Genomic DNA, 57,671 nt, shown 5'->3' on the forward strand with positions numbered 1-57,671 from the left:
CACTTTTAATCGAGTTAATTTACTACCTTTCGCAATTGACAGTGTACTCAACCAGTCTGAGCAAGACTTTGAGCTAATTATTTGTGATGATGGTTCTAGCGATGGTACGTCTGAGTTGATGTCACAGTACACAGACAATCGGATTAAATATATCCGTCATCAGCAAAATATTGGTAAAAGTAATAATATGCGCTCTGGATTTGATGCTGCCAGGGGTGAATATTTTATTAAATTTGATGATGACGACCGATTAACACCTGATTTTCTTGCAAGTACAGCAGCTATTTTTGCTCAAGACTCTAGCATTGATTTTGTTGGCACAGACCATTGGATAATTGATATTAACAATGTGCGGGATGAGGCAAAAACTCAAGAAAATTCTCATCGCTGGGGTAGGAAGAATTTACCCGCAGGGGTTGTAAATAACTTGTTGGAAATTGTATTTATTCAGCAAAGTTTTCAAGTGGGAGCGACATTATTTCGCCGTAAAACACTACAAGAATTAGGATATATGCAGCCAAATCTGCAAAATTGTGAGGATAATGATTTATTTGTGCGTCTGGCTTTGGCTGGAAAAAAGGGCTATTACTTACCAGAATTATTGATGGAATACCGCTCTCATGCAGAGCAGCAAGGTATTAATCGAGCTATTCCTTATTTATTTGATAAAATTCAGTATTTAGAAAGTTATAAGTTTGAGTCTGAAAAATTAGAGAAATTTCGGAAAAATCGTTTAACCGAAACACAACTATTATTAGGGTTGCGTCTAATTGAAAAGGGTGAAACACAACAAGGCAGAGAACTAGTTTTAGCAGGACAGTCTTTTTCAACTGCTAAAGCTTGGACTGGTTTAGGATTATCGCTGTTACCAGTTGAGTTGCGAGGTAAGGCGTTTAATGCATTGCGACAGATGCGGGTTTAGACATTGACATATTCTCCAATTTACTTTTCGGCGTTGCAGAATAAAAATATGAATTAGTGCGTAGGTGTTGCTCGTCGTAGACATTGCACTTTAGGTGTGTAATTCTGTCTTAAACTTCTTAAGCAAAACTACCGTTATTTCCGGTAAAATCAAGTTCTAAGGAATGTGGATTTGGGAGAAATTTGGGGTGCCTACACTTGGTGTTAACATTGACCACATCGCCACTATCCGGCAAGCACGGCGGACGGTGGAACCAGACCCGGTAGCAGCAGCAGTGCTGGCAGAATTAGCGGGTGCTGATGGAATTACAGTGCATCTGCGCGAAGATCGACGGCATATCCAAGATCGGGATGTGCGTATATTGCGGCAAACAGTGCGATTGCATCTGAATTTAGAAATGGCTGCTACAGATGAAATGCTAGCGATCGCTCTCGATATCAAACCAGATTACGTTACCTTAGTCCCTGAAAAGCGCGAAGAAGTCACAACAGAAGGCGGACTAAATATTGTCGGGCAAATTGGTAGAATAGGAGAAATAGTCGATAAATTGCAAAGCGCTAACATTCCAGTTAGTTTATTTATCGATGCCGAATCTGCACAAATTGAAGCATCTGTCAAGGTACAGGCGCAGTTTATTGAATTACACACCGGACAATATGCTGAAGCTAAGGATGAAACAAATCGCCAGCGAGAATTAGCCATATTAGCCAAAGGTTGTGAGCAAGCGATTCAAGCCGGATTGCGAGTCAACGCTGGTCACGGACTCACTTACTGGAACGTCTATCCAGTGGCAGCGCTTCCAGGTATGGAAGAACTGAACATTGGTCATACCATCATTAGCCGGGCAGCATTAGTAGGTATGGAAAGAGCAGTTCGGGAAATGAAACAAGCTATGAGGGGGAATGGGGGATAGGCATTGGGCATTGAGAAGAGACAAGGTAGACAAGGAAGAGGGGGAGACTTGGGAGAGACTTGTTCAATAATTCATCCTTGTCCCCCTTGTCCCCTTGTCTGCTTGTCCCCTAATCTCCAATCCCCAGTCCCCAAAATTTAGAGGGGTTGTCACTGCGAAATCTAGAAATTGGGATCAAATCTTCAGCAAAAACTTCTATGAGCGCAACACAATCTAACAACCTGCCACTTTGGGTACAAGATAGAGATAAGGTGATAGCAGAAAGCACTGATGTCGAGTGGCGCTATCAGACACCGCCTGATTATTCGCGTTCCAAAGAAAATCTTGCCAAAGAAAGTATTTACAATCACCTTGAAGGTACACTAGAAGCGATCGTACAAAACTTGGTGCGAACCTTTGAGATGGAGGTATCATTCAAAGCTAACCCGCAACAGTGGTTATCTATTGTTAATGAACAGTTTCGCGTCAGTACCAATGGTGGAGTAGAGTACACAGCAGCAGATGTATCAGCCCAAGGTACTTACAATCTATTTATGGCTGATTCAGAACATTACAAGGCTTCAGAAGAAAGCTTTGAATCATCCGCAAAAGTCTTCCACACAACATTTCCTCAAGGATTTCCTTGGGAAGTGCTGGAAGTTTTCTCAGGGCCACCGAATGTAACATTTAAATGGCGGCATTGGGGACATTTTAACGGAGAATACAAAGACCATGCACCTACTGGAGAGACGCTAGAAATTATCGGCATGAGCATTGCAAAAGTTACCGATGACTTGAAGATTATTTCCTTAGAACATTATTTTGACAATAATCTGTTCTTGGAAAAGCTAATATCTGGTGGCAAACAGATAAAATCTGAAAACCAGAAAAGTGCTTGTCCCTTCAGTTCTTGGTTCAAGAAATCTCAAAAAAGTTAGCTTGTAAGGGTACAGAGTCACTGTGCCCTGAAATTATTCACATAGTAACCAAAGGATGAAAATGCAAATATACCATTACGTTTTGGCAAGTAAACGCTTTCTTCTCCAAGAAGAACCGATACACGAAGTTCTTAAAGAACGCACCCGTAACTACCACGAACAAGAAAAACAAATAGATTTTTGGTTGGTTGAGCAACCAGCTTTCTTGGAAACACCACAGTTTAAAGAGCAAAAGGCAAAGTGTCCCCAACCAGCAGTAGCAATTATTTCTACAAATCCTCAATTTATTACTTGGTTAAAATTGCGTTTAGAGTACGTTATCACTGGAGAATTCCAGGCCCCTTCTGAGGCAATACCAGATGCTTTAGCATCGTTAGCTACTGTATCTTAGGCATAGCGCATTGGGTACTAGGAAAGAGGCAGAGGGTGGAGAGTTTTCCCTTTGCTTCTTTGAATCCTCTGCTTTTTCTACACTACTGATTAGGTTAATCAATGTAGTTTTTTACTGACAGCATTTAAAAATTTGATGAAATTTTATACCAGTAAATATCTAATAGGTCAACACTATTAGTACGGCTACCGTCCGTATAAGTATAGTTAACTAAAACTTCAGCTTTAGTTATTTCACTAAAACTAATTATCATAGTAACGAGCAAAGCAGACAAAAGAATTACTTTAAAGTATTTGTTCAACATCAAACTGATTTATCTACTTTTATATGAGCTTCTTAAGTATATAGTTAAGTAGCTATTGTATTTTATACATTTGAATATATAAGTTAATTGGTATGTTAAGAATTATAAGAGGATTATATCGATTCATTAAAAAAAGTGCATCTACTCTAATATCACCAAAAATACCAACTGCCACATCAATTTCCCAGTCGCAAAAGTTTCCCAAAATGGCGATTGTCAATTAATTACTACGTATAGACTAGTGCTATATTATTTTGGGGGAACAAAATATTTTTTTATAAAATCTTCTAAGACACCTTAATTTACATAATCTAACTTTTGTGCATAGATTTCAGACTTTACCAAGTGTTTTAGGATTAGCGATATCTACGATGAGCTTCGCTTACGCAGGGTTGATTGGTGGCATGAGTCCTGTACTTGCTCAAAAAACCATTCCCTCTTGTCAACCACCAAATGCGGGTGAGTATCTTTTATTAGTAGTCAGTCCCACAGCAAATAATCAAAAGCAGTTACGTAGCGCCTTACCACCTGAACTTAAAACTATCACCTGTAAATATCTCAACGAAACCGTGACACGAGTCGGGGGCTTTAACAAAATTGACGATGCCAATCGTTGGGCAAGATATGTCAGCAATATTGTTGGCTTGTCTGCCATCATTACCACTCGACCAACAACAACGGCAGATGTACAACCACAGTCACAGCCAAAACCACCTCAGCAGACAGTCAGTTATAATCCTCAAGCATTAGGAGAAGGTTATGCAGTACTGGTAGATTATTACAACCGTCCAGAATTAGTAAATAGTGTGCAGCAAGTGGTCGGAGGTAACGTCGGTTTTGTTTCGTATGGACAACGCCCTTACTTGCTAGCAGTTCATACCACTAACCAAAGTGAAGCTTATAATACATTGCAAAAACTAAACAATGGCGGTTTCGTTGCCAGCCTAGTTGATAGTCGTAAAGTGATTCTGCTGCGCTCAACTGTGCGGTTTTAGTGATATTAAGTTCACTGGTATCCTGATGCAACCTACCAGATTGGTAATTTGTCAATTGACGGAATTTTAGATTTTAAATTTTGGATTTTAAATTCCAAATTTAAAAGGTTTTTAAGCGAATATATTTATTTATATTCGCTCTATGAGAAACAAGTTATTTGGAATAATACCAATTCTCTAAAATAAGGCAACAGATGTAAGCAGGGATTGGCTTGCTACATCTAAATTTCTCAATTGCTCTCTTCGCAGCGTAAAGCCTTCTCTTCGAGAGGCTTTGCCAACGGCATAGCTTCGCTTAGAGCGAGTCTACGAGCGTCATTGCGAATTATGAATTGGTATAAATCCTTTCACCTTAATTCCCTGAATTTATTCACAGGGTAAATCTAAAATCCAAAATTCAAATTTGATTGACAAATTACCAGTTACTAATTATTATCACTAGCCGATCAAACAAAGATTTATTGCCCTAGTTCAATAAGCAGACCTAGCTAACCAATAAATGGTTATACCCAAAGCCGACCCAGCGATTACCTGAACTGGTGTATGTCCGAGTAGTTCTTTGAGACGGTCTTGGCTAAAATCTGGTTTCTCATGAAATAATTCATCAATCATTTGATTGAGAATACGAGCTTGTTTACCAGCTGCCTGACGAACTCCAGCTGCATCATACATGACAATGATGGCAAAAACGCTGGCAACGGCAAAATCAGGAGATGCCCAACCCAGTGTTTGTCCTACACCAGCGGCTAGAGCTGTAACCAGAGCTGAATGAGCACTGGGCATACCTCCGGTTGTCACCAAAACACGCACATTCAGTTTGCGATTTTTGATAATCTCAACCACGAGCTTTAATGCTTGAGCAATTAAACAAGCTACCAGAGCAACCAGCAGCACTCGGTTGTCTAAAATGTTGCCTATGTCCTGCATAGTATTTTGGTTAGGTTAGTAAATATTAGTAGCAGTTGTTGGTTGAGGAAACATTTAGATTCAACCCAAAATTACCAAATTAATCTATCACGTTGGAAAAAAACCAACGATTCAAAATAATTTAAAAGCTTACTTGATAAGCTTTTGTAATTTTGAATCAGTGAATTTTTAATTTTGCTGGGCAGTAGTAGTACAGTATGGTGTAAATAAACTACCCATTCTTAATCAATGAAACGCTTGTGGTATAAGAATTACGAATTACGAATTAACCAAAGCGTTGTTAGTTATTACGGCTGGTAATAAAATGAGCAAGCGCTTGGAGTGGTTTGGCTCTGTCTCCAAATGGTTCTAATTCCACACAAGCTGCTTTAACTAGCTCTTGCGCTTTTGAGCGTGATTCCTCAAGTCCCCAAAGGCTAGGATAGGTGACTTTCTGGGCTTTTTGGTCTTTGCCAGCTGTTTTACCTAATTGCTCTTGGGTAGAAGTGATATCTAGAATATCATCGATGATTTGGAATGCTAGGCCAATATTTTGAGCATAACGGGTTAGCCGTTGCACATCTTCAGGTGATGCATTAGTTATCAGCCCGCCACAAACTACGCAAGCTTCCAAAAGGGCAGCTGTTTTGTGTTTATGAATGAAATTTAGGGTTTCTAGGGAAATATCAGATTTACCTTCAGACTCCAAATCTACAATTTGACCGCCAACCAAACCACCTGCCCCCAATGCTCGACCAAGACGAGCAATGACCTGCAAGACTATCTCTCTTTTTACAGTTTGGGGGGTTTGAATAGCAACAGACTCAAAAGCAAGAGCCAGTAAGCCATCCCCAGCCAAAATCGCTACATCTTCACCATAGACTTTATGATTGGTCAGCTTGCCACGACGATAATCGTCATTATCCATCGCTGGCAGGTCGTCATGAATCAACGACATCGTGTGGATCATCTCCACAGCACAAGCTGTTGGCATGGCCATCTCAATGGTTCCACCCATCATTTCACAGGTGGCAAGGCAAAGAATGGGACGTACACGCTTACCTCCAGCTAATAACGAGTAGCGCATCGCCTCATAAATCTTTTCTGGATAAATGACCTGGATAGACCGATCTAAAGCATTATCACAAAGCTTTTGTCGCTCTTTTAGATAGGCTGCTAAGTTAAATGTGGCTTCTTCTGGTGGTGTCTTTTGGACGTTATCAGTTGCTACCATTCTTTAATTCCTGAGATTTTGCGATTTTTGCCTTATACGTCACAATTTTAAGGTGCTGTGGCGCCCAAAAAAATGAAAAGTTAGAAGCACAGACGCGATTAATCACGTCTTTACAGGATTTAGAAGTTAAGAGTTATTAAGAATAAATTTTAACTGTTCACTCTGTTTCTTCTTTTTCCGCTCTGGAATAGCTAATAAATGTATTTTCCAACAATATGGCAACAGTCATCGGGCCAACACCACCAGGAACTGGGGTGATAAATCCTGCTACATCAGCGGTTGATTCAAAATGGACATCGCCAATCAGGCGACTTTTGCCATTAGCATTGGTGACGCGATTCATCCCCACATCTACCACAACAGCGCCCGGTTTCACCATCTCAGCAGAGATCAATCCGGGACGACCTACTGCTGCAATTAGAATATCAGCATTTTGGGTGATGGTTTTCAGGTCATGCGATCGCGAGTGAGCAATAGTGACTGTAGCATCAGCTTCTAATAGCATCAGCGCCATCGGTTTACCTACCAAAATACTGCGCCCTACTACTACTGCCTGTTTTCCCTGCAAAGGAATCTCATATTCTTGTAAAAGCCGCATCACACCAGCCGGGGTGCAGCTACGTAAACCGCTTTCTCCCCTTACTAGTCGCCCCAAGTTAACTGGGTGCAGTCCATCAGCATCTTTATCGGGATCAATTTGATGTAGCAGAGTTACAGCATCCAGGTGGTGAGGTAAGGGTAACTGTACAAGAATGCCATCAACTCTTTGATCGTGGTTGAGTCCAGCAATTACCTCTTCTAACTCCCCAAGGGTAGTGTGGGCAGGAAAATGTTTACCAAAAGAAGCGATACCAACTTGAGCGCAGGCTTTTTCTTTATTGCGTACATAAGCGGCTGACGCTGGGTTCTCACCAACCATCAACACTGCTAAACCAGGGGGTCGTCCAATTTTTGGTTGTAATTGTGTAATAGCAACAGAAAGTTCTTGCTGAATTTTTGCAGCTAAAGCTTTCCCATCTAGGAGTTTGGCAGTTTTTGTTTCCATGAAAGTTTCCAGCTATGTTCGCTTGTTGTCCAAAGTCCAAAATGAAAATATTGATTCTTGAATCTTGACTTTCGACTATTATTATGTAGCTGTTTGATGTTTATTTTCTCAGATCAACGGCATCATCTGAAGAATAAAGAATTGGGAGAGTGGGAACTGGCAAGAGAAGGGAGCAGGGGAAAAGAGAAGTTGTAGTAAGATTTTATCTTCTCTGCCCCTATGCTCCTTTGCACCTCTGCCTCTTGTGCCCCATGCCCAAAATAAATAAATTGGTGGCTTTTATGCGACAAATTAGAAATTTATCCCTTTTATTCTTCTACGGGCACAGTATTGCTCCTTACCGTTTGGGGTTGACTTTTTTTCTGATAGCAGGACTTTGTAGTTGTGGTAACTTGACATCACCAGGCTTGCGTGGGGCTGGCTTGAAAATTGGGACAAATGTCACTCCAATTGGAGAAATTAAACCAAAACAAGACAATCAGGCTATAGTTTACATCCAAGGTCAGGTAGAAAAGCAAGCTCCCCTGATAAAACAGTGGGCTTACAAAATTAAGGACTCAACGGGAAAAATTTGGGTTGTCACTAATCAAAAAAATTTGGGTGAAGGTTCAGAAGTTGTGATTAAAGGTAAAGTTCGCTACCGAAGTATTCCCTTAGCTGGCAAAGAATTGGGGGAAGTTTATTTAGAAGAAGAATGATCAGTAATTAAAAATGAAGATATGAACAATCAACAGGTGCACGTTGCGATCGCAATTCTCTACCAGAAAAACAAGTTTCTCATGCAACTGCGTGACAACATCCCCGGTATTCTCTACCCTGGTTACTGGGCGCTGTTCGGCGGTCACATCGAACCGGGTGAAACGCCAGATATCGCGGTAAAACGAGAAATTTTAGAGGAAATCGGCTACAATTCACCACCCTTTGTTGAATTTGGCTGTTATTTCAACGAAAGAGTTGTCCGCCATGTCTTTCATGCACCACTATTGGTGGAATTAAATCAACTGGTTTTGAATGAGGGCTGGGATATGGCGTTATTTACGCTAAAAGAGATTCGCCAAGGTAACTGTTATTCACAAAATGCTGGTGAAGTGCGACCATTAGGGGCAATGCATCAGAAAATTATGTTGGATTTTATTGAGACAAATCCAACATAATTTGGGCATTAAGCATAGTTACAATCTTGTCCTCCATTATCCTCCATTCTTCACATCCTTAAAAGCCAAAATCAAGTTAGAACGAACTCTTATGGGGTCATCACTAATGCAATCAGTAAACAAACTGCCGCGATGGTTAACTATAGGATTGGCCTTTCCCATTGCCATTCTTAACGGCTGGCTATTGCTCCAGGTTATACAGTATTTTCAACCCTTAGTTAACATTATTGCTGCTGCCATCCTGCTAGCTTTTGTCTTGAACTATCCAATCCAGTTTCTCCAAGAACAAGGGGTGAAACCCAATTTAGCGATCGGGGGAGTGTTACTTTTTACTGTGGTGATTTTAGTAGCTTTAGGCATCACCTTGGTTCCCCTGATTATTCAACAGCTCGTTGAACTGGCTAATATTTTGCCCAGTTGGATTGATTCTGGTACTCAGCAGCTGCAAGCTTTTCAAGGTTGGGCGTTAAGTCAACAGCAACTTCCGATTAATTTAAGTGGTTTATTTACCCAAGTTCTGGAACAATTATCTAATCAACTTCAGTCCTTCACTGGTAGAATTCTTAGTTTTGCTGTCGATACCATTGGTAGTGTCCTGAATGTGTTGCTGGCAGTAGTGTTGACTATCTACCTAATATTGAATGGTGAACGTCTTTGGGACGGAATTTTTCAGTGGTTTCCCCCTAATATTGGTTCAAGAGTACGGGAATTACTGCAAGAGGATTTTCACAATTACTTCATCGGTCAAGCAACATTAGGAGCGGTGTTAGGGGTGACAATTACACTAGTGTTTTTAGCCCTGCAAGTTCCGTTAGCTTTACTTTTTGGCATTGGTATTGGCTTATTTTCACTCTTCCCCTTTGGTACGGGAGTCGGTATTGCCATAGTAAGTTTGTTGGTAGCGCTGCAAAATTTTTGGTTAGGAGTGGAAGTCTTAGGTGTAGCTGTTGCGATCGACCAAGTTAATTCTAATATTATTGCACCTCGAATTCTCAGTAATTTGACTGGTTTAAATCCTGTGTGGGTGGTGATTTCTTTATTGCTGGGTGCAAAATTGGGAGGAGTACTGGGTTTATTAATTGCGATTCCTATAGCTAGTTTCATCAAGGATATAACAGATAGTTGGCAGGCTGGAGAGTTTAATAAGATAGAGGATATAAAGTCAGAACCTGTGACAGTAAAAAGTGAAAGAGCAGGAACTTATAGCTAAAATTCAATAATTTAGATTAACTGAAAAACTAGTGAGATTGTCCACAAATAAACTGCAAAATCCTAATATAGGATGCCAATAAACGAGAAGCCATTACTTTATGGGTTAATAATTTTCCACAAAGAAAAATAATGGTAAAAAGGTAGAACGTAGGGTTAGTCTCTGGTAAACATCGCTATTTATATTTAAGCAAAAATCTAGTAAAACATTAATCAATGATAAACCCGTACAAAAGCATCATAATGTTTTTTTGTCAAGGTAATAACGGAATACAACGCTTACAAAACATGACTGCAAAGCTCTACGCCAGAAAACCTAAGCAGTCAGTATTTTGAAAAAATGAAAAGTTGTTTAAAACTTACCTTTGATAATGGGCAAACAGCATTAGCTACTCAAGTTGAGCAGCTAGAAGAACTGCCTTATGCTCTTGAGACAATAGGGCTGTGCGGTTCGTGTCCTGTTTTAGTAATAGTGAGGGGTGCAAGTAATATCAGTGAAGCTGACTTTCTCCGTATTCAACAGTTGTTTGTGGAAGTTTTAGCCCCCATTGCCGAAACTTTGGGGGCTTATGTCGTGGATGGGGGTACAGATGCAGGAATTATGCGAATGATCGGTACAGCTCGTACTCAAATAGGTGCTAAGTTCGCTTTAGTTGGTGTGACACCTGAAGTCAAAGTGGCTTTACCTAATCATTCGGAAACTACTACTGATTTAACACCGTTAGAGCCAAACCATACTCATTTTGTACTAGTTCCTGGGAATAATTGGGGCGACGAGTCTCCTTGGATATGTCGTGTTGCCGCTATGTTGGCTAATGATGCACCTTCAATGACAGTACTCTTGAACGGTGGTGAAATTACTTTTAAGGATGCCTTTTCTAGCGTTAATAGCGGCAGGGTAGTTCTTGTGATTGCTGGTAGTGGTAGAACCGCAGATATACTTGTAGATGCTTTGCATGAAAAGGCTACTGATGAACGAGTCAAAAAGCTAGCTAAATCTGGTACATTACAGTACATTGACTTAATCGACATAGAGAAAGGAGTTGAGAATTTAGGCAAAGTAATTAAAGGATTACTTTCTAATTAGGAGTAAAAAATGGCAAAAAAAGATAGCTATCACGAATTTTTAAAAGAAGATTTTAACAAATTATTTGCAGATATTAACTTAGGTGATGTGCAAAAACATTTTTTGCGATCGCGCTGGTTAGACCAAGTACTCTGGATGGAAAGTAAAGCAAATTTATCGCGCGATCGCCATTATTTTTTACGGGTAGCAACTATTCTTGGCGGTGTCGTTCTCCCAGCATTGGTAAGTCTAAATATTAACACTAATTTCAAACCTAACAATAGGAATATCATTATGTGGTCAACTTTTGGTTTGAGCCAAATAGTTGCTATTAGTGCTGCCATTGAAGAGTTTTTTCACTATGGAGAACGCTGGCGACACTATCGCCGAACAGTTGAATCTTTGAAAACCCAAGGGTGGCAATTCTCGCAATTGACAGGCCCTTATCGTATTTATCCAAGTCATCAACAGGCATTTAATCTATTTGCAAGTCATGTAGAAGATATTATTCAGCGAGATGTGGAAATATATGCCACTCAAGTTGTACAAGAGAAGAAAGAAGAAAAACAAAATCCTGAAGACCATATTCTTATACAAAATCCAAAAATAACTAATTTAGAAGAGAAGAAAGATGAAAAATAAAACCGAACTCATATTAAATTAATCCTCTACAATTTTGATTTCATCAAGTTGATTAATCACCACATCCGCACCTCGGACATGATCTGACTTACCTACCCAAGTGATACCAATACAACCTGCGGCTTTAGCATTACGCGCCATTTGCATATCACCAACCGAATCACCCACCATTAATGTTGCATTTGGTTCAACTCCCAAAGCTTGGCAAGCTTGCAAAAATAGCACCGGATCTGGTTTACTTGGCCCTTCATCTACGCCCATTTCTAACTGGATATAATCACTTAACTGATGATTGGCTACAAAATTACGTACTTCTTCAGTTGTAGCAGCTGAGAGGATACCAAGTTTTAGACCACTCTCCCGTAAGTATTTCAAAATTTCTAGGCTACCTACAAACAGTGGTGAAGCAGTTTGTCCAATGTATTTTTCCGCTTCATCCAAAGCTTGACGGGCTATTTTTAAGCACTCAAACCATTCTCTTCCAGTTTCAGCAATATATGCCGCAGCCGCAACTTCTGTTTCACGACGGCTTGCTACTGATATTAAACCTGCGGGATCTAGAAGATTGCCATTGATGCCAAATGCCATTAATAGAGGTTCTCCAGTTCCAGGAATTTGAGCATCTATTAACCTCGTTGCCTTTTGTGCTAGCGATCGCAAATATGTTTCTGAATCTTCTAGAGTACCGTTTTTGTCAAATAAAATTGCCTGGATATTATTAAAAGTGATATTTTTACATTTAATGCTTGCCATAATATTCAACTTATAATTATTCCCAACTCTTTATTTTCACCGATTTTCTACATAAAAAAAGAGGGTTTTTCCCTCTTTATAAAATGATTTAATACTCTTACTTAAAAATAAGTAAAATTATAAAAAATCTATTACTCTTCAATAGCTGCTGGAATTTCCTCTTGAATTTCCGTCGCTGCTGGAATCTCTGTTTCAATTGCCGCAGCTACTGGAATCTCTGTTTCAATTGCCGCAGCTACTGGAATATCTTCTTCAAGTTCCGTTGCTGGTGGAATATCCTCGTCAAGTTCTGTTGCTGGTGGAATATCTTCATCTGCAACAACTTCCGCAGATGCAGGCGCCGCAGCAGTAGCACCTTGCTGCTTGGCTAATAGCTGTTCGCGATACTTAGCAGCCATTTCTTCTGCTTTATCGTAAACCAAATCCCGGTTTTTAATCATGTCGCCGGGTTCGGGTTCTAACTGCTTGGTGGATAGAGAAATGCGACCCCTTTCTGCATCCAAGTCAATGATCATAACTTTTACTTCATCATTGACATTGAACACGCTATGAGGTGTATCAATGTGTTCGTGAGAAATCTCAGAAATATGCAGTAAACCACTTACGCCGCCAATGTCGATGAAAGCACCGTAGGGCTTAATCCCACGAACAGTACCAATTACTACTTCGCCGACCTCTAGGCGGTTCATCTTGCGCTCAACCAACGCCCGACGGTGAGATAGAACGAGGCGATTACGTTCTTCGTCCACCTCTAGGAATTTCAATGGCAGATCCTCGCCGACCAATTCTTCTTTAGGTTTGCGGGTACTGATGTGGGAACCGGGGATAAAGCCACGTAATCCCTCAATCCGTACCAATGCTCCACCACGATTGGTTGCAAACACACCAGAACGTACAGTAGCATCTTCTGCTTGCAACTGTCGCACGCGTTCCCAAGCCCGCATATATTCAATACGGCGAATGGAAAGGGTTAATTGACCATCTTCGTTTTCATCGGTAAGGATGAAAAATTCGCGCGTTTCGTTTGACTGTAATACTTCTTCCGGGCTATCTACCCGGTTAATAGACATTTCTTGTATGGGTATATATGCTGCGGTTTTAGCACCAATGTCAATCAGAGCGCCGCGCGGCTCTATACTGAAAACTGTTCCTGGCACAACATCGCCAGGGCTAAAATGATAATCGTATTTGTCAAGTAGAGCAGCGAAATCTTCGTGAGTGAATCCAATTTCTGTAGCGGTTAAATTCTGATTGACCATGCTGATTTGTTCCTGGTTCTAGTCTCCGTAAAGGTGGTGTGACAAGCGCGATGCGTTATGTAAGCAGTTCTATGGCAGCTTACACAAAATATCCTTTTTATCCTAGCGCACAAAAGCTAGCATTAACACATATTTACTCCCAAGATTGGAAATTATATCACAACATTTAGTTATTGGTCAGTGGTCAATAGTGAGAAACAACATAAAGGATAAAGGACAAATACAATAATATCCGTTGCTACTAAGCATGGTAGCAACGGATATTAAGATTAAATCCGCTTAGAAGTCTGGGAATAGGATCTACTTATCTTTTGGTTTCTCAAAACGAGGGGGTTCACGAAATGCGATCGCAAAGAAGAGAGTACCTATACACAGAGTAAAAATCAAGATGTACGCAACGCTTTCCATATTACAATTTCCTCTCTATTCAGTCAGCAGTTAAAGTTTTTAATGCTCTCTCACCTGAGTGATGAGTCAGAGCTTTAACTCATAACTCAGCACTCATAACTCAGCACTGAAATTAAAGAGCTTCCTTCCGGCGGGTTGACTTGTCACCCACTTTCTGGAACAGACCCCACTCAACTTGCTCTTCCAGATCCGCATCAACACCAGCAAATACGTCTCGGTAGATTGTCCGAGCGCCATGCCACAGATGACCAAAGAAGAACAACAGAGCAAATACAGCGTGTCCAAAGGTAAACCAACCTCTTGGACTGGTGCGGAATACACCATCAGAGTTCAAGGTTTCTCGGTCAAATTCAAAGATTTCACCGCCTTGAGCCTTACGGGCATACTTCTTCACATCAGCTGGCTCTGTAAAGGTCTGACCATTGAGATCGCCACCGTAGAAACTAACGGTAACACCAGATTGCTCAAAACTATACTTAGATTCTGCCCGACGGAAGGGAATGTCAGCGCGAACAATTCCATCGGCATCAGTTAAAATCACTGGGAAGGTTTCAAAGAAGTTAGGGAGACGACGTACAGTCAATTCTCGTCCTTCAGAATCTTTGAATACGGCGTGACCTTGCCAAGACTGGGCAATGCCGTCACCTTTCACCATTGGCCCTGTACGGAATAGACCGCCTTTCGCGGGGCTATTACCGACATAATCATAGAAAGCCAATTTTTCCGGAATCTGCGCCCAAGCTTGCTCAAGGGTTGCACCTTGGCTAACATTTGTTTGGACGCGGCGCTGAATTTCTTGACGGAAGTAGTTTTGATCCCATTGATAGCGAGTAGGGCCAAATAATTCGATGGGAGTGGCGGCGTTACCGTACCACATAGTACCTGCAACCACGAAAGCAGCGAAGAAGACTGCTGCAATACTGCTAGAAAGTACTGTTTCAATATTCCCCATCCGTAGGGCTTTGTAGAGCCGTTCGGGGGGTCTAACTGTGAGGTGGAATAAGCCTGCAATAATACCAACAACACCAGCAGCAATGTGGTGAGCCGCAATACCACCAGGGTTATAGGGGTTGAAACCATCCGGGCCCCATTCTGGTGCTACCGCCTGGGCCGCACCAGCTACACCATAAGCGTCAGAAACCCATATCCCCGGCCCAAATAGTCCGGTGACGTGAAAAGCACCAAATCCAAAACAAAGTAGACCAGATAAGAACAGGTGAATGCCAAACATTTTTGGCAAGTCTAGAGCGGGTTCACCGGTGCGGGGATCTCTAAAGAGTTCCAAATCCCAGTAAACCCAGTGCCATACGGCGGCTAGAAATAGCAGACCAGAAAGAACAATATGAGCGGCAGCAACGCCTTCAAATGACCAGAAGCCAGGATCGGTTGATGGCCCACCAGTAACGTTCCAACCACCCCAAGATTGGGTGACGCCCAAACGTGACATGAACGGCAGGACGTACATCCCTTGACGCCACATCGGGTTGAGAACTGGATCGCTAGGGTCAAAAACAGCCAGTTCGTAGAGTGCCATCGAACCAGCCCAGCCTGCTACTAAGGCTGTGTGCATTAGGTGTACAGAAATCAGTCGCCCTGGATCATTCAGAACGACTGTATGTACTCGGTACCAGGGTAGTCCCATTGACTACGCTCCTCCTCGATGAGTTAGTTTACAAAGTAATTTTCTTACTGAGGTTCTAAGAAACGAAAATCGCCACTTAGAAAACTCTCTGTTGTTTTTTGTTATTGCCAGAGCCAGAGTTATTACCACAGCTTAATCTTAATAAATCAGACAGCGTGGATGCTTTGGCAATGCTTACTCGCTTTAAGAGGTTTACCTATATAGGCTAGCCATCGCCAAGCAAAAATGAGAATGTTTTAAAAAGTGTAACTATTGATGGAATTGTTTGCAAGCGTGTAAATTGATGCGATCGCGTAGCATATCCAAGTTTTTTCGCTACCAATACGTGTCGAGGATTAAATTTGCTTATTTTTTCTTTACGTAGGGATTGGGGACTGGGGACTGGGGACTGTGAAAGTACTCCAAAATTTGCTGTGGGTAATAGCCCGGAACATCATTTTTGAGCTAGCTGATTACCCAATCCCCAATCCCTAATCCCCAGTCCCTTTTACTGCCCCATGCCCACTATCTACTGAACCACCATCTGAATATTTTGCAGTTGACACTTCGCCTCTGCTGTACTCAGGCGTTCAATTACTTGTTCGGCGCTCATCAGACGTTTGAGTACTACTTGACCAATGGTCTGGCTGGCAATTACTGGTGTTGTTGGCTTCACTTCCACGGTTAAAACGGCTTCTTCAACTCGATAAAGCCAGAGCAATTCGTTTTGTTCGACTAAACAAATATTCATTCGTTGAATATCTGGTTGGCGTCGCCATGCGGTTATTTGCCAGAGTCCATCAGACGCCCAGACTCTTGCAACTGCCCATCCCTCAGATAGAAAGAAATACTTCACGGTCTTAGTCTCACTATTAGACTTTCAATCTGCTGTTAACAATATCGCGATCGCTTTAGTCGCTGATGTTCAAACACTCTTCTTTTTGAGAATACAGCGGATCTTAACAATAAAACGCTTTATCGATGTCTATTCCCAAGCAGCAACAGGTAAAATCTCAACTTACACTACTTAGGCTAAGTGTCAAAGTTTAATAACACCTATTTTTTTAGTAACTATGAATTTACGACAAATTTAATCAATGTTGATTTAAAATTTTAATTACATAAAAAATTTTAAATACTTAACAAATCTTAATTGTCAAATTTTGTATTTTATCAGTGATTTTTGGTAACAAAATAATCTATGTGTATAGACCGTCGTAGGCATCGCACAGTAACAATAAACTTATAGCCGTAGTCACACAAATTAGGACATTTGGAAAGGGTGAAGACTAGAGTTAGCAATAGTTTTGCCTCCTGCCCTCTGCCTCCTGCTATAATTATGAACTTGAGTATCCGTGACAAATTTTTGATTTCGATGCAACGCTCCGTAGCCATCGAAACAAAAACCACTATAAATTGTAAAAATTCAGCATAATAGTCACAAATGTAGTAAAATTGCTGACCGCTACTGATATTAAATATATTATTGCTATGACCTGGTTTTCCTTGTTCGTAAAACGGTGGGGTCGGATTACACAATTCCTATCTTTGTTCTGTCTATGTTTATTTTTAGTTGTTAGTTGTAGTCCTCGTCCACAGTCAACTACGCCACCATTGGGTTCTGTAAATACTCCTACAGGTGATGGTCGGATTACTGTCGGTACAACAGCCAAGCCAAGAACCCTCGATCCGGCTGATGCTTATGAGTTAGCATCTTTAGGTTTGGTGTTTAATATGAGCGATCGCCTCTATAACTACGAACCAGGAAGCACCGAAATTAAACCCCAATTAGCTACAGCATTACCCAAAGTTAGTCAAGACGGCTTAACTTATACCATCCCCTTACGTCAGGGAGTAGTTTTTCATGATGGGACTCCCTTCAACGCTGAAGCAATGGTCTTTACTATCCAGCGCTTTATTGAAAATAAAGGAAAACCCTCATTCTTACTAGCTGATTTAGTAGATTCGATAAAACCTACAAGCGAGTATGAGTTGACAATCAAGCTGAAAAAGTCCTTTGCAGCTTTTCCATCACTGTTGGCATTTCCCGGAATATGTGCCGTTTCACCAAAAGCTTACGAAGTCGGTACTGGGAGATTCAAGCCGAATATTTTTGTGGGAACTGGCCCTTATAAATTAGGACAGTATGGTACTGACTCCATCAGATTTGATGTGTTTGATAAATATTGGGGAGAAAAACCAGCCAACAAAGGTGTTAATCTGCAAATTCAAACTAGTCCAGTTAATTTGTTTAATGCTTTCCGTACAGGTGCAGTGGATGTAGCTTATCTGTCGCTACAGCCAGATCAAAATCGCAGCTTGGAAGAAGGTGGTAAAAAAGGGGATTGGCAAGCGATCGCAGCTGAGGGTAGTGTAGTAAGTTATCTGGTACTAAACCGCAATCAAAAGCCTTTAGATAAATTAGAGGTAAGACAAGCGATCGCTTCCATAATTGACCGTCCACTTTTAAACGAGCGAGTATTATTTGGTCAAGCAGATCCGCTTTATAGCATGATTCCCACAACATTTAAAGTTTCTGTGCCATTATTCAAAGATAAATATGGCGATGCTAACTTCGATCAAGCTAAAAAATTATTAACTACTGCTGGCTTCTCCAAAGAAAATCCCGCAAAAGTACAAGTTTGGTATCCTTCTAGTTCACCTACTCGAAGTTTAGCAGCACAGACACTCAAATCCCTTGTGGATGTCAAAATGGATGGAATACTGCAATTTGAAGTTACCCAAGCGGAAGGGCCTGCTTTCTTTAAAGATATTGCCAAGGGTTTGTATCCGGCAGCTTTACTTGATTGGTATCCAGACTTTTTAGATCCAGATAATTATGTCCAACCATTTTTGTCTTGTGACAAAGGTTCAGCTGCTAAAGGATGCGAAGATGGAGGCAGTCAAACTCAGGGTTCGTTTTATTATAGCGAAGCTATAAATAAACTGATTGATGGGCAACGCAAAGAACAAAACCCCGAAGCGCGTCAGAAAATTTTTAACGAAATTCAAACGCAAGTTACTACTGATGTACCCTACGTTCCCTTATGGCAAAACAAAGACTATGTATTTGCCCAAAAAGGTGTTAATGGCGTAAAACTTAACCCTACACAAATTTTGGTTTACCAAACACTTAAAAAATAATTCGTAGTTGATAATTCGTAATTCGTAATTTAATTTTTTGAGGTCTAAATCCCAACGGCTAAAAGCAACAAATTTGATAATTTGGTGTGGTGAAAAGCTTAACAATTACGACTTACGAATCCCAAATTACGACTTACGAATCCCAAATTACGAATTACTTATGTCTCGCTCTAAAGCTCTACAATATTACATTGTTTCTCGGTTGCTTCTGGCGCCACTTCAGCTATTAACTATCATCACCATTGTATTTCTCTTACTAAGAGCAACACCAGGAGATCCAGCAGATGCAATTCTCGGTGGACGTGCGCCAGAAGCAGCTAAAGAAGAATTGCGAAAACAACTCGGTTTAAATCTTCCTCTGTGGCTACAGTACCTAAACTATTTGGGAAGCATACTGCACTTTGACTTGGGAACCTCTTTAATGAGTCGCGGACAGAATGTTTGGGACATAATTGGGCAATATTTCCCGGCGACAGTGGAGTTAGCAGTATGTAGTATGGCGGTTGCACTTATCGTCGGAATTGCGGTTGGGACTCTTTCGGCTTCTCGTCCGGGAACATATTTTGATATTGGTGGGCGCTTATTTGGTATCATCACCTACGCACTTCCGATGTTTTGGGCGGGAATGCTTTTGCAGTTGATTTTCTCAGTCCAACTGGGTTGGTTTCCTAATTCCAACCGCTTTCCGTCTAATTTGCCGGCTCCTACTCCTGTGACTGGATTGTATACAATTGATAGCCTACTCGGTGGAAATTTCACCCAGTTTTTCGCATCTTTGCACCATCTTGCTCTACCAAGTTTCACATTAGGAATTTTGCTCAGTGGAATTTTTGAGCGAATTGTGCGAGTGAATTTAAAGCAAACCTTGCAAGCCGATTATGTAGAAGCGGCTAGAGCTAGAGGTATTGGTGAGAATAAGATTTTAGCTTCCCACGCTTTAAAAAATGCGCTAATTCCAGTGATTACAGTCTTAGGATTAACCTTTGCGTCTCTGTTAGGTGGGGCGATTTTGACAGAGGTAACATTTTCTTGGCCTGGTTTAGCTAATCGACTGTATCAAGCGATCGCCGATCGCGATTATCCCACAGTCCAAGGAGTACTCGTATTTTTTGGTGCGATCGTTGTCAGCGCCAGTATTTTGATTGATATTTTAAATGCTTATGTAGATCCGCGAATTCGGTATTAAGCTTCTAAACAGAAGACTGAAATTACCGCCCAACATCCAAGTTAAAGTAGAAACTACCGTCAACAATTCTGTTGCTACCAACATACTTGATAATGGGTATATTGACTTGGTGCTGTCCTGGTTCAAGCTTCCAAGTTTTTTGGAAGTTACCAATATTATGACAAGCAGCATAAATCGGGAAGTTACTAGGAGTGAAAAGTCCATTTTTATAACTCTCAACTCCATGTTTAAATAAATATCCTTTGACTTCTACTTTATTGAGTAGAGTTTGAGATGGTATGCAATAATTAAGGTTTGATAATCTTAGAGTATCTCCAGATTTGAGAAATAGGCGATCGCGATTTTTCACTTGCTGAAGTTCGTTGCTATTAACCTGCACTGTAAGATTAGCGACACAGACTTTATCGGCAAGAACTTTGTCACATATTGCAGAGGTGGCGGTGACAAAAGGCTTTGGTTCTGAAGAAGATTTTTTATCCCGCTCAATGAATGCAGGCGCTACTGTAGCTAGTATGGCGCTGGTAGCAGCGATGAGAGCAAGTACAAGCTGTTGTCTAAAAATTGCCATTTTTCAAACTCCTCAACTTTTTTTGGTATAACACCATCATCACTTGAGACATAAGCTCTATAGGTAGGCGCTAGTAGGGAGTTTGAGTGATTAAATTGTTGTAAGGGAAAGTAGGCAAATGTAGGTTTGTAGGGTAAAGTATTACACTACTGACTGATTTTAACTTTGCTCTGCCAATTCACTTGCATCTAATGGACTCACAAAAAGCATTAACATTCATTAATAAGCTACTTGCAAATGATAAGCAAGTCTTAAATGACTTAGAACAAAAGCTCTTTTTAGGGATGTGGGAAGGAAAAGAGTATACAGAGATTGTTAATGATGGCTCTTATAGTGCAGAACATGTGAGAGATGTGGGTGCAAAGTTATGTAACAAGATTACAAAACATTTAGGAATAAAAGTTGCAAAAAGAAATTTTAAAAATCCAATAATAGCAGGATATCAAAAGTATTCAGAACAAGCTTCGCTTTCCCAAGAACCAATTGTAGAACCAACTAAACCACCACTAAAAGATGAATCACACTCAGCTAATCTATTGCAGCAAAATCATAATCCTTTTATTCCCCAACGCGGCAGAATAGAAGACCCACAACAGCTTTTTGGCAGAGAACGCGAAATATCACGGGTGTTTGAAGTACTTAACAGTAATAGTAGTGTCGCGCTCATAGGAGAAGAAGGAATCGGCAAGTCATCTTTGTTATGGGTGATTTGCCAACAGGCAGAAAATTATTTACAGTTACGACGTGAGCCAGTTTTTTTAGATTTAAATAATGGAGTTCATGATGAAGATGAATTCTACATTGCTTTGTGCGATAAAATTGGTATTCCTGAAAGCAAAGGCTATAGACTAACTCGCAATTTGCAAAAGAAAAAAGTGCTATTAGCTATAGATAATTTAGGAAAGTTAATCGAAAACGGCTTTACTCGCCAAGTTAGGGATCAATTGCGCGGTTTAGCTGAAGGGCGTGATGCTTCTTTGCGGTTGATTTTAGCTGCTACTGAACCTTTGAATAACCTTTTTAAAGATAGTCAGGAGCAAGGTAATACTTCCCCGTTAGCAGGTATTTGCCAAGAAGAACACATTCATCCTTGGGATGAAGCTACTATGCGTACTTTTATTGCCAACCGTCTAGCTAGAACTTCTGTAAATTTTACTGAACAAGAAATCATTCAACTCATTCAAGAAAGTGGCGGACATCCTCGTAAACTGATGCAATTGTGTTATCGAACTTATTCGCGGTATGTGGAGAGTTTGGAATGAATGACACCGCTTTGACCTCTCCCCCAACTTATCCCCTCGTAGTAGGGCAAGGGAGCAAGATTATTCCTCTTTCCCTCATAGGAAAGAGGGCTGGGGGGTTAGGTTCTTCATGGGTGATGATGGAGATTGAATAATGACCCCTGTACCCTGCCTAGACTTAAAGCCAAAGTTGAAGCGTCCTCTCGAACTTTGGAATCCCTTGGATTATCTACGCCTGCTGTATTGGGTGTTTTTCTTTCCCCAAGCTTTGCGTTGGTATGTGAATGAATCCGCAGGCGGGTTTATTTCTAAAAGGAAAATGAATTCGTGGAAGCGATGGGAGTTATTGGATAAAAATGCTATCGAACGTCAGTTACTTTTACTTTTCCAAGGATTAGTTTTAACAGTAGTCACACCTATAGCTGTAGGTTTAATTTTTCAGACAGTAAACATTCCCGTTAACTGGTTCGTCGTGGCGATAGGTGTGGGGTTCGCTGTGACGGTAGGCGTGCTGTTAGGCGTGTTGGGAGAGGTTGCGTTAGGTGTGGCATTAGGTGTGGCGTTAGGTGTGGTGGTAGGTGTGACGTTAGGCGTAGCGGTAGGCGTGCTAGGAGGTATACCGCAAGACATAGCGTTGAAAGATATGCCTTTCCGGAAGGCATTAGGTGTGGCGATATGCGTGACGTATGTGGCGTTCGTCGTAGTGGGAGGCGTGATGGGAGGCGAAGCGGGAGGTGTGGCGGTAGGTGTGGCGCAAACGGTGGCTTCTGGTATGAGTTACAGTGTAATATTTGGCGTGGTGGGAGGCGTGCTGTTAGGCGTGGCGGGAGGTGTGGCGGTAGGTGTGGTGTTCAGCGTGGCGGTAGGCGTGGCCGCACTGCGTCCAGAAATCTGGGTTATTGGCTCACCTTTAAACTTGCGAATCATCCAAAACGGTAGTTGGCTAATGCCCCGCATCACTCCGCTTCCTCTTCCTAATCTTGTTTGGCGCTTGGAAACTTGGTTGCAAAATGACTGGGAAACAGGTTTACACAATACTAATGAACTGCTGGCATATACCCTACAATTCATCCCTGTTGTCCAAGCAGTCAATAGAGTACTTGCAAAAACACCCTCAGAGCAACTTATTTGGGCTGTCTCTCGACTAGCGACAAATCCTTTTGATTGGAATATAGTACGTTTTGCTTCAGCTTCTCTAAAGGAAACCCTAAAGTCAAGGTTTCTCAAAGATTTCTTCCAGTTATTAAAGCTCTTGAGGTATTCGCCAGATTACCAACCTTTTAACACATATACTCTTTACACAGATACTCGTTTAGATACTCCTGCCCGTGCTGCTGCTGCTGGTTTCTGGTATCTGCATAAAAAACAACCAGTGAAAGCAGTAAAGGCTTTTACAGTAGTGCGTTCTCTACTTTACGGTGAGGAAATGTACACCCTTGCCCAAACTCTAGCGGCGTTTAATAAAGCTCAAAAACCAGACTCTATTGCTACTATCCAAGTTCTTCCTTTTCCACAGGAACCTCTTCTACGTCCAGTCACCTGGAAAATGCTTACTAGTCTGCATCGAGTTGTTGAGGATGTCCAATTGATTGAACGAAGTGTATCACGTTCAGCCAGATCTTTAGCTCTTAATCGAGCATTAGGCGAACTCACAAGCATCCTACATCAAGCCGACATCTTACCGCAAGCAGAGCAAGAGCAATCAGAGCAAGGGTTAATCATAGATATCGCTCAAACTTGGAAAGAAAGCCTTTTACAAATCACTGGTGAAGTGGGACAAATTTCCATCACTAAGCGCGTGATTAATCCCTATGTTGTAGGCGACCCCGTTCAAGGTCATCTCTTTGTTGGGCGAGAAGATATCATCAGACAGTTAGCAGAACTCTGGGTGATGGGTAATCAACTCCAGTCTATAGTTCTCTACGGTCATAGGCGTATGGGCAAAACTTCTATTCTGCTTAACGCTGCTCAATGTCTAGGCTCACAAATACAGCTAGCTTATGTCAACTTGCTATGTTTGGGAGATAGCCCCCAAGGTGTGAGTGAGGTGCTAATGGCAATTTGCGATCAAATTTCTCAAACTGTAAAACTTCCACCCCCAACTGACGCTGATTTACAAAATCTCCCCTACCGGACTTTTGAACGCTATTTAAAACAGGTTGAAGCAAACCTAGATGGTGGGTTAATCATTGCCTTAGACGAGTTTGAGAAAATTGAAGATTTAATTGAAGCGAAAAAAATCCCTATCGACTTTATGGGTTTTTTGCGGGGGTTGGTGCAAATGAGTTCTAAAATCGCCTTTGCATTTGCTGGTTTGCACACTTTAGAAGAGATGACAGCAGATTATTTTCAACCCTTCTTTGCCAGCGTCATTCCTATTCATGTAGGCTTTCAAGAACGTGCAGCTACCCGCCAAATTCTTGCTAACCCAGGTAATGAAGACTTCCCCCTCGACTACATCCCGGAAGCTTTAGATGAAATTTATGCTTTGACACACGGTCAACCATATTTAGTGCAACTACTGGGTTTTCAACTAGTACGCCGCTACAACGACTTTGTTTTTGAGCAAGGGCGATGGCGTGACCCAGTTTTCACAGTAGAAGACGTGGAAGCAGTTATCAATAACCCTGAGTTTTTCAAGCGGGGACGTTATTACTTTGATGGGGTTTGGGGTCAGGCGGCGCGGGGTGCTAAGGGTCAACAAGCAATTATACAAGTGCTTGCACCTCACCTAGAAGGGCTAAGTCTGGATGCCTTAGCTCAATCTACAGGTATGAACGACACCAATTTACAGGAAGCGCTGAATACTCTGAAGCGTCATGATGTAGTTGAGGAAACTCAGGAAAGCTGGCGGATTATGGTAGAACTTTTTCGCTGTTGGGTTTTGCAGCAGTAGAGTACGAGCGATGCCTACGGCTGGCTACGCCTACGCATCTGTTATTTCGGAGTTCGCATTTGTTATTTCGGAGTTCGCATTTGTTACTTCGGCGTTCGCATTTGCTATTTCGGCGATCGCATTTGCTATTTCGGAGTTCGCATTTGCTATTTCGGAGTTCGCATTTGTTAATTCGGAGTTCGCATTTGTTATTTCAGCGATCGCATTTGTTACTTCAGAGTTCGCATTTGTTACTTCGGCGTTCGCATTTGCTATTTCGGCGTTCGCATTTGTTACTTCGGCGTTCGCATTTGCTATTTCGGCGATCGCATTTGTTATTTCGGAGTTCGCATTTGTTAATTCGGAGTTCGCATTTGTTACTTTGGCGATCGCATTTGTTATTCTGAGCGCTTATCTTCTTAAACTACGAGGATCAAGTGCATCTCTCAGCCCATCACCAAGTAAGTTGAATGCCAGCACTGTGAGGATAATCAGCACAGCCGGCGGCCAGATTAACCAAGGTTGCAGTACCAAAATTGAAGCATTGCTAGCCAGAGAAAGCATATTTCCCCAAGAGGGGTCTGGTTGTTGAATTCCTAAACCGATGAGACTTAGTATTGCTTCTGAGCCAATAAAGCTGGGAATTGCAAGGGTAGCAGAGATAATTACATAACTAGCTGTTTGTGGCAAAACGTGACGGATAATTATATAAATTGGGTTTCCGCCCATCGCACGCGCTGCTTGGACAAATTCTCGCTCTTTAATTGATAGTACCTGTCCCCGAATCACCCGTGCTAAACCAGCCCAGCTAATAACCGAAGTAATCACTACAATCAGCAAAAAGCGCTGGGTACTACTTAAACCTGCTGGTAAGACTGCACCCAATGTTACCAAAAGATAAATACTAGGGAAAGTCATTAGCACTTCCGCCAAGCGCATAATGATGCTATCAGTTACACCGCCGAAATAGCCGGAAATTCCCCCGATAATCAAACCGAGGGGATAGGTAATGATAATCCCAAAAATTCCGATAAACATACTGATACGACCACCGTGCAGCAAGCGACTAAATTGGTCACGACCTTGGTCATCAGTACCCAAGATGTTGACTTTCGCACCACTTGTTGTACCAAATAAATGCCAATTTAAAGGGATACCAGAAAAAATTGTGACTTCATCCCACTTCGGAGGTAATGGCAAACTCATCTGCAACAATCGATATTCTGCCCCGGAAACAAATAGACGCAAAGGTGAGGGCTTTTTCGAGTCTACAATGAGTTGGCGATCGCCTGTATCTAAATTGGTATCTCCTTGAGTCGTCGGATAAACATAAGGCCAGGTAAACTGCCCTGATTGAGAAACCCAGTGTATCTTCGTTGGTGGCAACAGTGAACCATTGGGCTGTGAAGCATAGGGGTCATAAGGAGCTACAAAATCAGCTGCTATTACTCCTATATAGAAAATTAATAGCAAAACTGCCCCAAATCGTGCCAAAGGATTTTTTTTAAGTCGTCGCCACCAATCCATAGTAGTTAGGAGTTATAAATTAGGAATTATGAGTTATTAAGCTTTTATCTTAATTCATAACTCATGATTAATAATTTTCAACTCCTAACTCCAGTACAGACAAGGGTTAATCTCGTCTCTCCTAACTCCCAACAGCTAATTTCTCTAAATACCGTTGCTGTTCTTCCTGTTGTTTTTGATGTTCCACAACAAATACGTTTGAGTAGAGATTAGCGAGAATTTGTTTTCCCTGTTGTGTCAATGATAAGTAATGTAGTCCTTCTTGGATATAAGGATATACGCCATTCCAGTAAAACTTAGCGTAGTTGTTACGCAAATCGGCAGGAGTTTTATAGCCCAAAACTTTATTTACACCAGTTTCTTCAAATTCGTAAAATAAAGAAGTAATTTTCTTCAGGTAACGCGGGTCGCTTAGTTGACCAATCAAATCAGCAGCACGCACTAACCCTGCAAAGCACTTCGTATCTTGATGATCCTCTGCCGCAGGCACGGGAAATCGAGTCAATTCAATATTGCTCTTAATTGCCTCAGCATCTATTAACTTGTGACCTCCAAAACGCTCATCAATAAACAGCTTGGCTCTATCAACATGATACGGTGTCAGACTGGCATCAGAAGCGCCAGCAGCCACAGAAATCATTTTGCCATTTTTACCTGTGGCATATAAGTTTGCTGTTTCTCGGTCTTGTCGGCAAACTCCTTTAACATAACCAATATCATGACTGACTAAAGAAATAATACAATGCAACCAGTCTTCACTAGAAACACCGCCTTCCCTGATGTGTTTGCCACGTAAAATTTCTTGTCCTACCAGGGTGACTAAAACAGTGTGTTCAACATTGTGATAAAGGGCATCGCTATTGGCAATATTTTCTAAAGCCATGTTACCTGCCCAGGCGATAATGTCCTGATAATCATTTTTAAAGCAGCCATAAGTGCGGCGATAGCCGTCTCGAATTTTATTTACGAAGGCATCAATTAAAATTTCAGTGGCATTGAACATATCTGCTTACTCTGGTAAATATCAATTTTTTATTGATTTGATTGATTTCAAAATTCCATAATCAAGGCTACCCTTGCTGGAATTCCTTTGTAACTCACGTGTAGCTGTAGACGCTAGCTTTATCCATGTCTGGATACACGGCTTCCTGACAACCAAAGGCTTTAGAGAAATAATAAATTACGTATAAAAAATAGGTTTCTGGTGTACCAAATTACATAAATACTTTCGATTCTAATGAGATAAATTTAGATGAGCTATATCAGTTTTTCATATCTAAGCATTGGTTGACAGCGATCTAAATACAGATGGTGTGTGACATAGAGTTGCTATACAAGATGAGAGATTTTTTTATTATAATCCACATAAAATTTATTATCATTATTTAATAGTAATTTCTCTGATAGGCAAAGTTGTATTATATACTATTGCAGGGGAAAGACTTTTACTATGAAATGCGTCATAGTTGATATCGAAGTAAATAAACTTCAAGTTTTCTTAATAAAATACCAAGATTTGGTATGCATAGACAGAAAGTAGAGGTGAAACTGTGAGCGATGAAAGTCTTTCAGAAGTTGAAGTGCAAGAAGCTATAACCTCTGAAGATAGGAATTTTTTGAGCAAATCAGAACAAAAACAAACCAGGGGGTGGTTGAAGCCATTATTCTTAGGTACTTGTTTAGGAATTGCGATCGCCTTAGTTGGGATGAGTGTATTAAATCGTTTTCCATCCCGTCAAAAAAGTCCGGTAGCGGATAAAAAAGTTAACCCAGCGATGACAGTCACCATCGCCACAGTAGAAACCGCGCGTGTTGTCCGTACACTCAAAACTACTGGGACTGTAGCCGCGAGTGATTTAATTCCGGTGCTACCGCAAACAAACGGTTTACAAATTAAAAGTATCCCAGCAAATGTGAAAGAAGGAGTTTTGGTCAAACAAGGTCAAGTGTTGGCAGTGTTAGATGGTTCTATAGTGCAAAGCCAAATTAGCCAAGCAAAAGCAGATGTGGAATCGAAACAAGCAGATGTAGCATCCAAACAAGCAGATGTGGCATCCAAGCAGGCAGATTTGGCATCAAATAGAGCAATAGTCCAGCAAAGACAAGCTGATTTAGCTCAAGCCAAGGCAAGGTTAGAGGAAGCAGCTAAAAATTATCAACGCTATCAACAACTTGCTGACTCTGAAACGATTAGCAAACAAGAACTTGATACTCGTTCTTACGCTGTAAAAACTGCCATCGAAGTTGTGAACCTGTCCCAAGAAAATATACGTAGTGCTCAGTATAATATCCGCAGTGCCCAAGCCAATATTAATAACGCCCAAGCGATCGTCAACAAAGCCAAAGCCGATGTCAAGAGCAGTGCTGCTAAGGTGCAACAACTGCAAACTCAGCTGGGACAAACTGTGGTACGTGCGCCAGTTACGGGAGTAATCGCCGAGAAACTGGCTAGAGTCGGTGATGTCACTGGTGTACCGCCGCAAACTCAGGTAGGAACGGTGATTGGTGGCACACAAAAGCTATTTTCGATTATCCGAGATGAAAAGCTAGAACTTCAGGCGAAAGTGCCCGAAACTCAACTAACTCAGGTGAAAATTGGTGCATCGGTGCAAGTTACTTCTGATGCCGATCGGCGGGTGCGATCGCAGGGACGAGTCCGTGATATACAACCACAACTCAACGATCAAAGACGGGAAGCGACAGTGAAAATTGACTTGCCGCCAACAACTTTACTTAAACCAGGAATGTTTGCGAGTGCTGCAATTACTACTGACTCAGGGATGAAAATGGTAGTGCCACAAAAAGCAGTGCAGTCTCAAGCAGACGCAAGTGTAATTGTATTCATCTTATCGGGTGAAAATACAGTCAGCAGCCAGAAAGTCGAGTTAGGAGATCCTGGTAATAACGATACAGTAGAAATCAAGAGTGGGTTACAGTTAGGCGATCGCGTTGTACTTAATGGTGCAGGCTATCTCAAAGATGGCGATCTGGTTCGAGTTGTAGATTGAAGAAAATGGGAATGAGAAATTGGGAATAAGGAAATTAACCGATGACAAATGACCAATGACAAATGACAAAGCGCAAAGTCTGAGCGGAGGAAACCTCCGCTCAGAACTTTGTAAGAGAGGACAAATGACTAATCCAAAATCTAAAATTTCCTGATGTCTTTTAATATCTCAGCCTGGTCGATTAAAAAACCTGTTCCGACGATAGTTTTATTTTTAATTTTGACAGTTGTGGGTTGGTTCTCCTTCATATCCTTGGGGATTGATACTAACCCAAATATTGATGTGCCAACAGTTTCGATCAAAGTCATCCAACCAGGTGCAGGCCCAGCAGAACTAGAATCTCAAGTGACGAAAAAAATTGAAGATGCTGTGGCGGGGTTGGGCAATATCGATTACATGATTTCCACCGTCAGCGATGGGAATTCTCAGACGACAATCAATTTTGTTTTGGGTACAGATAGCGATCGCGCCACTAATGATGTCCGCAATGCGATCGCTCAAATTCGCCAAGATTTACCCCAAGATATCAACGATCCAATTGTAGAACGCCTGGAATTTTCTGGCGGCCCAGTGATTACTTACGCAGTTAAATCAGATCGGCGTTCTGTAGAAGAGTTAAGCAATCTCGTAGACCAAACTATTAGCCGTGCCTTGTTGGGAGTTCGTGGTGTAGCACAAATTCAACGTGTGGGTGGTGTTGACCGAGAAATTCGCATCAATCTTAATCCAGACCGCTTACAATCTTTAGCAATCACCGCCACTCAGGTAAACGACCAAATCCGCGCTTTGAATATTAACTTACCTGGCGGACGGGCCGAAGTTGGTGGTAGCGAACAAAGTATCCGTACTTTAGGAAGTGCCACCAGTGTGGATCTTTTGAAAACCTACGAAATCGTCTTACCACAAGGTGGTTCCGTACCTTTATCTAGCCTGGGAACTGTAGAAGATAAATTTGGTGATGTGCGCCAAGCCGCCCGCTTGAATAATCAACCTGTGGTAGCTTTTCAAGTCTTGCGTAGTACTGGCAGCGTTCTGGTGACTGTGGAAGAAGGAGTGAAAGCAGCAGTCAAACAACTGGAAAAAACCCTTCCCCCAGATGTGAAGCTGGATTTAATTTTTACTAGAGCCGATATTGTCCGTCAATCTTACCAAAGCACCATTGATGAATTGATTCAAGCTTCGGTGCTGGCAGTGATCGTTATTTTAGTGTTTTTGCGAGATTGGCGAGCAACATTAATTACGGCTGTTGCTTTACCCTTGTCAATAATTCCCACCTTCGCAGTGCAGCAAGCTCTTGGTTACACCCTCAACAACATGACTTTGTTGGCATTAGCCCTGGCGGTGGGCAATTTGGTCGATGATGCCGTTGTTGAAATTGAAAACATGGAACGGCATATCGCTATGGGCAAGTCAGCTTGGGAAGCTGCTTTTGACTCTTCCGACGAAGTAGGGTTAGCGGTAATCGCAAGTTCAGCGACGATTATTGCAGTGTTTCTGCCCGTTGCCTTTATGGGTGGGATTCCAGGACAATTTTTTCAACCATTTGGCGTTACCGTTGCCGTTTCCACAATTTTCTCGACTCTTGTAGCGCGGATGGTGACGCCGATGATGGGGGCGTATCTTTTACAGCAGGAGGGGAGTAGGGAATGGGGAGTAGGGAGTTGGGGAGTAATAAAAATTTTTAATTTTAAATTTATACTTCCAGGTGGCGGGAAGGGAAGTAAAAAATTTGGAGATGAAAAACGTCAGAGTTTTCAACCTTATAGATCGCTTTTACAGTGGGCGTTACGCCATAGATTGACAACAATGGCGATCGCTTTTGCTTTTTTTATTGCTAGTCTGATGCTGGTTCCCTTGATTCCCAAGGGTTTTGTTGATGATGGTGATTTCGGAATTTCCAATGTATCTATAGAATTACCTCCTGGTTCCACTTTGTCAGATGTTAATAAGGTAGTCACACAAGCGACTGACATTATCCGGCAAAACCCAGTAGTTGAACGCGTACTAGCAACAGAAGAGATTAATTCTGCAACTCTGGCGATTAATCTCAAACCCAGAGAAGAACGAAATATTTCCCAAAAACAGTTTGAGGAACAAGTGCGTCCTGACTTTGCACAAATACCAGGGGCTAGAATTAGTTTTCAAAGTCAGTCACCGGGCGACAGTCGTAAAGCTTTATCAATTGTCCTCAGAAGTGAAAATCCCGAAGCATTGAATCAAGCTGCTAATACCCTAGAAAAGCAGATGCGATCGCTAGCTGGATTGGTAGAAGTAGCTTCTACCGCAAGTTTGGTAAAACCAGAGATTTTGGTAATTCCGAAACCACAACGGGCAGCAGATTTGGGGGTGACAGTGCAAGCGATCGCTCGGACTGCTTCCCTTGCAACCATCGGTGATAATGAGGCGAACTTGGCGAAATTTAATTTAAGCGATCGTCAAATCCCGATTCGCGTCCAAATCGATCCCGAAGCGCGGGCTGATATCAACACAATCACAAATCTCCAAGTCCCCAGTCAAAATGGTAGATTAGTTCCCTTGGTAGCAGTGGCAGATATCCGTTTTGGTAGCGGCCCTGCTACGATCAACCGTTACGATCGCGCCCGTCAAGTTGCTGTAGAAGCCAACTTACAAGGGATTTCTTTAGGAGAGGCAGTCCAGACAATCAACAAACTACCTGTGATGCAAAACTTACCACCAGGAGTAGTACAGCAACCATCAGGTAGTGCCAAAATTATGCAAGATATTTTCGGTCGCTTTGGCGGTGCGTTGGGGCTGGCATTAATGTGTATCTATGCAATTCTGGTACTGCTGTATAACAACTTCCTCCATCCATTATCGATTATGGCAGCCTTACCCTTTTGTTTAGGCGGCGCATTGGTAGCGTTGATGGTTGCTCAAAAACCTTTAGGAATATATGCCCTGATTGGTATCGTGTTGCTGTTGGGGATTGTCACCAAAAACTCGATTCTGTTAGTTGACTATACAATCATCAACATCCAATCAGGTAAAACTCAGCGTCAGGCACTCGTAGAATCGGGTGTGTCACGTCTGCGCCCAATTTTAATGACTTCTCTAGCAACGATCGCCGGGATTCTGCCCTTAGCATTAGGAATCGGCGCGGGTTCTGAAATTCGCCAACCAATGGGAATTGCCATTATGGGCGGTTTTACAACTTCCACTCTGTTGACACTGGTAGTAGTGCCAGTCATATTTAGCTACATTGACAACTTCCAAACTTGGATTATGAATAGATTACGCGATGGCTTTGGCAAAAAACCATCGCACCAATAATTGTAGAGACGGCGATTTATCGCGTCTCCTTAACTTTGATAATACTGAGTTTCTACTCAGCACCCAGCACTCAGCACTTTGCTATATCTTGAACAATCCGAAAACCAGCGTGCTGATAAAAATTTGGACGGAACCAGTTGCGGTAATATTTTAAAGCTTCTGTACCATTAGTTATCCAACAACCTCCTAACATCATTTGATGTTTATCATCAAAAAAGATAGCAGAATTATCTTCATAAAGAAAATGAGGTTGATATCCGGCAAGCGGGTTTAAGTTATTACTCAACCATTCCCAAACATTACCCCGCAAATCGTATAATCCTGAAGAACTTTTAGCTGTTTCTAACATCCCAACAGGACTAGGTGAACCAAATTTAAAATTGAGATTATAATTTTCAACATCATTTAATAAACTATTACCATAAGTTGCTAAATGGTATTCTGATTCACTCATTAAGCGAGTATTTTTCCCTTGCCAACGACAATAAGCCATTGCTTCATAATGATTGACTTCCACAGGCCAATCTAGAGGTAAGTCAATTTCATCAAACATGGCTCGATATTTATAGCTACCATTTTCATGTAACCAAAATTTGGGGCATTGAATATTGTATCGAGTTTTCCAATTCCAAGATGTTTCATCCCAATACTCTTGATTTTCATAGCCACCAGCCTTAACAAAATAGATAAAATTGGCATTGGTAATCAGATATTTACTGGCGAAAAAGGATGCTACTTCAACAGTGCGATCGCCATAATCAATATCCCATCCATAAGTTGAATCATCTAAAGCTTTACCGAGTTTTACTACCCCACCAGCAACTTCTATCATTTCGTTTTCAGAAGTATAACCATTAAAAGGGGCATATTGCCAATTTTCAGGACGTTTTACTCTCTCAATTGGTAGTTGGCGAATTAACATTGAAGAAGTTTCAATGTGAATACGTTGGTGTTCAATCCCCATCATGAAAGCCCAAAGGGGATGATTGGGATGAATTGGCAGAGTAATTGGGGTTGTTTTAATTAGTTCATAAATTACAGAATATGCTTGTTCTCGATATTCCCAAGCTTGTGAAACTTGCGGCCATTCCAGATGAGCGATCGCTGCATTCAACTCCTCTGGTTTTTCTGGATCGACTCCAATTTCAAACAATATTTCATACTCTGGATTGAGGCGTTTTTCTAATAATCCCACCTGAATTAATTTATTGATGTAGAAAACTGCCGAATGTCCCAGATAAAAAATTAGAGGATTTCTCAAAGAATCGGGATTGAGAAAAAATGTCTCTTTCCCAACTATACTTTTTAATAACATATCTTCCAGTTGCCAAGCATTCTCAAAGTAATCGAGGATAACTTGGTTGTTACAACTATCAAGTTCTGGAGGTTTAGCAGATTTTAGACTATTCATGGTATAACTAAGTTGCTGTTAAAGAACAATCAGGAAATTAATTATATAGAGAGCAGATTTTGTTCCTGAATCTACTTACATAGTAGGAAATAATTAGACTATTAAATATGACAGATTTATTATTTAATAGCAATACTTATTGTTCAATAATTAGTTTTTCATATACTACTAAAGCTTTATCGATCTAGTGGTATTAAATTACAGATTTGATTAATTTAATATTTGTTGAATAATTCAACTATTGATCAACAATTAATTCAGTGGGAATAAACATAACTATATGATTCAAGATAAAGACTCTTGAAACTCTTACTAATGAAAAATTACAACACTCTTTAGACAGTTCTATTTGTCTTGACTTAGCCGGAATTCAATTAAAAATAATTTTGGGTTGAGTAGCGATCGCAAAACTCAAAATACTTGTCTTCTGGTTGCGAGAGAGAACTGAACTGTATTGAATTGTGAGTTTTTCTGAACTTCGATTAATGTATTGGATCTGGATTTATCTACTTTTGGTAGTTAATAACGTAATATCGTTTACCCAATACGGTTGACAAACTGCTTGGTCAAGTCTATTCAATAATTGACGTAAGTGGCTACAGCATCAAATCCTAATCACGCGCTGCTTCTCTACGACATACTACAGATAGCTTTCTTCTGTGTAGGTAGGTAAAGTAATGACTACAACTTTGCAAAATGTATCTCCAATTATCATTGCACATCGGGGTGCTAGCGGCTATCGTCCAGAACATACTTTAGCTGCTTATGAATTAGCGATCGCACTTGGGGCTGATTATATTGAACCTGATTTAGTTTCCACCAAAGATGGTATTTTAATTGCTCGTCACGAAAATGAGATTTCTGAAACCACTAATGTTGCAAGCCATGCAGAATTTGCTCACCTGCAAACCACTAAAATAATTGATGGCGAATCAAAAACTGGCTGGTTTACCGAAGACTTTACCCTAACAGAACTGAAAACACTACGAGCCAAAGAGCGAATTCCTCAACTGCGATCGCAAAATACCGCTTATGATGGACTCTTAGAAATTCCCACGCTGCAAGAAATCATCGATTTAGTCAAGGTTAAAAGTGGCGAAATTAATCGGACGATTGGCATTTACCCAGAAACGAAGCACCCAACTTACTTTCAATCTATTGGGTTAGCCCTAGAAGCACCCCTACTTGCAACTTTAACAGCCAATGGTTATCAGGGAGCTAACGCACCTGTTTTTATTCAGTCTTTTGAAGTAAGTAATTTACAAGATTTATCCACAAAGACTGATTTACCTTTGGTGCAATTGCTGAATAACAGTGGTAAACCTTATGATTTTGTCGTTAATGACTGCGTAGGCGAAGCCCGCCGTAGGCATCGCACTTATACAGATTTAGTTACTACATCAGGTTTAGCAGAAATTGCTGAATATGCACAGGCGATTGGGATTCATAAAAATTTACTGGTTTCTAGAGATAACAATGGTAAATTGCGCTCGCCTACATCTTTGGTCATCGATGCTCATGCAGCTGGTTTACTAGTCCATGTCTGGACTTTCCGCAATGAAGACTATTTTTTACCACTGGATTTTCAAGGAAATCCCCAAGGTGAATATCAACTATTTTTTAACTTAGGTGTTGATGGCGTATTTAGCGACTACCCAGATACAGCAGTTCACGCCTTTACTGTTCAGTGGTAATTTGGTAAAGGAATAAAAAATCATAGAAAAGTAATATGGTTCTACTTAAGTGGAAAACCTGTATAACAGCAATAGCCTTCACCGCAATCAGTCTTACCGCATCCAAGTCGGCATTGGCGGTATCTTTATATTCAGTTACTGACTTAGGCAATCTTACAGGAAAAGCCTACAGTTACGCTACAGACATTAATGACTCAGGTGAAGTAGCGATTAATTCTTTGGATAGTTCTTTTTTTTACAGTAATGGTTCGCTCCAAAAAATTAATCCGTTGCCTGGTGATGATGTACTTGCAGTGACTGGTATCAATAACTTGGGGCAAGTAGTTGGTAATTCCATTGGTAATACCGACGGTGATAATAACATCTTTATTTATAGTGATGGAACAACGCAAAATACCGGTCTTAAAGGCATTCCTTATGCTATTAATAACTCAGGTGAGGTAGTTGGCGGTACAACTGGTGGCGGTATATTCCCAAAACTTGCCTTTCCCTACGGAGCCGCCTTCCTATACAAAAATGGTACGACGACTATTATCAACAGTAACTTAAATGAAAATTATGTTGCCTATGGCATAAATAATCTAAGTCAAGTAGTTGGTATTTTCGGTTATAACAACCAAGCCTTTTTATCCGACAACGGTATAATCACTAATCTCAGTACCTTCCCAGGTGACAAATACAGTCAAGCAAACGATATTAATGACTTAGGACAAGTAGTTGGTAGTTCGGGACTCACTGGCGTAAATGATACTCGTACTTTTCTGTATAGTTCCAGCACGGGACTTCAAGACCTCGGTAGGTTACGTCCTACAGATTTGTTTAGTACTGGTTTGGGAATCAATAATTTGGGTCAAGTAGTCGGGTTTTCTGGTACTAACAATAACTTTTTTGCAGCAGATGGCAATGGCTTACGGGCTTTTCTTTATAGTGATAACACTCTCTACGACTTAAATGATTTGATTGCTCCTGGTTTAGACGCTGGCATTACCTTGACAGCAGCATCTGCCATTAATAATAAAGGACAAATTGTCGGTCGTGGTGCAATAAATGGTGAATTACACGCCTTCCTGTTGACGCCAACCTCATCTGTGTCTGTAGCTGAACCAACTTCAGGTGTTCCTATTTTGTCGTTTGGTGCTGTTGTAATTTTATTTGCAACGTTCAAGCGCAAACTTTACTTTAGCAGTGCAACCATACAACAAACAAGTTAATGCAATAACTTTAGGCAGAGAAAATGATTAGTTGAGAATATGCATTTATAAAAATGCTAGTTGAAAATCTTTGAGATATGTCTTTAAGCCATGCTTAGAGACACATCGTACTTTTGCTAAGTTTTTTAGATTTTCACAAACTAGTCATCACCTGAGCTAATTGATTAGATAAATCAATTACAGACTCTTGGCATTTTTTAAATAAAACTCCGGCTAAAAAATAATAATTACCAGAATAAAATGCCATCTGATTTTTTTGGAGTTTTTCGATGTGCTTCTTTACCTTAGGATCAGAGCTATAGTAGCCAAACTCTAAAGGTAACACCATGAAGTTTTGAACATAATAACCATTTTCTTTTGCTAGATTCAGCGTACTTATTGGATTAGAAAAACTAGATATTAAAACTAACACATTTTCATAACCTAACGATAAAAGCTCGTTGGTAACTGTAGCTCCATCTACGCCCCCAAACAAAAGTGGCATATAAATATCATTATCTGGTGCAGGAAGATACGGTGGATTGGCTACAAGATATTCAGCATCGGGTTGAGAAGAATTAAACAAAGATGAGTTGTGAATAATGTATTTATTAGTAAGATTGTATTCATCGATGGTTGAATTTGCGACTTTCCATGCAGAAGTATTTAATTCAAATCCCTGGATAATTCCATCAAACTTATTTCTCAATAAAGAATTAATTACAGGACTGCCGTCTCCTGAACCAAACTCCACAATAGATTCAGAATTTTGACAATTTCTAATCACAAAGCTTTCTAAACAGTTAGAGTAGAAATTAGATTCTTCAGGACAAAAAAAGATATCTTTCATTTGACTGCAATTTAAAGTGTAGGGTATAATCAATGTAATGGAATGTTATTTATTACCTTGTATTTAGGCAATAAAAACTGTTCATTTAGCAGAGTGTTGCTAAAAAAATGTATTTGCAGGTAAATCAGCTATAAAATGACTTAAAAAAATGTCAAATTAAAAAGCTAAGAATAACCTGCTATTTATAATTTTTGGGATTGGGCAAAGCGAGTAAAGCGGCTTATTCTGCTTCGCGTATTGATCGCATAACAGCACGAGCAGCGCGATCGCCCATTTGTTTCTCCTGGTCATAGCCAAGCAGCAGTTCCCAGCCATCATTGGGATATCGTTCTGCCAAAGGCAAAGCTACATCATCCAACATCCAACGACCGTGGCGTTCATCTTCTCTGATGTGTAGTTCCCAGTAACCCATCGCCGCTTCTGAGAGTTCTAAGCGTTGCGCTGCCGCCAGATAGTTTTTGTAAGCCGCAGGCCCAGCCACCTCAAAATATGTCAACGCCCCACTGTAACGTAGGAAATAACGTTTGCGATCGGTGGTCAAAAAGTTATGATTATCGCAAGCTAAGACTTCCCAAGGCACTAAATCGAAGTATCCTTCCGGTTCAGTGTTCATGCCAAACTCAGCCAGCATTTGAGCAAAAAATGTCGAGTGCTTACGGGATAAACGACCGTTGCCGTATTCTTCTAATAATACTCGCACCAGCGTACACTGCATTTCATTAGCAGCACCACCCAATACGTAGCAAAGACGACTGCCTTCAACCAAACCATCAAAAGAACCGATCGCTAGCAAGTGACGATAGCCAGCTTCAGTCATTTCTTCACGAATGTAGCGGCTATTCTCCGACAAAGGTGGATTTAAATCGGCAGATGCCCGCTCAATTAAAGCTTGTTTGACATCCAATTGTTGCAATGCAGCGACATCGATATGTGCCAATTCCCACTGTTGCCAAGCAGCTTCAATTTGGTCACGACAAGAATATAAATACAGCGATCGCTCATTATTATAATGCCGCAAATCGTCGTACCAAAACAGCTTTAGCCGATTAATTCGATAAAGTATGCGTTGGAGAAAACGGTGAGCCTGTTCATCAGAGCGATCGTTTCCATAAGCAGCGCCAATTGCCATAGAGAGTGATTGTTCAAACTCACTAGCTATTGAAGGTTTTGCATTCAATTTATTATCCAAATCCTCCATTGCTAGCAGTTCTATAAATTGCTCTTCAGCACGGTCGTACTTGGTAATTGCTTTTTCTTCAGTTTGGGTACTCTTTTTTGCAGCCTCAGCCTTAGGAAATATAACTAGATTGCTTTGCATGGAATCTTCGGTAGCTTTAGAAAAGTGAGAAATTACTTTCACCTTTAATATCTAGGTTTCCACACCAGTAGCTTTCTGTACCTCTTTCCCTGGTTATAAAGGAAGATTAAGTTTCTAAGGAATGGGGATTTGGGAAATGGTTTTGCCCCTCTCCTCCCCTGCCTCCCCTGCCCCCCTGCCCCTCTTTTCCCCAATTCCTACGGTACTTGCGTCCGTTGCTCAATTGTTTTACTGGGCGGAATCTGCTCAAGAGGAATCAGTGCTTCGATTACCGACTTTACAATTGGCGCGGCGACAGTAGAACCATAAGCACTTTCTCCTTTTGGCTCATCCACCAGTGCAAACACTACATAGCGAGGAGATTCTACAGGTAAAATAGCCACGAAACTGGTCATTCTTGCACCCTTGATGTAGCCGCCATTGGGGCTAGCTTTTTGGGCTGTACCAGTTTTACCAGCAATGCGATATCCCGGAATTTGTGCCAGCTTCCCACTGCCTTCAGTAACAACAGTTTCCATCATTTCCACAACTTTTTGAGTTGTTGCAGTTGAGAAAATTTGCCGGGGGATGGTGTGAGTAGGTGAATCATGCATCTGTCCTTTACTATCAATCAGCCCGCGAACTACATGGGGTGTAACTAACTTACCGCCATTAGCTAAAGCACCATGCATTTGCACTAGCTGTAACGGTGTCATGGAAAAGCCTTGCCCAAAGGAAGTAGTAGCTGGTTCAATCGGGGAAGCGATAAATTCTTCTTGACTTTTAAGCCGTCCCCCAACCTCAAAAGGTAAATCTGTATCAACTTTTTGTCCTAGTCCCAATCGTTCTAACCAGTTGTAGTAAATTGAAGGCTTTAAACGTTGGATAATTTGCACCATGCCAATGTTGCTAGAATATTGCAAAATTTGGGCGATGCTGATTCGCCCATTACCATTATTCATGGCATTTTTGATCGTGTAATTAGCGACTCGAATCGAACCGGAGTCATTAAACATATCATCTGGTTTGATGATGCCATTTTCTAGAGCGATCGCTACATTCAAAGGCTTAAAAGTCGATCCCGGTTCATAAAGATCCGCTACCGTCCAGTTTTTAAATAGCGAGATATTAGATTTAGCGTATTCATTAGGATTATAAGTAGGCTGAGAAACGAGGGCGAGTAAGGAACCATCCAATGCATCCATGACAATTACCGCCCCACGTTTGGCGTCAAACTTCTCCATCTGTTGTTTGAGCGCAACACGGGCAATTCGTTGCAGACGGCTATCGATAGTAAGTTGTAATCGCAAATCGTCAAAATGCAAAAAACCTTCAGGCGCCCGATCCGGCATTAGGGCCCCATTCCCCGACCGACTGAGCCGCACCGTTTGCACAGGACGCTCTAGCAACTTCTCTTGAGAGTATTCCACACCAGCTTGACCACGACGGTCAACATTCACATAGCCGACCACATCAGCAACCAAATCATCTGGCGGATAATATCGGGAGTATTTTTGAATCCACTCCAAGCCATTTAAGCGCAAAGAGATGACGCGATCGATAATTTCTTCTGGTAAGGCTGGTGCAAGGATAATTCCACTTCTTTTGCTTTCAAAAGTTTTCACCAATTCAGCATTATCTTTTGCCAAAATCGGGGCAAGTCGCTCTGCCATCTCTTCATTAGACTTATCAAACAGCTTGGGATGAGCGTACAAAGTATATACAGGACGATCAATCGCCAACAGATCGCTATTGCGATCTATTACTGGGCGACGGGGCATAAAAGGTCGCAAACTTACCATTTGCTGGTTGCGCGCCTGCTCAGTTAACTTTGGCCCCTTGACAATTTGTAGATTATACAAGTTAATAGCTAATCCCAACCCTGATGCCATCAATACGCCCCAGACAATGAACAGTCGGGACTTAGTGTTGGATGTTTGATCTTGTATATTAGAGGCTAATTTTCCCAAAAGCCCTCGTTTCTCACCCTTGTGTCGCCCTGTGAATCCTGGATTCTGAAACTTTCTGAATTTTGTTTTCCTTAGTGACTTCTGCATTGGGTTCTGACGAATTACGATTAGTATCCCAGTGGCGAGGGTGTTTGCGGTTGCGTTTCAGAATTTGGCGTTGTGTTAGGCAATGCTGGCTTAGGACTCACAGATGCTGGAGGCAAGAAAATCACCCTTTCAGGAGTTGGTGATACCAGCCCTGCTGTTGGTTGTTCTGCTTCATTAGCCATTTTATTTTTCAGCGTCGCGTTAGTTGTCGTTAGCAGCCGTTCATGACGTTGAAGGCTTTGCAGTCTGCGATATGATTGACCCCAAAGCTCTTGAGAATATACTGTCCAGGCATAAACAGCAAGTGTCGATGCCACTAACAAGAATGCCAAAACTGACGAATAACGATGAAAGGTGTACAAGCGCAACAACCACAAAGGTGCGGCTCCAGAATTAGGCATTGTGGGAAGCCTAAGAAAACCTTCCCCCAAAGTCTTTTGGTTCGCATTCAACTGCTCATTGAGATTTGGTAATTGTTGTCTGCCCAATTCTTTCACCGATTTGGCTATAACTGCCTCATTTGTGGGAGAAACTGCTAAGTTTTTCGATAAACGCTGTCGTCTTTGAGAGGATACTGGTGTAGAAGCGCTTTGTGCTGCTGATTTCATCTGCGCAGAGCGTCGCCTCCCTAAAGAAAGGATAGAATCTCGCCGAAACCAATTACCCCTTGTAGAAACAGTAGATTTACGAGCAACTACCATAAATTTTTAAATTTTTTTAGATGAGAAATACTGCACTTTCGATTGATTGTCTTGATTGTCTGTTTTTGTTAGGGTTCAAATAACCTTCTGTGCAACAAGCACACATAACAGACTACACCCTTTTAACTTTTCTGATAGGTAGCTGTATCAATGTTTGCATCCCTTAGATATGCAATGCTTGCAATTAGCGATTAGAAACTGGACAGCTTACCTTTTAGATATCGCACCTAAAGTATGGCAATGTCGGGTAGCTAGATGCAATACTCTGTGAAAAAAATAAAATTTTTTGCTATCATAGCTCCGTTTGCTAAATAAATTGCTAATTTTCTTTTTGCTCCTGAGTTAAGAAAAACTAATCAGGATACGTAATTCCAAAAACAATACCCCAAAGGATTGTTTTTTTTAAGTATGTAATCTCGCAGAATTTAAAAAAAGCAATAAATAGGGTATCGTATTCAACAGACGAAAAATTGTTCTAGCCACAATTGGTGAAAGAGGAGTTATGAAAACAAAAATCTTTGGTTTTGCTTTAATGTTAAGTCTGGCTGCAATTCTTGGGGCTTGTGAAGGTGGTGGTGGTGATGGTGCTGGTACTGCTACCCCAGCTGCTACAGGTGAACCAACTGATGCACCTGCTAAGTCAACTCCTGCCACGACTCCTGCTGCGACTCCTGCAACTCCTGCAACTACTCCCGCAGCGACTCCTAAGTAAGGCATCTGAAACTTTAGTTAAAATCACGCCTAGAACTACTTAGTAACAGCGTTCCTCACTATATAGCTCGAATTAATTAGGTTCTCGAAAAACAACCTCATTTTTATGTCGGTTTATCTGAGCCTAAAGTTTGCTCAAATATCAACTAAGTAGAGTAGGAAGCAGAGGACACTGGTAAAGAGGGTTACGTCCTCTACCAAGTGTCCACATGAAATTCTCGCCCGCTCAAACCTTGTTTTCAGCTAAGGAATGACAAGATACTTTCTTCGTTTGGCATTTAAAATTGCTTATACTACTAAGTTTTGAGAGGGCAAAATAATTTATTGCGATCGCTGGCAATTGCTCTTGAGCATTACTATAGTCTGTTCCGTATCAGGAAAGACCTGGTAATCTTCCTTGATATTGCCAGATTTTTATTGGGAAAATTTGGGCATAGGAAAAACAGATTTTCAACCTGCGTTATCAACGTAGTTCAAGAGATGAGGAGAGTTAAAACGAGAAAGTATATAAAATTACTGATTGTAGTTGTAACTACTGTAACTTCAGTTGTCTTAAGTAGCTATTGGAGAGCGGTAGCAATAGCATTACCGCCACCAGAGGATACACCAGAAGAAATATTACGGACAAAGATTATTATAGAAGCGCGATCGCCTATTGATGGAAAATTCCTAACAGCTGCCGAGTATATCCAATTGCAAGCCCAGCTACAAGAAGTCCCGCCACCAAAACTAGACCCCAAAATTCGAGAACAGATTTTTTTGCTTCGCTTACGTAAAACATTATTGCAGTTTTTCCCATTTTTAAATTTTTGATAAATTCGTGATTAGTCATTTATCCTCTGCCCAATGCCCAATACTTCGACTCCCTTCCCTACGGGACGCTACACAAACGACTACCAAGAGGGCAAGTCGCTCAGTATAAGTGCCCTATGCATCATACCTAATGCCAGATTTTGATGTAGGATAACGGTGGCGACAAAATTGCAAATAAATGTAAAGAATATATATAGATATTAAAAAAGTAGATTTAGTCAATCACATTATTTCACTTAGGTAGCTTCATGTCCATGACCACGATCGCCCCTGAACAGGTTAACAGCATCGTTTGGAATCAGCATAACGATCCCTTTGAAATACTAGGCTCTCATACCATAGAGCAAGATGGCAAAACTGTCTGGGCTGTGCGGGCCTACCTACCAAATGCAAGTGCAGCATGGGTCGTTCTGCCTGAACAACGCAAAGAATACCCAATGCAAACAGTGCATCATCCTCACTTTTTTGAATGCACTATTGAAACTGCCGAATTGGCAAATTACCAGTTACGGATTAAAGAAGGAGAACATGAGCGTGTCATCTATGACCCTTACGCTTTCCGTTCTCCCCGCTTGACAGACTTTGACTTGCATTTGTTTGGTGAAGGCAACCATCATCGGATATATGAAAAACTGGGAGCGCACCCCACGGAAATAGGCGGCGTTAAGGGCGTTTATTTTGCTGTTTGGGCACCCAACGCTCGTAATGTTTCATTGCTGGGAGATTTCAACCTCTGGGATGGGCGTAAACATCAGATGCGTAAAGGCCCCACCGGAATTTGGGAATTATTTATTCCTGAAATCGGTGTAGGAGAGCATTACAAATATGAAATCAAAAATTTTGAAGGACACATTTACGAAAAATCCGATCCCTACGGTTTCCAGCAAGAAGTTCGCCCGAAAACTGCATCCATTGTCACTGATTTAGATGCTTATAATTGGAGTGATGAAAACTGGATGGAAAAGCGGCGTCGCATTGACCCCCTAACTCAGCCAGTTTCAGTCTACGAAGTGCATTTAGGCTCTTGGTTACACGCTTCGAGTGCGGAACCAGCCAAACTGCCAAATGGTGAAACTGAACCAGTAATTCTCGTTTCTGGACTAAAGCCGGGCGCACGCTTCCTTACCTACCGAGAACTAGCTGACCGACTCATTCCCTATGTCAAAGAATTAGGATACACCCACATAGAAATGCTGCCCATTGCGGAGCATCCCTTTGATGGTTCTTGGGGTTATCAAGTAACTGGTTACTATGCCCCTACCTCGCGTTTTGGCAGACCCGAAGATTTGATGTATTTTATTGACAAATGTCACGAAAATGATATAGGGGTAATTGTAGATTGGGTTCCTGGTCACTTCCCCAAAGATGGACATGGTTTAGCTTTCTTTGATGGTAGCCACCTATACGAACACGCTGACCCCCGTAAAGGCGAACATAAAGGATGGGGTACTTTGGTGTTCAATTACGGTCGCCATGAAGTTTGTAATTTCCTAGCAGCAAATGCTCTCTTCTGGTTTGACAAGTACCACATTGACGGGGTTCGTGTCGATGCTGTTGCCTCGATGCTCTATAACGACTATTGCCGCGAACCAGGAGAATGGCTGCCCAATCAGTACGGTGGCAGAGAAAACCTAGAAGCAGCAGATTTTCTACGTCAGGTAAATAACATTATCTTTAGCTATTTCCCCGGTGTTCTCTCAATTGCTGAAGAATCCACTTCTTGGCCAATGGTATCTTGGCCAACCTATACAGGCGGACTGGGTTTTAACTTGAAGTGGGATATGGGCTGGATGCACGATATGCTGGATTACTTCAGCATGGATCCTTGGTTCCGCCAGTTCCACCAAAACAATATCACCTTTAGTATGTGGTACAACCACAGCGAAAACTTTATGCTAGCCCTGTCTCACGATGAAGTCGTGCATGGCAAGAGCAATATTATCGGTAAAATACCGGGAGATACATGGCAAAAGTTAGCTAGTGTGCGTTGTTTATTTACCTATATGTTTGCTCACCCAGGCAAGAAAACCATGTTTATGAGCATGGAATTTGGGCAGTGGAGTGAGTGGAATGATTGGACAGATTTGGAGTGGCATTTATTGCAGCATGAAGCCCACCAACAGTTAAAAACGTTTTTCCACGATTTGAATTATCTTTACCGTTCTGAACCAGTTTTGTACACCCAGGATTTTGCCCAACCGGGGTTTGAGTGGATTGACTGTAGCGATAACCGCCATAGTGTAGTTGCCTTTATGCGTCGTGACAAGGATTCTGATGATTTTGCGATCGTCGTTTGCAATTTTACACCACAACCCCATTCTCACTACCGTATCGGTGTACCGCAAAAAGGATTTTATACTGAGTTGTTTAATAGTGATGCCCGTAAGTATGGCGGCAGCAATATGGGCAACTTAGGTGGTAAATGGACGGATGATTGGTCTTTGCACAGTCATCTTTATTCACTGGATTTATGTTTGCCACCTCTGGGTGTGTTGATTCTCAAGTTGGATAAGGAGAAGACTGCTGAGGTAATTGGATAACAATTTGGGGTGGGTGCTGCCCCACCCTATAGATAGTTTTGTTTATTGACAGCTACTCAACCCAGTTCTTTAATAGACTCTGGTGAAACTAAATATTCGTTATTCATAACCCTTGTAGAGACGTAGCAGTGCTACGTCTCTACATTCTTTTTCATGATTTTTAACTAGCGATCGCTCTGCATTCAATACGCTTGGGTTAAGTGTTGAGTAGCAAAAAATTTGATAAAACTTATTTAGCTTTAGATATGGCTCAAAAGCCAAAAAAAATTTTGTATAGTACAAATGTATGATTTGTCAGCCCTAATTCTAGATATTTTATAATAATTCTAATGATACAGATTAAGCCGGAAGTAAAGCGTACAGAAGAATTGCGCCAGTTATTGCAACAAGCTAGCTATGCTTATTACGTTCTAGATGCTCCAATCATGGAGGATGCAATCTATGACCAGTTATATCGAGAATTGCAACAACTAGAAACTCAATATCCAGAATTAACAGCACCCGATAGTCCGACTCAGCGTGTAGGTGAGAGACCTGCAACGCAGTTTACCTCGGTGCGGCACAATATCCCCTTGTACAGTCTGGAGAATGCATTCAATATTCATGAGTTGCAAGGGTGGGATCAGCGTTGGCGACGACAAATGCCGAAAATAGATTCAGTGGAATATGTCACTGAACTTAAAATTGATGGTTCTGCTTTGGCTCTTACCTACCAAGATGGCATTCTAGTTAGAGGGACAACTAGGGGTGATGGGGTAACGGGTGAAGATATCACTCAAAACGTGCGGACAATTCGCTCAATTCCCTTACGTTTAAATTTTGAAGGCTTAGAAATTCTAGAAAGAGTAGAAGTGCGAGGTGAAGCGTTTTTGCCCTTGGAAGTATTTAAACAAATCAACGAGGAAAGGCAAAAAGCAAGCGAGCAATTATTTGCCAATCCCCGCAATGCCGCAGCTGGTACACTCAGACAACTAGACTCCCGGATTGTCGCTAAACGCCGCTTAGATTTCTTTGGCTACACGCTGCACATTCCTGGTAGAGATGACACTAGTATTGCTAATACCCAATGGGAAGCTTTAGAGTTGTTGGAAAAGATGGGTTTTCGAGTTAACCCTAACCACAAACTGTGTGCTTCACTCGCAGAAGTGGCAAAATATTATGAATATTGGGACACGGAACGGCTGAATTTACCCTATATGACTGATGGAGTAGTGGTAAAGCTGAATTCTTTTAAACTTCAGGAACAGCTAGGGTTTACGCAGAAATTTCCCCGGTGGGCAGTAGCCTTAAAGTATCCAGCCGAAGAAGCACCCACCCGTGTGGAAAATATTGCAGTAAATGTGGGACGAACGGGGGCGTTAACGCCATTAGCAGAGATGCGCCCGGTGCAACTGGCGGGAACAACAGTTTCTCGCGCCACTTTACATAATAGCGATCGCATTACTCAATTAGACATTCGCATTGGCGATACTGTGATTGTCCGCAAAGCTGGGGAAATCATTCCAGAAGTGCTAAGGGTAATCAAAGAACTCCGTCCAGCTGATACCGAACCCTTCGTTATGCCTACCGATTGCCCAGTCTGCGGTCAATCGGTGGTGCGAGAATCAGGTGAGGCGGTGACTCGGTGCGTCAATGCTTCCTGTGCAGCTATTCTCAAAGGTTCCATTGAACATTGGGTAAGTCGTGATGCCTTGGATATTAAAGGCATGGGCGAAAAGCTGGTATATCAACTTGTTGATAAAGGTTTGGTGCATTCCGTTGCTGATTTATATGAGTTGACAGCAGAGAAATTATCTGAATTGGAAAGGATGGGGAAAAAGTCGGCAGAGAAGTTGATTGATGCGATCGCTCAATCCAAAAATCAATCTTGGTCAAGAGTATTGTATGGTTTAGGTATCCGCCACGTTGGCAGTGTAAATGCTCAATTGTTGACTCAGAAATATTTCACTGTAGACCAGTTAGCTACAGCAAAGCAATCAGATATTGAAGGCATTTACGGTATTGGTGCTGAAATTGCCCAATCACTATACCAATGGTTTCGGATTGACGCTAACCAAAAGTTGATAAAACGTTTACAAGCAGAAGGATTGCAATTAACTGCCCCAGAAGAAACAAAAGTAATTGGGGATGGTAATCATAAGTTCGCAGGTAAAACTTTTGTAATTACGGGAACATTGCCAACTTTAAAGCGAGATGAAGCGAAGACTTTGATTCAAAAAGTTGGGGGCAAAGTGACTGATTCAGTGAGTAAAAAAACAGATTATTTAGTGTTAGGAGAAGATGCTGGTTCCAAGTTAGAAAAAGCAGTTTCTTTGGGAATTCCACAGTTAAGTGAGACGCAGTTATTAGAAATGGTTGAAGGTTGAAATTGAGCCGTCATGCTGACCTCCAAATATTAATAATTTATGACGACAATAGGAAGAAAGACCTGTAGTCAATGTCGAATTTGTTGACGGTAATGTTGAAGAATATGAACAAATAAAAATTAATAATTTAGTGAAGAGAAATATTTTCCCTTTGTAAATGACGGCTTTTAGGGATTTTTTCGTGTACGTTCCAACCAAACTTTATTTCGATACGTGTTAGAGTTGATTTGCGAATTCCCTTGAGCCGCTCCCGTTGTTGATCTGAAAGTTTTAATTCAGGAGAACTATCTAGAACACGAATGGCATAAGGTAAACTCTTACCCTCTGCCATACTTGCATTGAATACCTCCCGTTGTTCGGGTGTGAGGATATTTTCGATTTCAGAGCGCTTGTCCTGACAAATTTGATATAATTCGGATTCTTGCTCTGTGGTTGCTTCTGCTTCTTTTGCTACACGAGCTATCATTGGACACTGTTGTATTAGCGGGCTATTTTGTGTGAATGAATTAGTTGACCATTGAAAATTCAATGTAAATTGACTAAGAACGGTTGCAGTAATAGCAGCAATTACTGGAGTTTTAAATTGTTGAACTTTAGAAGGCAACGCCACATAGTGAAGTTTTGTTAAATGCATTGAACTACTCAAGCGTATTTTTACTAAATCGCTCTAATTTTAAACATGGAACAATTAGCTATGCATGAAGAGAAAGTCATGAATATATCCATGACTAAAGTAATGATTTGATGTGTTTAAGTAAACCTTTCAGCATAGCTTTTGTATCTCACTCAACTGCATACCGCTATATTAACCACTACTTAACACTTAACTAAATATAACTTTACAGTAGCTTTTACGGAATTTTGATATGTTCCTGTGTATCAAACTCTATTGGCTTATATCTTGCTCCTTTACTATTAACTGTTATTGAGGAAAGTAAACATCTTGTAGATTAATCACTTTCCCTTTTACTCTCATCGAGCTGAAAGCTAGGTGCAAGATATAAACCAATATGAACAAAAACAATTAACATTTTGTATATTTACATAAATTTGTCATGAACAAAAGACAACAGGTTTTTAACGGCATTGTCTTATGGGTGGGACTAGCATTCCTGATTTTAATGCTACAAAATTTCTACAGTATATTGCAATATATTTTCTTTTTGCGAGTGCCTATAATTGTTGGTTTATTGCTGTTATTATTGCCAACAATTTCAGTGAATACTGGTTTATCAGCGATGTTAAAAAACTTATTTGTACTTCGTGCTAATAATCAGTTGGTTTTAGTTATTGGAGGTGCAGTTTTAGCAGGACTAGCTACGATACAAGTTTTCGATATCATCTTGTATAATTCTCATTTTCGTTTTGATGTACCTCAGCAGCAAGGAATTCCAGAATTTCTTCAATATTTAATCGCTATCATCTTAAGTCTTCCGATTGCCATCAAGGCGATTCAGCTTTCTAAAAAAGAAATAGAAGAAGCAGATCGTAGCTGGGAAGGTTGGGGAATTATATTTGGTATTATTGTAGGAGCTTTATTGCTAATAACAAATTACTTTAACAATAAATCTTTTGAATCCAATCAGGTTTTAAAGCAGGTCTTATCGAAAATAATTTCTTTTTTACCAGAAAGAATACAAAGGGGTTACATAGATGTAAATAATAATTTATCATACGGAATTGCTACAATAACAGTATTTTCCATTTTTCTATTAATTGTTTATGGATTAGGTTATTTTATCTTGAAACCTAGCCCAACTCCTAATAGATTTGAAGCTCCTGCTCTTTTTTATATTACTCTCATTTTGTCAGTTATGGTAGTGTGGATAGGAGGAATATCTTACTTTGTTGATGTGTCTCGCATTCCTACATTGCTATTATTTTTAGCAATTTCATCTGCTTCTTATGCTATTTTTAAAACAGACCATTTTTACAAAATATACTCAAACAATAAGTGGGAAAAACCAACAAAAGAAAAGTGGATTAATGTTATCTTTCAACGTCTGAAAAATCAAAAAAGTGAAAAGAAAACTTTAGTAGTGGTTTGTGCAAGTGGTGGAGGTATTCAAGCATCTGGATGGACAACTAAAGTTTTGACTGGTTTACAAGAAGAACTTGGATCTGATTTTACCAAAGCAATTGGTTGGATAAGTTCGGTTTCTGGTGGTTCTGTCGGAACAATGTTTTATTTGAATAGATTTGGAAATCGGGGTTATCCAGAAGAAAATCAATTAAAACAGATTTTTAAAAGCGCTACAGAAGATAGTTTGGATGCTACAGGTTGGGGATTAGCTTATCCAGATTTACTTCGTTTTATTGGTTTACCTTTTGTCGTACCAAAAGCACAAGAGAATAATACTGCAACTGAGCAAGACCGTGGTACTGCTATCGAAATAGATTGGAAAGGGGAAATGGAAATGAAAACTAAAAATGAAAGTTTAGCTAGCTGGAGCGACAAAATTGATCAAGGAATTATTCCTATTCCTATTTTTAATGCAACTTTAGTTGAAGATGGACGGCGTTTTTTAGTTAGTCCAATGACTTTTAGTCTGCATCAGGATTGCAAATCTATAGATTTTAATACCCTTTATCCAGAATATGATATTGATGTGACAACAGCCGCTAGATTATCTGCCACTTTTCCTTATGTATCTCCAGTATGTCGTCCTAGTCTAGACACTAGATGGAATTATCATATAGGTGATGGTGGTTACTTCGACAACTTTGGTATTGGTACTACTATAGAATTACTCGATCAACTATTAGAATCTGAGCAATCTCACCAAATTAAAAAAGTTATTTTAATCCAAATTAATGCTTTTCCCGATGATGAGAATCCCCAAAAAGAAAAAGGTGCTCCGGGATGGCAGATGGAAGTTATTGGTTCATTGCTCGCTTTATTAAATGTTCGTAGTGATACACAGAATGAAGGCAATACATTAAATATAAAACTTTTGATAGACAAGTATAAATGTGGCTATAAGTATGATGAGCAAGAAAAATTGCAGCAATTTTCAAAAGATAAATATTGTCAAAAAGGAATAGAAATTATGCATATTCCTATTAAATTTCCTCGTGGTAAAATCAATCCTCCACTTTCTTGGCAGTTAACTCAAGAACAAAAAGAAGCTATTCAAAATGCATGGCAAGACTGGAAAATAAATAACTCCAATTATATTTCTGAACTCAAAAAGATATTCTCAGAGTGATGAGTATCCATTCAGATAATAAAATAGGAATTACCTTCAGATGATAAATGTCGCTCTAACCAATCTTCTATATCAGCCATTACCTCGCGGTAATTTATGTCACTCTGAAGTTCGTGATAGGCTCCGGGATACTCAATTCTCAGCTTATCTTTGTAGTTTACCCGTTGGCAAAAGATGTCACTCCCCACCGGCAAAGCTACTCGGTCTGCACCACCATGCAGAATCAACAATGGTAATTGCCAATCACCAGCGTGAGCATTAATCCAATCAACTGTTGCAAAGAATTCTGTAGCCAGACGAGCAGTAGCAAGGGTATGTTGCAGTGTATCCTGAGCAATGGCGGCTAAAACCTGCGGATCTCGTGAAGCAGCACTGATGTCAATACCTGTACTCAGGGTGAAACGCGGCCACACCCGTGAGAGTATTTTTCCTAAAAGTACACGAATAGGTGAAACCCCTACTTTACCCAAGCTTGGCGCAAGAGCGATCGCACCCTGCAATAATGATGCTTGTTGGGGATAGCGCAGAATGTAATCTAAAACAATCGCCCCTCCCAAACTGTGACCCAAGAGAAAAACTGGACATCCAGGATTCTGAGTCTGAATTAACTCTAAAAAAGCTCCCAGGTCTTCACGAAACTCACTCCAAGCGTTGATATGGCCTTGCTGACCTGGTGAGCGTCCATGACCCCGCAAGTCTAAGGCGTAGACAGCGTATTGCTTGGGTATCAAATGCTCAATTATATTACTGTAGCGATCGCTGTACGCTCCGAGTCCATGCACAATCGCTAATATTGCCCGGACTTTACCCTCTGGATGCCAGCTTTGGTAATACAGTTCAAGTCCTCCAACACCTTGGAATCTGCCTTCTTTACGAGAAGCTAGGCGATCGCTATGGTCAATCATCTGGTTAATTTTTTACGTATTCTCGCAACAAGCTACTAAAAAGTCAATATTTATTCATTAACACTTACTAAATCGCTGAATTTAGACACTTGACTTCTTGAATAAGTCGGGTATCTGTGAACAACTTTTGTTTAAGTAAATACCATTCGTCCTATAGGTTATTAAAAAATATCTACCAGTTTGTACAAATTATCCAAAATTAGGCTATAGATGTAAACCTGGAAACCCAGATGCAAGCTGACAAATCTTAATTACGAATTACGAATTACGATCATTTCCTTGCCATAGCTGCCGCAACGACTGAAAAATCCTTACAAATTTCTTTTCTAGCCAGACCATAATATAATCAAGCCATTCCAAAAGTTGCTCTAAAGGGTGCTTTTCATAGCCAGTTGAAGTTGCTGTGGTTTCTATCCAGTCTGGCTGTGCCTCAATATGACTGCTTTGGTGAAATTGCTGTTGTAAAATTTCCCCTTTATGACTCTCGCTTGTAATTTGGGAAATGCGGGTTTGAGTTTGTTTTACCGAGGTGACCTTTCCAGATGTTTTTTGACTTGAGGTTAAATTACTACTTGGTTGTTTTCTTTTTATCAAGCCAAATCCAATTTTAGGTTGTTTTACACTCAAATTCTTTTGTGGAAAATGCCCTATTGATAAATTTGGAGCTAAAGCAGGATTTTTCCCCCCAGAAAGTGTAACTGGCTTGTTAGCAACAGTTTTTGTGTCACCAAATAAATCATTCCACGTTAGCCAAGGATCGTCTATTAAATCTTGATTCTCTACTACAGAACTTTTAGACAAGGCTTTTTTTAGGCGTGATGGAAATAGTTTACCTGGTAATTTATCATTGCTGATTGTTGTCTCAAGTGTTTTTCTATTACCAACACCAAAAAAGTAATTAAGCGCCGCTTCAATCAAAGCCTGAAAATTCTGTGAATTAGTTTCTAACCCATCAGAGTTAGGGGCAATTTCTCCTTTGGCAGTTAATTGCTCTTTACCATAAAGAAATATATTTAACTGAGTTTGGGCAACTTGGACAATTTTCTGGCTACGTTCTTGCACAGGGACTAAAGCATTCGATTCCAACTTAGCAATGGCTATATCTAGAAATATTAATAATCTATCTGTATTGAGTAAATCTTTTCGTATATCCTCCGCTAAAACTGGAATTTCAACTGGATTTACGTCAGTGAGTTTTGCTAATAATCGGTCAATTTGTGGTAATAGCTGCGTTTCTTTTTTACCTACAATCAAACGCTTTTCCTTCTCTACGAGAGGCTGCACCAACGGAACGCTACGCGAACGCGTCGCGTATCGTAGAGAAGACTGCCAGTAATTAGCAACTTCGTTAATAATTCGGTCTTCTAATTTTGCCTGTTGTTCGGGTGTTAAGATATCTAGAATTTCATTATCAGCAGTTACAAGTACTAAATTCCGACTCATTAAATTTGTGGCAATTCCTCGCACTATAGGAAGATGCTGTTGAAGGGTATTTTTTAATTGTGAAGGGTTAAGACTGATAGCTTGATTAGCTGTGATATTTGATGATTGAGTAAAATTAGAGTTATTTTCAACGAATTTTAGCCGAAAAACTCTCAATAAAGCTAAGGGATTGAAAAGTACAGATGCTTTCGTAGAAGTGGAGGTAGGTTCATCTGATGACAGGTAATTGACTGCTTCTAGTACATTTTGAATGGGACTATCAGCATTGGGTAGAGTTTCAGGCTGGAAATCGGTATCATTTGGTTGTAACTTTAATCTAGTTTGCGGTTCTTTAGTATGTAGCGTTTTCCCAAATGATTCAGATGACTGAAACAGTAGATACACTGGGTAAAGTAGTATCTCGACACCCCACTTAGTGGCAACTTGCAAATGCCGAAAGGTGTGTTCCCACTGTTGTGTCACCCGCCGAGATTGCTGGTGGACAAAGTTAAATAGTCTGCTTTGATAACGACCAGAGGAACCAGAAGACATAGTAGTAATTTTTTAGTTCAAGTCTTGTTAAGTTGTGAGACTCGCGCCAAACAATAAAAATAATCAACACCTCATATTAGCGAATATATGACCCCGACTGTCTCTCAATCCCAGACCAAATTTATCTCACAAGCAATTGAGCAACTGCGCTCTTTTTGTCAAGTTAATCTTCAGTCTACGTGGCTGTATCAGGAATCTGACTCAGTTATTACTGATGTCGTAGCTGCTGATTTGTCTAATTGGCAACCAGTCCAGTTGAATGCTAAAGAACATATTGCTTGGACGGGCGGGAAAAAAGTGCTATGGCTAGCGCAAAGATTGGTAGTTCCCCAAGATTTACACGGTTATCCCTTAGCTGGGTTATCTTTGCGGCTGGCGCTGGTTTGGTGGGCAGATTCTGCTGAGATTTATGTAAATGGAGAGTTAGTGCTGGAGGGTGATTTATTTGATTGTTCGCCGAGAGTACTTATCAGTCAAGGGGTAACGCCAGGGGAAGAGTTTATTGTGGCTTTGCGGTTAGTGAGTCCGGGACATTGTGATGGTGCTTTAGTGCGATCGCTCCTAGTTTATGAATCTATTACCGATAATAATCCCGATCCCGGTTTTGTGGCTGATGAGTTAGCTGTGGTGCAGCTTTATTTAGAAAAATTTGCGCCGGAGAAGTTAGATGTTTTGGCGGCGATGGTGGGGGAAGTTATGAACCACAGAGGCGCAGACAACACCGAGGAGGGAGAGTTAGTAAAGTCGTTTTTAGCTCTACGCCAAAATTTGATTCAGTCTGATATCTTAGCCCCCTTTTTGAAAGCTACGGATATAAAATCTAAAATTTTTTTATTGGGTCATGCTCACTTAGATTTAGCATGGTTATGGCCTGTGAGTGAAACTTGGAATGCGGCGCAAAACACTTTTGAGTCGGTTCTGAAGTTGCAAGAAGATTTTCCTGAGTTAATTTTCTGTCATTCGACTCCGGTACTTTATGCTTGGATTGAAGAACATCGACCGGACTTATTTGGGGCGATTCAAGCACAGGTAGCTGCTGGACGTTGGGAAGTTGTCGGCGGAATGTGGGTGGAACCAGAACTCAATTTGATTGCTGGTGAATCAATAGTCCGTCAGCTACTATATGGTCAACGCTACATCCAGGAAAAATTTGGCAAGCTTTCAACTGTGGTGTGGGTTCCAGATTCTTTTGGTTTCTGTGCAACTTTACCGCAGTTTTTTGCTAATGCTGGAATTGAGTATTTTGTAACGCAGAAGTTGCGGTGGAATGATACTACTAAATTTGATTATGGGGCTTTTTGGTGGCGATCGCCTGATGGCAGTGAAGTCTTTAGTTTGATGTCTGCACTCATCGGTGAAAGCATTGACCCGGTTAAAATGGCAACTTATGCTCTTGAGTGGCAAACTCAAACTAGTTTACCAGAATCCCTGTGGCTGCCCGGTGTCGGCGACCACGGCGGCGGCCCCACCCGTGATATGCTAGAAACCGCCCGACGCTGGCAAAAGTCGCCTTTCTTCCCAGACTTAGAATTTACGACGGCTGAAAAGTATTTACAGCAAATTAGTAAAGGAGCCAGGAGGCAGGAGGCAAGAGGCGGGAGGCAAGAGGCAGGAGATAATAGTGATGATTCTCCCTCATTCCCTACTTGGAATGACGAACTGTATTTAGAATTTCATCGCGGTTGTTACACTACCCACGCAGATCAAAAACGCTGGAATCGTCGTTGTGAAAATTTATTATATCAAGCTGAACTATTTGCTACCTTGGCAACTGTAAGCTGTGGTGTGACATATCCTAAAGCAGAAATTGAAGCAGCCTGGAAATTAGTATTATTTCAACAGTTTCACGATATTTTACCTGGTTCTTCAATTACCCAAGTTTACACAGATGCCTTGCCCCAATGGCAGCAAGTGGAAGAAGTGGGAACGAAGATATTACAGGAATCACTTTTAGCGATCGCATCTCACGTTACCTTATCAGAACCACCAAAACCCGATAGTCTGCCTATTTTTGTTTTCAATTCTCTCAATTGGAAACGTTCTGAGGTAATCTCTGTAGCCTTACCTACACCACCAACAACTACCCAAAAATGGCAGATTTACGATGCTTCTGGCAAGCAGCTTATCTCCCAATTATCTCAACCATCAACTTTACTATTTCTCGCTACCGAAATTCCACCTGTAGGCTACCGCATATTTTGGCTTTCCCCTTCATTCTCCAGTACAGATGAGGTTAATCGCGTCTCTCCTTCATCTCCCCCACTCCCCCCAGACTGGATTTTAGAAAATGAATACTTGCGAGTTGTTATAGATCCTGACACCGGAGATTTATCAAGTGTTTTTGATAAAACTTATCAACGAGAAGTTTTGAGTGGGGCGGGAAATCAACTGCAAGCTTTTAAAGACAGTGGGCAATATTGGGATGCTTGGAATATAGACCCCAATTATGCTCAACATCCCTTACCCTCAACAAATCTTCAATCTATTCAGTGGTTAGAACAAGGCCCAGTGCAAAGTCGTGTACGTGTGGTGCGTCAGTTGGGTGAATCGGAATTTTGCCAAGACTATATTCTGCAAACTGGTTCACCTCTGCTGAACATCGCTACAACTGTCAATTGGCAAGAAAATCATGTATTAGTGAAAGCTGCTTTTCCTTTAAATATTGAAGCTGACTTTGCTACTTATGAAATTCCCTGTGGCGCGATTCGCCGCCCAACTAAACCCTTCGGGTACTCTTCGAGAACGCCTTCGGCGAACGCAGTCGCCTACGGAGGGTTTCCCTCCTGCACCGCTGACTCACCGCAAACCCCCGCAGAACAAGCAAAATGGGAAGTTCCTGCTTTGCGCTGGGCTGATTTAACAACAGAGAAAACACAGACAAATACCACAATCCCAAATCGTTATGGTGTCAGTTTGCTCAATGATTGTAAATACGGTTATGACAGCAAACCAAATCAACTCCGCCTAACACTGCTACGCAGTTCTAATTGGCCAGACCCGGAGGCTGACCGAGGTTTTCACGAGTTCAAATATACTTTGTATCCTCATGCTGATAGTTGGGAATCAGCCCATACAGTACGGCGTGGCTATGAATTAAATATACCGTTGCAAGTGATATTGAATTGGCCACTGGCTCAACCCTCTGCTACCGCTAACAGTCCTATTGAAGCAGTAAGTTTCCTAGATTTATCAGCTGAAAATTTAATCTTGATGGCCTTGAAACCATCTGAAGACGATCCACAGCAGTTAATTCTACGATGTTATGAATCTCACGGAGAAACAGCCGAATTATCTTTACAAAGTGATTTAGGGTTGAATTTAGGAAATACAGTAGATTTATTAGAGCGTTCCGCTAGTACTGAATTTTCATCTCA

The 57,671-nt window shown here is 41.0% G+C and carries 44 protein-coding genes (2 of these 44 running past the window's edge); 25 read left to right on the forward strand and 19 right to left on the reverse strand.

The window, feature by feature from the left end; all coding sequences use genetic code 11:
* The 5 genes from V7K79_RS01515 to V7K79_RS01535 form a co-directional block, all read left to right on the forward strand.
* Window positions 1-922, forward strand: the 3' portion of a protein-coding gene (locus V7K79_RS01515; RefSeq protein WP_335044040.1) for a glycosyltransferase family 2 protein. The gene continues 26 nt to the left of window position 1, outside the view; 922 of the gene's 948 nt are visible here — the last part of the coding sequence; the start codon falls outside the window, past its left edge; its stop codon occupies window positions 920-922.
* A gap of 187 nt (window positions 923-1,109) precedes the next feature.
* Entirely contained in the window at window positions 1,110-1,835 is a 726-nt protein-coding gene (locus V7K79_RS01520) for a pyridoxine 5'-phosphate synthase (protein ID WP_335044042.1), read from the forward strand.
* Window positions 1,836-2,032: 197 nt separating this feature from the next.
* On the forward strand, window positions 2,033-2,752 hold the full coding sequence (locus tag V7K79_RS01525; protein WP_335044044.1) for a SnoaL-like polyketide cyclase: 720 nt from the start codon (window positions 2,033-2,035) through the stop codon (window positions 2,750-2,752).
* Window positions 2,753-2,813: 61 nt separating this feature from the next.
* Complete coding sequence (locus V7K79_RS01530) at window positions 2,814-3,143, forward strand: MgPME-cyclase complex family protein (RefSeq protein WP_335044139.1); 330 nt, start codon at window positions 2,814-2,816, stop codon at window positions 3,141-3,143.
* 624 nt (window positions 3,144-3,767) lie between these two features.
* Window positions 3,768-4,442 carry a hypothetical protein gene (locus V7K79_RS01535; RefSeq protein WP_335044046.1) on the forward strand — a complete coding sequence of 225 codons (675 nt, stop codon included), beginning with the start codon at window positions 3,768-3,770 and terminating at the stop codon, window positions 4,440-4,442.
* Between the two features lie 471 nt (window positions 4,443-4,913).
* On the opposite strand, the gene V7K79_RS01540 is transcribed toward V7K79_RS01535, so the two are convergent.
* The 3 genes from V7K79_RS01540 to folD form a co-directional block, all read right to left on the reverse strand.
* Entirely contained in the window at window positions 4,914-5,369 is a 456-nt protein-coding gene (locus V7K79_RS01540; RefSeq protein ID WP_335044047.1) for a divergent PAP2 family protein, read from the reverse strand.
* Window positions 5,370-5,649: 280 nt separating this feature from the next.
* Entirely contained in the window at window positions 5,650-6,582 is a 933-nt protein-coding gene (gene crtE, locus V7K79_RS01545; RefSeq protein ID WP_335044049.1) for a geranylgeranyl diphosphate synthase CrtE, read from the reverse strand.
* A 157-nt stretch (window positions 6,583-6,739) separates the two neighbouring features.
* On the reverse strand, window positions 6,740-7,627 hold the full coding sequence (folD, locus tag V7K79_RS01550; RefSeq protein ID WP_335044051.1) for a bifunctional methylenetetrahydrofolate dehydrogenase/methenyltetrahydrofolate cyclohydrolase FolD: 888 nt from the start codon (window positions 7,625-7,627) through the stop codon (window positions 6,740-6,742).
* A gap of 281 nt (window positions 7,628-7,908) precedes the next feature.
* Between folD and V7K79_RS01555 the strand changes: the two genes are divergently transcribed.
* The 5 genes from V7K79_RS01555 to V7K79_RS01575 all read left to right on the forward strand — a co-directional run bounded on the left by V7K79_RS01555 (window position 7,909) and on the right by V7K79_RS01575 (window position 11,698).
* Window positions 7,909-8,325, forward strand: a complete 417-nt coding sequence (locus V7K79_RS01555) for a hypothetical protein (protein WP_335044053.1) — start codon at window positions 7,909-7,911, stop codon at window positions 8,323-8,325.
* Between the two features lie 21 nt (window positions 8,326-8,346).
* On the forward strand, window positions 8,347-8,781 hold the full coding sequence (locus V7K79_RS01560) for an NUDIX hydrolase (RefSeq protein WP_335044056.1): 435 nt from the start codon (window positions 8,347-8,349) through the stop codon (window positions 8,779-8,781).
* A 106-nt stretch (window positions 8,782-8,887) separates the two neighbouring features.
* Window positions 8,888-9,991 carry an AI-2E family transporter gene (locus V7K79_RS01565; protein WP_335044058.1) on the forward strand — a complete coding sequence of 368 codons (1,104 nt, stop codon included), beginning with the start codon at window positions 8,888-8,890 and terminating at the stop codon, window positions 9,989-9,991.
* Window positions 9,992-10,330: 339 nt separating this feature from the next.
* Window positions 10,331-11,077, forward strand: coding sequence for a hypothetical protein (locus V7K79_RS01570; RefSeq protein ID WP_335044059.1), 747 nt, complete (start codon window positions 10,331-10,333; stop codon window positions 11,075-11,077).
* A gap of 9 nt (window positions 11,078-11,086) precedes the next feature.
* The gene (locus V7K79_RS01575) at window positions 11,087-11,698 is read left to right on the forward strand and encodes a DUF4231 domain-containing protein (protein WP_335044060.1); all 612 of its coding nucleotides are present in this window, start codon (window positions 11,087-11,089) and stop codon (window positions 11,696-11,698) included.
* Between the two features lie 18 nt (window positions 11,699-11,716).
* On the opposite strand, the gene V7K79_RS01580 is transcribed toward V7K79_RS01575, so the two are convergent.
* The 5 genes from V7K79_RS01580 to V7K79_RS01600 all read right to left on the reverse strand — a co-directional run bounded on the left by V7K79_RS01580 (window position 11,717) and on the right by V7K79_RS01600 (window position 16,595).
* On the reverse strand, window positions 11,717-12,451 hold the full coding sequence (locus tag V7K79_RS01580) for an HAD family hydrolase (RefSeq protein WP_335044062.1): 735 nt from the start codon (window positions 12,449-12,451) through the stop codon (window positions 11,717-11,719).
* Between the two features lie 131 nt (window positions 12,452-12,582).
* On the reverse strand, window positions 12,583-13,710 hold the full coding sequence (locus V7K79_RS01585; protein WP_335044063.1) for a 30S ribosomal protein S1: 1,128 nt from the start codon (window positions 13,708-13,710) through the stop codon (window positions 12,583-12,585).
* A 300-nt stretch (window positions 13,711-14,010) separates the two neighbouring features.
* Entirely contained in the window at window positions 14,011-14,118 is a 108-nt protein-coding gene (locus V7K79_RS01590) for a photosystem II reaction center protein T (protein WP_084227385.1), read from the reverse strand.
* A gap of 112 nt (window positions 14,119-14,230) precedes the next feature.
* Window positions 14,231-15,760, reverse strand: a complete 1,530-nt coding sequence (gene psbB / locus V7K79_RS01595; RefSeq protein WP_335044064.1) for a photosystem II chlorophyll-binding protein CP47 — start codon at window positions 15,758-15,760, stop codon at window positions 14,231-14,233.
* A 508-nt stretch (window positions 15,761-16,268) separates the two neighbouring features.
* Window positions 16,269-16,595 (reverse strand): hypothetical protein, encoded by a 327-nt coding sequence (locus V7K79_RS01600; protein WP_335044065.1) that lies wholly within the window; start codon window positions 16,593-16,595, stop codon window positions 16,269-16,271.
* Between the two features lie 635 nt (window positions 16,596-17,230).
* On the opposite strand from V7K79_RS01600, the gene V7K79_RS01605 reads away from it, so the two are divergent.
* The gene (locus V7K79_RS01605) at window positions 17,231-18,883 is read left to right on the forward strand and encodes an ABC transporter substrate-binding protein (protein ID WP_335044067.1); all 1,653 of its coding nucleotides are present in this window, start codon (window positions 17,231-17,233) and stop codon (window positions 18,881-18,883) included.
* Window positions 18,884-19,043: 160 nt separating this feature from the next.
* Window positions 19,044-20,069: an ABC transporter permease gene (locus V7K79_RS01610; RefSeq protein WP_335044068.1), complete on the forward strand. Its 1,026-nt coding sequence runs from the start codon at window positions 19,044-19,046 to the stop codon at window positions 20,067-20,069.
* Window positions 20,070-20,091: 22 nt separating this feature from the next.
* On the opposite strand, the gene V7K79_RS01615 is transcribed toward V7K79_RS01610, so the two are convergent.
* The gene (locus V7K79_RS01615; protein ID WP_335044070.1) at window positions 20,092-20,637 is read right to left on the reverse strand and encodes a hypothetical protein; all 546 of its coding nucleotides are present in this window, start codon (window positions 20,635-20,637) and stop codon (window positions 20,092-20,094) included.
* A gap of 191 nt (window positions 20,638-20,828) precedes the next feature.
* Here V7K79_RS01615 and V7K79_RS01620 point away from each other — a divergent pair, with 191 nt between their 5' ends.
* From V7K79_RS01620 to V7K79_RS01630, 3 genes are all read left to right on the forward strand, one after another.
* A complete protein-coding gene (locus tag V7K79_RS01620) occupies window positions 20,829-21,899 on the forward strand; it encodes an nSTAND1 domain-containing NTPase (RefSeq protein WP_335044072.1) in 1,071 nt (356 codons plus the stop codon).
* Between the two features lie 133 nt (window positions 21,900-22,032).
* Window positions 22,033-24,774 (forward strand): ATP-binding protein, encoded by a 2,742-nt coding sequence (locus V7K79_RS01625; RefSeq protein WP_335044074.1) that lies wholly within the window; start codon window positions 22,033-22,035, stop codon window positions 24,772-24,774.
* Window positions 24,756-25,160, forward strand: coding sequence for a hypothetical protein (locus tag V7K79_RS01630; RefSeq protein WP_335044075.1), 405 nt, complete (start codon window positions 24,756-24,758; stop codon window positions 25,158-25,160). Before V7K79_RS01625 ends, V7K79_RS01630 begins: the two co-directional genes overlap by 19 nt.
* A gap of 4 nt (window positions 25,161-25,164) precedes the next feature.
* On the opposite strand, the gene V7K79_RS01635 is transcribed toward V7K79_RS01630, so the two are convergent.
* Window positions 25,165-26,280 (reverse strand): ABC transporter permease, encoded by a 1,116-nt coding sequence (locus V7K79_RS01635; RefSeq protein ID WP_335044077.1) that lies wholly within the window; start codon window positions 26,278-26,280, stop codon window positions 25,165-25,167.
* 121 nt (window positions 26,281-26,401) lie between these two features.
* Complete coding sequence (locus tag V7K79_RS01640; RefSeq protein WP_335044078.1) at window positions 26,402-27,283, reverse strand: Npun_R2479 family HD domain-containing metalloprotein; 882 nt, start codon at window positions 27,281-27,283, stop codon at window positions 26,402-26,404.
* A 547-nt stretch (window positions 27,284-27,830) separates the two neighbouring features.
* Between V7K79_RS01640 and V7K79_RS01645 the strand changes: the two genes are divergently transcribed.
* Window positions 27,831-29,288 (forward strand): efflux RND transporter periplasmic adaptor subunit, encoded by a 1,458-nt coding sequence (locus tag V7K79_RS01645; protein WP_335044080.1) that lies wholly within the window; start codon window positions 27,831-27,833, stop codon window positions 29,286-29,288.
* Between the two features lie 153 nt (window positions 29,289-29,441).
* Window positions 29,442-32,579 carry an efflux RND transporter permease subunit gene (locus V7K79_RS01650; protein ID WP_335044082.1) on the forward strand — a complete coding sequence of 1,046 codons (3,138 nt, stop codon included), beginning with the start codon at window positions 29,442-29,444 and terminating at the stop codon, window positions 32,577-32,579.
* A 70-nt stretch (window positions 32,580-32,649) separates the two neighbouring features.
* On the opposite strand, the gene ovoA is transcribed toward V7K79_RS01650, so the two are convergent.
* Window positions 32,650-33,990, reverse strand: coding sequence for a 5-histidylcysteine sulfoxide synthase (gene ovoA, locus V7K79_RS01655; protein WP_335044084.1), 1,341 nt, complete (start codon window positions 33,988-33,990; stop codon window positions 32,650-32,652).
* 677 nt (window positions 33,991-34,667) lie between these two features.
* Here ovoA and V7K79_RS01660 point away from each other — a divergent pair.
* The gene (locus V7K79_RS01660) at window positions 34,668-35,684 is read left to right on the forward strand and encodes a glycerophosphodiester phosphodiesterase (protein ID WP_335044085.1); all 1,017 of its coding nucleotides are present in this window, start codon (window positions 34,668-34,670) and stop codon (window positions 35,682-35,684) included.
* Window positions 35,685-35,719: 35 nt separating this feature from the next.
* Window positions 35,720-36,895 carry a DUF3466 family protein gene (locus tag V7K79_RS01665; protein ID WP_335044087.1) on the forward strand — a complete coding sequence of 392 codons (1,176 nt, stop codon included), beginning with the start codon at window positions 35,720-35,722 and terminating at the stop codon, window positions 36,893-36,895.
* 133 nt (window positions 36,896-37,028) lie between these two features.
* Here the strand turns inward: V7K79_RS01665 and V7K79_RS01670 are convergent, their stop codons facing one another.
* From V7K79_RS01670 to V7K79_RS01685, 4 genes are all read right to left on the reverse strand, one after another.
* Window positions 37,029-37,724, reverse strand: coding sequence for a class I SAM-dependent methyltransferase (locus tag V7K79_RS01670; protein ID WP_335044089.1), 696 nt, complete (start codon window positions 37,722-37,724; stop codon window positions 37,029-37,031).
* Between the two features lie 220 nt (window positions 37,725-37,944).
* Window positions 37,945-39,042 carry an iron-containing redox enzyme family protein gene (locus tag V7K79_RS01675; RefSeq protein ID WP_335044140.1) on the reverse strand — a complete coding sequence of 366 codons (1,098 nt, stop codon included), beginning with the start codon at window positions 39,040-39,042 and terminating at the stop codon, window positions 37,945-37,947.
* Between the two features lie 197 nt (window positions 39,043-39,239).
* Complete coding sequence (locus tag V7K79_RS01680; RefSeq protein ID WP_335044091.1) at window positions 39,240-41,078, reverse strand: peptidoglycan D,D-transpeptidase FtsI family protein; 1,839 nt, start codon at window positions 41,076-41,078, stop codon at window positions 39,240-39,242.
* A gap of 20 nt (window positions 41,079-41,098) precedes the next feature.
* Window positions 41,099-41,779, reverse strand: coding sequence for a hypothetical protein (locus V7K79_RS01685; RefSeq protein WP_335044093.1), 681 nt, complete (start codon window positions 41,777-41,779; stop codon window positions 41,099-41,101).
* 502 nt (window positions 41,780-42,281) lie between these two features.
* Between V7K79_RS01685 and V7K79_RS01690 the strand changes: the two genes are divergently transcribed.
* The 4 genes from V7K79_RS01690 to ligA all read left to right on the forward strand — a co-directional run bounded on the left by V7K79_RS01690 (window position 42,282) and on the right by ligA (window position 48,209).
* Entirely contained in the window at window positions 42,282-42,491 is a 210-nt protein-coding gene (locus V7K79_RS01690; protein WP_335044095.1) for a hypothetical protein, read from the forward strand.
* A gap of 479 nt (window positions 42,492-42,970) precedes the next feature.
* A complete protein-coding gene (locus tag V7K79_RS01695; RefSeq protein ID WP_335044097.1) occupies window positions 42,971-43,303 on the forward strand; it encodes a hypothetical protein in 333 nt (110 codons plus the stop codon).
* A 248-nt stretch (window positions 43,304-43,551) separates the two neighbouring features.
* Window positions 43,552-45,843 carry a 1,4-alpha-glucan branching enzyme gene (glgB, locus tag V7K79_RS01700; protein ID WP_335044099.1) on the forward strand — a complete coding sequence of 764 codons (2,292 nt, stop codon included), beginning with the start codon at window positions 43,552-43,554 and terminating at the stop codon, window positions 45,841-45,843.
* A 329-nt stretch (window positions 45,844-46,172) separates the two neighbouring features.
* Complete coding sequence (gene ligA, locus V7K79_RS01705) at window positions 46,173-48,209, forward strand: NAD-dependent DNA ligase LigA (RefSeq protein ID WP_335044101.1); 2,037 nt, start codon at window positions 46,173-46,175, stop codon at window positions 48,207-48,209.
* 127 nt (window positions 48,210-48,336) lie between these two features.
* Here the strand turns inward: ligA and V7K79_RS01710 are convergent, their stop codons facing one another.
* Window positions 48,337-48,843 carry a hypothetical protein gene (locus V7K79_RS01710; protein ID WP_335044103.1) on the reverse strand — a complete coding sequence of 169 codons (507 nt, stop codon included), beginning with the start codon at window positions 48,841-48,843 and terminating at the stop codon, window positions 48,337-48,339.
* A 421-nt stretch (window positions 48,844-49,264) separates the two neighbouring features.
* Here V7K79_RS01710 and V7K79_RS01715 point away from each other — a divergent pair, with 421 nt between their 5' ends.
* Window positions 49,265-51,418 (forward strand): hypothetical protein, encoded by a 2,154-nt coding sequence (locus tag V7K79_RS01715; protein ID WP_335044106.1) that lies wholly within the window; start codon window positions 49,265-49,267, stop codon window positions 51,416-51,418.
* 11 nt (window positions 51,419-51,429) lie between these two features.
* Here V7K79_RS01715 and V7K79_RS01720 read toward each other — a convergent pair whose 3' ends face one another.
* Both V7K79_RS01720 and V7K79_RS01725 read right to left on the reverse strand, forming a co-directional pair.
* Window positions 51,430-52,323, reverse strand: a complete 894-nt coding sequence (locus tag V7K79_RS01720) for an alpha/beta hydrolase (protein ID WP_335044108.1) — start codon at window positions 52,321-52,323, stop codon at window positions 51,430-51,432.
* 258 nt (window positions 52,324-52,581) lie between these two features.
* Window positions 52,582-54,297, reverse strand: a complete 1,716-nt coding sequence (locus tag V7K79_RS01725) for a hypothetical protein (RefSeq protein ID WP_335044110.1) — start codon at window positions 54,295-54,297, stop codon at window positions 52,582-52,584.
* Between the two features lie 87 nt (window positions 54,298-54,384).
* Between V7K79_RS01725 and V7K79_RS01730 the strand changes: the two genes are divergently transcribed.
* Window positions 54,385-57,671: the 5' portion of an alpha-mannosidase gene (locus V7K79_RS01730; protein WP_335044112.1), read on the forward strand. The gene runs 79 nt beyond the window's last position; the window shows 3,287 of its 3,366 coding nt (coding positions 1-3,287); the start codon lies at window positions 54,385-54,387; its stop codon lies beyond the right edge, outside the window.

The sequence above is a fragment of the Nostoc sp. genome, assembly GCF_036917575.1.
Classification (GTDB): Bacteria; Cyanobacteriota; Cyanobacteriia; order Cyanobacteriales; family Nostocaceae; genus Nostoc.

Bases quoted from the DNA above. Each gene is read 5' to 3' on its own strand.
- V7K79_RS01590 (WP_084227385.1), bottom strand. From the start codon at position 14,118: ATGGAAAGCGTTGCGTACATCTTGATTTTTACTCTGTGTATAGGTACT.
- V7K79_RS01605 (WP_335044067.1), top strand. From the start codon at position 17,231: ATGACCTGGTTTTCCTTGTTCGTAAAACGGTGGGGTCGGATTACACAA.
- V7K79_RS01555 (WP_335044053.1), top strand. From the start codon at position 7,909: ATGCGACAAATTAGAAATTTATCCCTTTTATTCTTCTACGGGCACAGT.
- V7K79_RS01670 (WP_335044089.1), bottom strand. From the start codon at position 37,724: ATGAAAGATATCTTTTTTTGTCCTGAAGAATCTAATTTCTACTCTAAC.
- ligA (WP_335044101.1), top strand. From the start codon at position 46,173: ATGATACAGATTAAGCCGGAAGTAAAGCGTACAGAAGAATTGCGCCAG.
- V7K79_RS01560 (WP_335044056.1), top strand. From the start codon at position 8,347: ATGAACAATCAACAGGTGCACGTTGCGATCGCAATTCTCTACCAGAAA.
- V7K79_RS01650 (WP_335044082.1), top strand. From the start codon at position 29,442: ATGTCTTTTAATATCTCAGCCTGGTCGATTAAAAAACCTGTTCCGACG.
- ovoA (WP_335044084.1), bottom strand. From the start codon at position 33,990: ATGAATAGTCTAAAATCTGCTAAACCTCCAGAACTTGATAGTTGTAAC.
- V7K79_RS01530 (WP_335044139.1), top strand. From the start codon at position 2,814: ATGCAAATATACCATTACGTTTTGGCAAGTAAACGCTTTCTTCTCCAA.
- V7K79_RS01710 (WP_335044103.1), bottom strand. From the start codon at position 48,843: ATGCATTTAACAAAACTTCACTATGTGGCGTTGCCTTCTAAAGTTCAA.
- glgB (WP_335044099.1), top strand. From the start codon at position 43,552: ATGTCCATGACCACGATCGCCCCTGAACAGGTTAACAGCATCGTTTGG.
- psbB (WP_335044064.1), bottom strand. From the start codon at position 15,760: ATGGGACTACCCTGGTACCGAGTACATACAGTCGTTCTGAATGATCCA.
- V7K79_RS01725 (WP_335044110.1), bottom strand. From the start codon at position 54,297: ATGTCTTCTGGTTCCTCTGGTCGTTATCAAAGCAGACTATTTAACTTT.
- V7K79_RS01580 (WP_335044062.1), bottom strand. From the start codon at position 12,451: ATGGCAAGCATTAAATGTAAAAATATCACTTTTAATAATATCCAGGCA.
- V7K79_RS01685 (WP_335044093.1), bottom strand. From the start codon at position 41,779: ATGGTAGTTGCTCGTAAATCTACTGTTTCTACAAGGGGTAATTGGTTT.
- folD (WP_335044051.1), bottom strand. From the start codon at position 7,627: ATGGAAACAAAAACTGCCAAACTCCTAGATGGGAAAGCTTTAGCTGCA.
- V7K79_RS01695 (WP_335044097.1), top strand. From the start codon at position 42,971: ATGAGGAGAGTTAAAACGAGAAAGTATATAAAATTACTGATTGTAGTT.
- V7K79_RS01625 (WP_335044074.1), top strand. From the start codon at position 22,033: ATGACCCCTGTACCCTGCCTAGACTTAAAGCCAAAGTTGAAGCGTCCT.
- V7K79_RS01540 (WP_335044047.1), bottom strand. From the start codon at position 5,369: ATGCAGGACATAGGCAACATTTTAGACAACCGAGTGCTGCTGGTTGCT.
- V7K79_RS01715 (WP_335044106.1), top strand. From the start codon at position 49,265: ATGAACAAAAGACAACAGGTTTTTAACGGCATTGTCTTATGGGTGGGA.
- V7K79_RS01675 (WP_335044140.1), bottom strand. From the start codon at position 39,042: ATGCAAAGCAATCTAGTTATATTTCCTAAGGCTGAGGCTGCAAAAAAG.
- V7K79_RS01615 (WP_335044070.1), bottom strand. From the start codon at position 20,637: ATGGCAATTTTTAGACAACAGCTTGTACTTGCTCTCATCGCTGCTACC.
- V7K79_RS01610 (WP_335044068.1), top strand. From the start codon at position 19,044: ATGTCTCGCTCTAAAGCTCTACAATATTACATTGTTTCTCGGTTGCTT.
- crtE (WP_335044049.1), bottom strand. From the start codon at position 6,582: ATGGTAGCAACTGATAACGTCCAAAAGACACCACCAGAAGAAGCCACA.
- V7K79_RS01720 (WP_335044108.1), bottom strand. From the start codon at position 52,323: ATGATTGACCATAGCGATCGCCTAGCTTCTCGTAAAGAAGGCAGATTC.
- V7K79_RS01660 (WP_335044085.1), top strand. From the start codon at position 34,668: ATGACTACAACTTTGCAAAATGTATCTCCAATTATCATTGCACATCGG.
- V7K79_RS01570 (WP_335044059.1), top strand. From the start codon at position 10,331: ATGAAAAGTTGTTTAAAACTTACCTTTGATAATGGGCAAACAGCATTA.
- V7K79_RS01575 (WP_335044060.1), top strand. From the start codon at position 11,087: ATGGCAAAAAAAGATAGCTATCACGAATTTTTAAAAGAAGATTTTAAC.
- V7K79_RS01585 (WP_335044063.1), bottom strand. From the start codon at position 13,710: ATGGTCAATCAGAATTTAACCGCTACAGAAATTGGATTCACTCACGAA.
- V7K79_RS01640 (WP_335044078.1), bottom strand. From the start codon at position 27,283: ATGTTCAATGCCACTGAAATTTTAATTGATGCCTTCGTAAATAAAATT.
- V7K79_RS01665 (WP_335044087.1), top strand. From the start codon at position 35,720: ATGGTTCTACTTAAGTGGAAAACCTGTATAACAGCAATAGCCTTCACC.
- V7K79_RS01525 (WP_335044044.1), top strand. From the start codon at position 2,033: ATGAGCGCAACACAATCTAACAACCTGCCACTTTGGGTACAAGATAGA.
- V7K79_RS01690 (WP_335044095.1), top strand. From the start codon at position 42,282: ATGAAAACAAAAATCTTTGGTTTTGCTTTAATGTTAAGTCTGGCTGCA.
- V7K79_RS01680 (WP_335044091.1), bottom strand. From the start codon at position 41,078: ATGCAGAAGTCACTAAGGAAAACAAAATTCAGAAAGTTTCAGAATCCA.
- V7K79_RS01620 (WP_335044072.1), top strand. From the start codon at position 20,829: ATGGACTCACAAAAAGCATTAACATTCATTAATAAGCTACTTGCAAAT.
- V7K79_RS01565 (WP_335044058.1), top strand. From the start codon at position 8,888: ATGCAATCAGTAAACAAACTGCCGCGATGGTTAACTATAGGATTGGCC.
- V7K79_RS01635 (WP_335044077.1), bottom strand. From the start codon at position 26,280: ATGGATTGGTGGCGACGACTTAAAAAAAATCCTTTGGCACGATTTGGG.